This is a genomic window from Chryseobacterium sp. II3a, assembly GCF_057815135.1.
The window spans coordinates 403,701-461,371 of record NZ_JBYPZJ010000002.1 but is presented as its reverse complement, the minus strand read 5'-3'; the positions used below and the strand labels follow the sequence as shown (position 1 = coordinate 461,371).

General features: G+C 36.4%; 53 protein-coding genes (2 of these 53 cut by a window edge). 18 read left to right on the top strand and 35 right to left on the bottom strand.

What is annotated here, in order from left to right:
- Window positions 1-64, bottom strand: partial view of a HesB/IscA family protein gene (locus AC3HD6_RS06880; RefSeq protein WP_047098035.1) — the 5' portion only. Its footprint begins 266 nt before the window's first position; the window shows 64 of its 330 coding nt (coding positions 1-64); its start codon is at window positions 62-64; its stop codon lies beyond the left edge, outside the window.
- A 146-nt stretch (window positions 65-210) separates the two neighbouring features.
- Here AC3HD6_RS06880 and AC3HD6_RS06875 point away from each other — a divergent pair, with 146 nt between their 5' ends.
- Window positions 211-1,047: a GLPGLI family protein gene (locus AC3HD6_RS06875; protein WP_488895674.1), complete on the top strand. Its 837-nt coding sequence runs from the start codon at window positions 211-213 to the stop codon at window positions 1,045-1,047.
- A 113-nt stretch (window positions 1,048-1,160) separates the two neighbouring features.
- On the opposite strand, the gene ypfJ is transcribed toward AC3HD6_RS06875, so the two are convergent.
- The 12 genes from ypfJ to AC3HD6_RS06815 form a co-directional block, all read right to left on the bottom strand.
- On the bottom strand, window positions 1,161-2,024 hold the full coding sequence (gene ypfJ, locus AC3HD6_RS06870; protein ID WP_488895673.1) for a KPN_02809 family neutral zinc metallopeptidase: 864 nt from the start codon (window positions 2,022-2,024) through the stop codon (window positions 1,161-1,163).
- An 81-nt stretch (window positions 2,025-2,105) separates the two neighbouring features.
- Entirely contained in the window at window positions 2,106-4,184 is a 2,079-nt protein-coding gene (locus tag AC3HD6_RS06865; protein WP_488895672.1) for an LTA synthase family protein, read from the bottom strand.
- Between the two features lie 213 nt (window positions 4,185-4,397).
- Entirely contained in the window at window positions 4,398-4,916 is a 519-nt protein-coding gene (gene ribH, locus AC3HD6_RS06860; protein WP_105683089.1) for a 6,7-dimethyl-8-ribityllumazine synthase, read from the bottom strand.
- 3 nt (window positions 4,917-4,919) lie between these two features.
- On the bottom strand, window positions 4,920-5,627 hold the full coding sequence (locus tag AC3HD6_RS06855; protein WP_488895671.1) for a YfgM family protein: 708 nt from the start codon (window positions 5,625-5,627) through the stop codon (window positions 4,920-4,922).
- 159 nt (window positions 5,628-5,786) lie between these two features.
- Entirely contained in the window at window positions 5,787-6,323 is a 537-nt protein-coding gene (locus tag AC3HD6_RS06850; protein WP_488895670.1) for an adenine phosphoribosyltransferase, read from the bottom strand.
- Window positions 6,324-7,529: a hypothetical protein gene (locus AC3HD6_RS06845; protein ID WP_488895669.1), complete on the bottom strand. Its 1,206-nt coding sequence runs from the start codon at window positions 7,527-7,529 to the stop codon at window positions 6,324-6,326.
- Between the two features lie 172 nt (window positions 7,530-7,701).
- Window positions 7,702-9,033: a quinol:cytochrome C oxidoreductase gene (locus AC3HD6_RS06840; RefSeq protein WP_488895668.1), complete on the bottom strand. Its 1,332-nt coding sequence runs from the start codon at window positions 9,031-9,033 to the stop codon at window positions 7,702-7,704.
- Window positions 9,034-9,041: 8 nt separating this feature from the next.
- Entirely contained in the window at window positions 9,042-9,725 is a 684-nt protein-coding gene (locus AC3HD6_RS06835) for a c-type cytochrome (RefSeq protein ID WP_488895667.1), read from the bottom strand.
- A gap of 1 nt (window position 9,726) precedes the next feature.
- On the bottom strand, window positions 9,727-10,248 hold the full coding sequence (locus AC3HD6_RS06830; RefSeq protein WP_027371993.1) for a DUF3341 domain-containing protein: 522 nt from the start codon (window positions 10,246-10,248) through the stop codon (window positions 9,727-9,729).
- Window positions 10,235-11,632, bottom strand: a complete 1,398-nt coding sequence (gene nrfD, locus AC3HD6_RS06825; protein WP_045491788.1) for an NrfD/PsrC family molybdoenzyme membrane anchor subunit — start codon at window positions 11,630-11,632, stop codon at window positions 10,235-10,237. Before nrfD ends, AC3HD6_RS06830 begins: the two co-directional genes overlap by 14 nt.
- 25 nt (window positions 11,633-11,657) lie before the next feature.
- On the bottom strand, window positions 11,658-14,720 hold the full coding sequence (locus AC3HD6_RS06820) for a TAT-variant-translocated molybdopterin oxidoreductase (protein ID WP_488895666.1): 3,063 nt from the start codon (window positions 14,718-14,720) through the stop codon (window positions 11,658-11,660).
- Window positions 14,721-14,743: 23 nt separating this feature from the next.
- The gene (locus AC3HD6_RS06815; RefSeq protein ID WP_488895665.1) at window positions 14,744-16,102 is read right to left on the bottom strand and encodes a c-type cytochrome; all 1,359 of its coding nucleotides are present in this window, start codon (window positions 16,100-16,102) and stop codon (window positions 14,744-14,746) included.
- A gap of 182 nt (window positions 16,103-16,284) precedes the next feature.
- Between AC3HD6_RS06815 and AC3HD6_RS06810 the strand changes: the two genes are divergently transcribed.
- A complete protein-coding gene (locus tag AC3HD6_RS06810; protein ID WP_488895664.1) occupies window positions 16,285-16,842 on the top strand; it encodes an SPOR domain-containing protein in 558 nt (185 codons plus the stop codon).
- Window positions 16,843-16,890: 48 nt separating this feature from the next.
- Here AC3HD6_RS06810 and AC3HD6_RS06805 read toward each other — a convergent pair whose 3' ends face one another.
- The 6 genes from AC3HD6_RS06805 to AC3HD6_RS06780 all read right to left on the bottom strand — a co-directional run bounded on the left by AC3HD6_RS06805 (window position 16,891) and on the right by AC3HD6_RS06780 (window position 25,042).
- Window positions 16,891-18,168 (bottom strand): DUF6080 domain-containing protein, encoded by a 1,278-nt coding sequence (locus AC3HD6_RS06805; protein ID WP_488895663.1) that lies wholly within the window; start codon window positions 18,166-18,168, stop codon window positions 16,891-16,893.
- Between the two features lie 77 nt (window positions 18,169-18,245).
- Window positions 18,246-19,103: a T9SS type A sorting domain-containing protein gene (locus tag AC3HD6_RS06800; RefSeq protein WP_488895662.1), complete on the bottom strand. Its 858-nt coding sequence runs from the start codon at window positions 19,101-19,103 to the stop codon at window positions 18,246-18,248.
- A gap of 85 nt (window positions 19,104-19,188) precedes the next feature.
- On the bottom strand, window positions 19,189-20,730 hold the full coding sequence (locus AC3HD6_RS06795; RefSeq protein ID WP_488895661.1) for a protein adenylyltransferase SelO: 1,542 nt from the start codon (window positions 20,728-20,730) through the stop codon (window positions 19,189-19,191).
- 75 nt (window positions 20,731-20,805) lie between these two features.
- Window positions 20,806-23,181, bottom strand: a complete 2,376-nt coding sequence (locus AC3HD6_RS06790) for a transglycosylase domain-containing protein (protein ID WP_488895660.1) — start codon at window positions 23,179-23,181, stop codon at window positions 20,806-20,808.
- Window positions 23,182-23,187: 6 nt separating this feature from the next.
- Complete coding sequence (locus tag AC3HD6_RS06785; RefSeq protein ID WP_488895659.1) at window positions 23,188-23,652, bottom strand: gliding motility lipoprotein GldH; 465 nt, start codon at window positions 23,650-23,652, stop codon at window positions 23,188-23,190.
- Window positions 23,645-25,042: a PSP1 domain-containing protein gene (locus AC3HD6_RS06780; protein ID WP_488895658.1), complete on the bottom strand. Its 1,398-nt coding sequence runs from the start codon at window positions 25,040-25,042 to the stop codon at window positions 23,645-23,647. Before AC3HD6_RS06780 ends, AC3HD6_RS06785 begins: the two co-directional genes overlap by 8 nt.
- 476 nt (window positions 25,043-25,518) lie before the next feature.
- Between AC3HD6_RS06780 and AC3HD6_RS06775 the strand changes: the two genes are divergently transcribed.
- From AC3HD6_RS06775 to AC3HD6_RS06755, 5 genes are all read left to right on the top strand, one after another.
- Window positions 25,519-26,754: an OmpP1/FadL family transporter gene (locus AC3HD6_RS06775; protein ID WP_488895657.1), complete on the top strand. Its 1,236-nt coding sequence runs from the start codon at window positions 25,519-25,521 to the stop codon at window positions 26,752-26,754.
- 11 nt (window positions 26,755-26,765) lie between these two features.
- Window positions 26,766-28,322 carry a G-D-S-L family lipolytic protein gene (locus AC3HD6_RS06770; protein WP_488895656.1) on the top strand — a complete coding sequence of 519 codons (1,557 nt, stop codon included), beginning with the start codon at window positions 26,766-26,768 and terminating at the stop codon, window positions 28,320-28,322.
- Between the two features lie 85 nt (window positions 28,323-28,407).
- Window positions 28,408-29,346, top strand: a complete 939-nt coding sequence (locus tag AC3HD6_RS06765) for a ribose-phosphate pyrophosphokinase (RefSeq protein ID WP_066694282.1) — start codon at window positions 28,408-28,410, stop codon at window positions 29,344-29,346.
- Window positions 29,347-29,402: 56 nt separating this feature from the next.
- Entirely contained in the window at window positions 29,403-30,044 is a 642-nt protein-coding gene (locus AC3HD6_RS06760; protein ID WP_488895655.1) for a 50S ribosomal protein L25/general stress protein Ctc, read from the top strand.
- 234 nt (window positions 30,045-30,278) lie between these two features.
- Entirely contained in the window at window positions 30,279-31,499 is a 1,221-nt protein-coding gene (locus tag AC3HD6_RS06755) for an aminotransferase class V-fold PLP-dependent enzyme (RefSeq protein ID WP_488895654.1), read from the top strand.
- 40 nt (window positions 31,500-31,539) lie between these two features.
- Here the strand turns inward: AC3HD6_RS06755 and AC3HD6_RS06750 are convergent, their stop codons facing one another.
- The 5 genes from AC3HD6_RS06750 to hemA form a co-directional block, all read right to left on the bottom strand.
- Window positions 31,540-32,205 (bottom strand): hypothetical protein, encoded by a 666-nt coding sequence (locus AC3HD6_RS06750; RefSeq protein ID WP_488895653.1) that lies wholly within the window; start codon window positions 32,203-32,205, stop codon window positions 31,540-31,542.
- Between the two features lie 78 nt (window positions 32,206-32,283).
- Window positions 32,284-33,321 carry a uroporphyrinogen decarboxylase gene (gene hemE, locus AC3HD6_RS06745; RefSeq protein ID WP_488895652.1) on the bottom strand — a complete coding sequence of 346 codons (1,038 nt, stop codon included), beginning with the start codon at window positions 33,319-33,321 and terminating at the stop codon, window positions 32,284-32,286.
- Window positions 33,322-33,365: 44 nt separating this feature from the next.
- Complete coding sequence (locus tag AC3HD6_RS06740) at window positions 33,366-34,049, bottom strand: uroporphyrinogen-III synthase (protein WP_488895651.1); 684 nt, start codon at window positions 34,047-34,049, stop codon at window positions 33,366-33,368.
- Window positions 34,050-34,115: 66 nt separating this feature from the next.
- Complete coding sequence (gene hemC, locus AC3HD6_RS06735; protein WP_488895650.1) at window positions 34,116-35,024, bottom strand: hydroxymethylbilane synthase; 909 nt, start codon at window positions 35,022-35,024, stop codon at window positions 34,116-34,118.
- Window positions 35,011-36,285 carry a glutamyl-tRNA reductase gene (gene hemA, locus AC3HD6_RS06730; RefSeq protein WP_488895649.1) on the bottom strand — a complete coding sequence of 425 codons (1,275 nt, stop codon included), beginning with the start codon at window positions 36,283-36,285 and terminating at the stop codon, window positions 35,011-35,013. The genes hemC and hemA overlap by 14 nt, the downstream gene beginning before the upstream one ends.
- A 327-nt stretch (window positions 36,286-36,612) precedes the next feature.
- Here hemA and AC3HD6_RS06725 point away from each other — a divergent pair, with 327 nt between their 5' ends.
- From AC3HD6_RS06725 to AC3HD6_RS06700, 6 genes are all read left to right on the top strand, one after another.
- Window positions 36,613-37,638 carry a rod shape-determining protein gene (locus tag AC3HD6_RS06725; RefSeq protein ID WP_045491741.1) on the top strand — a complete coding sequence of 342 codons (1,026 nt, stop codon included), beginning with the start codon at window positions 36,613-36,615 and terminating at the stop codon, window positions 37,636-37,638.
- 28 nt (window positions 37,639-37,666) lie between these two features.
- A complete protein-coding gene (gene mreC, locus AC3HD6_RS06720; RefSeq protein WP_068940758.1) occupies window positions 37,667-38,521 on the top strand; it encodes a rod shape-determining protein MreC in 855 nt (284 codons plus the stop codon).
- Complete coding sequence (locus AC3HD6_RS06715) at window positions 38,514-39,020, top strand: rod shape-determining protein MreD (protein WP_066694303.1); 507 nt, start codon at window positions 38,514-38,516, stop codon at window positions 39,018-39,020. The genes mreC and AC3HD6_RS06715 overlap by 8 nt, the downstream gene beginning before the upstream one ends.
- On the top strand, window positions 39,017-41,062 hold the full coding sequence (locus tag AC3HD6_RS06710; protein WP_488895648.1) for a peptidoglycan D,D-transpeptidase FtsI family protein: 2,046 nt from the start codon (window positions 39,017-39,019) through the stop codon (window positions 41,060-41,062). The genes AC3HD6_RS06715 and AC3HD6_RS06710 overlap by 4 nt, the downstream gene beginning before the upstream one ends.
- Window positions 41,059-42,288 (top strand): rod shape-determining protein RodA, encoded by a 1,230-nt coding sequence (rodA, locus tag AC3HD6_RS06705; protein ID WP_488895647.1) that lies wholly within the window; start codon window positions 41,059-41,061, stop codon window positions 42,286-42,288. The genes AC3HD6_RS06710 and rodA overlap by 4 nt, the downstream gene beginning before the upstream one ends.
- 83 nt (window positions 42,289-42,371) lie before the next feature.
- On the top strand, window positions 42,372-42,953 hold the full coding sequence (locus tag AC3HD6_RS06700) for a pentapeptide repeat-containing protein (RefSeq protein ID WP_488895646.1): 582 nt from the start codon (window positions 42,372-42,374) through the stop codon (window positions 42,951-42,953).
- A 221-nt stretch (window positions 42,954-43,174) separates the two neighbouring features.
- On the opposite strand, the gene AC3HD6_RS06695 is transcribed toward AC3HD6_RS06700, so the two are convergent.
- Together AC3HD6_RS06695 and AC3HD6_RS06690 are read right to left on the bottom strand one after the other, a co-directional pair.
- Complete coding sequence (locus tag AC3HD6_RS06695) at window positions 43,175-43,885, bottom strand: C40 family peptidase (RefSeq protein WP_488895645.1); 711 nt, start codon at window positions 43,883-43,885, stop codon at window positions 43,175-43,177.
- Window positions 43,886-44,394: 509 nt separating this feature from the next.
- Complete coding sequence (locus AC3HD6_RS06690; protein ID WP_488895644.1) at window positions 44,395-46,590, bottom strand: glutamine synthetase III family protein; 2,196 nt, start codon at window positions 46,588-46,590, stop codon at window positions 44,395-44,397.
- 308 nt (window positions 46,591-46,898) lie between these two features.
- Here AC3HD6_RS06690 and AC3HD6_RS06685 point away from each other — a divergent pair, with 308 nt between their 5' ends.
- From AC3HD6_RS06685 to AC3HD6_RS06665, 5 genes are all read left to right on the top strand, one after another.
- Window positions 46,899-48,590, top strand: a complete 1,692-nt coding sequence (locus tag AC3HD6_RS06685; protein WP_488895643.1) for a DUF6909 family protein — start codon at window positions 46,899-46,901, stop codon at window positions 48,588-48,590.
- Between the two features lie 191 nt (window positions 48,591-48,781).
- The gene (locus AC3HD6_RS06680) at window positions 48,782-49,252 is read left to right on the top strand and encodes a DUF1572 domain-containing protein (RefSeq protein ID WP_488895642.1); all 471 of its coding nucleotides are present in this window, start codon (window positions 48,782-48,784) and stop codon (window positions 49,250-49,252) included.
- A gap of 167 nt (window positions 49,253-49,419) precedes the next feature.
- Complete coding sequence (locus tag AC3HD6_RS06675) at window positions 49,420-51,258, top strand: M1 family metallopeptidase (protein ID WP_488895641.1); 1,839 nt, start codon at window positions 49,420-49,422, stop codon at window positions 51,256-51,258.
- Window positions 51,259-51,361: 103 nt separating this feature from the next.
- Complete coding sequence (locus AC3HD6_RS06670; RefSeq protein WP_488895640.1) at window positions 51,362-52,120, top strand: type III pantothenate kinase; 759 nt, start codon at window positions 51,362-51,364, stop codon at window positions 52,118-52,120.
- Window positions 52,121-52,183: 63 nt separating this feature from the next.
- Window positions 52,184-52,720, top strand: a complete 537-nt coding sequence (locus AC3HD6_RS06665; protein ID WP_488895639.1) for a GNAT family N-acetyltransferase — start codon at window positions 52,184-52,186, stop codon at window positions 52,718-52,720.
- Between the two features lie 79 nt (window positions 52,721-52,799).
- Here AC3HD6_RS06665 and AC3HD6_RS06660 read toward each other — a convergent pair whose 3' ends face one another.
- The 9 genes from AC3HD6_RS06660 to AC3HD6_RS06620 form a co-directional block, all read right to left on the bottom strand.
- On the bottom strand, window positions 52,800-52,985 hold the full coding sequence (locus tag AC3HD6_RS06660; protein ID WP_488895638.1) for a hypothetical protein: 186 nt from the start codon (window positions 52,983-52,985) through the stop codon (window positions 52,800-52,802).
- Window positions 52,986-53,026: 41 nt separating this feature from the next.
- Window positions 53,027-53,224, bottom strand: coding sequence for a hypothetical protein (locus AC3HD6_RS06655; RefSeq protein ID WP_488895637.1), 198 nt, complete (start codon window positions 53,222-53,224; stop codon window positions 53,027-53,029).
- A gap of 88 nt (window positions 53,225-53,312) precedes the next feature.
- Window positions 53,313-53,744 (bottom strand): nucleoside deaminase, encoded by a 432-nt coding sequence (locus AC3HD6_RS06650; RefSeq protein ID WP_488895636.1) that lies wholly within the window; start codon window positions 53,742-53,744, stop codon window positions 53,313-53,315.
- Window positions 53,745-54,341 carry a hypothetical protein gene (locus AC3HD6_RS06645; RefSeq protein WP_488895635.1) on the bottom strand — a complete coding sequence of 199 codons (597 nt, stop codon included), beginning with the start codon at window positions 54,339-54,341 and terminating at the stop codon, window positions 53,745-53,747. It lies immediately after the preceding gene.
- Window positions 54,342-54,425: 84 nt separating this feature from the next.
- On the bottom strand, window positions 54,426-55,346 hold the full coding sequence (locus AC3HD6_RS06640) for a helix-turn-helix transcriptional regulator (RefSeq protein WP_488895634.1): 921 nt from the start codon (window positions 55,344-55,346) through the stop codon (window positions 54,426-54,428).
- A 411-nt stretch (window positions 55,347-55,757) separates the two neighbouring features.
- A complete protein-coding gene (locus AC3HD6_RS06635; protein WP_167386959.1) occupies window positions 55,758-55,928 on the bottom strand; it encodes a hypothetical protein in 171 nt (56 codons plus the stop codon).
- A 203-nt stretch (window positions 55,929-56,131) separates the two neighbouring features.
- Complete coding sequence (locus AC3HD6_RS06630; protein ID WP_488895633.1) at window positions 56,132-56,686, bottom strand: hypothetical protein; 555 nt, start codon at window positions 56,684-56,686, stop codon at window positions 56,132-56,134.
- A gap of 3 nt (window positions 56,687-56,689) precedes the next feature.
- Window positions 56,690-57,373: a hypothetical protein gene (locus tag AC3HD6_RS06625; RefSeq protein WP_488895632.1), complete on the bottom strand. Its 684-nt coding sequence runs from the start codon at window positions 57,371-57,373 to the stop codon at window positions 56,690-56,692.
- A 70-nt stretch (window positions 57,374-57,443) separates the two neighbouring features.
- Window positions 57,444-57,671: the 3' end of a DUF2589 domain-containing protein gene (locus AC3HD6_RS06620; RefSeq protein ID WP_488895631.1), read on the bottom strand. The gene runs 363 nt beyond the window's last position; only the last 228 of its 591 coding nucleotides appear in the window; its start codon lies off the right edge, out of view; it ends in the stop codon at window positions 57,444-57,446.

Below are 57,671 nucleotides of genomic sequence, written 5' to 3'. Positions count from 1 at the left end.
TAAAACCATCTTCAGTCATTAACTGGATGGCTTTCTCCTTTGCATAGTCTGATACTTTTATCATTGTATTTATTTAGAATGATTTAATGACGCAAAAATACGAACAAAAATCAGGATATAAAAATCAGCATTTTTATTTTATCGATTTTTATCATTGATGAGTTTAACTTTGGTAATCTTTTGAAATCCAAAACATAAATTGACTCGAATATGAAAAAAATAGGCATAATTGCTCTGGTGCTATTTATACAGCATGTTTCCGGACAAACGAACAGGTTTGTATATCAGGTAACGATGAAGCCGGATGCAGAAAATAAGACTTATACAAAGACTGAAAATGCATATCTCGATATTTCTTCTGAAAAATCTTTTTTTTATTCTGAAAATAGAATAAAAAGAGATTCTATTATGAAAAAAGCTTTTCAGGGAGGTGCTGAAAGGGTAAATCTCGGCAGAGATCAGATGGAAGGACTGAGAAGTAATATCAATTATTCCATTGAAAAAGATAAAACCAATCAAAAAACTTTTTTTAAAGAGAGAATAGGAAGGGATGTTTATTCTTATGAAGAAGACAGACCTATGACATGGAAAATGGCTTCCGAAACCAGAAAAATAGGCGAATATAAAGTACAGAAAGCGGAGACTGATTTTGCTGGAAGAAAGTGGACAGCATGGTTTACTACAGATCTGCCTTATCAGGATGGCCCATATAAATTTGGTGGGCTTCCAGGATTGGTTGTCAAAATTGAAGATGAGAAAGGGGAGTATTCATTTGACCTTATGAAAAATTATAAGATTACAGAGTTGCCGGCGATGAATCAATTTGGTAATACCTTAAAAGTGAAGAGGACAGATTTTTTAAAGCAACAGGAGAGATATAAAACTGATCCTATGTCATTCATGACCCAAGGCGGAATGGCTCCTCCAATGCGAATCGGAGGAAGAAGCTCTGGCGGAAATCAAAACCCTGATGAGATGAGAAAACGAATAGAAGAAAGAGTGAAAGAAGAAGCTAAAAAGAACAGCAATCCGATTGAGCTACAATAAAAATGTATTCTGGCTAAACCTGTTAGGTTTAAATCAGTAGGAAAAGTAGAAATAAAAACGCCAGTGAAAATTTTCACTGGCGATTATTTTATTTTTATAATGTAAGTCTATTTTTATTTCAAAAGTTGGTTGAAAGTATCCCCTTGTCTGATATCTCCGGTATTATATCCTTTCATAAACCATTCTTTACGCTGGGCAGATGACCCATGGGTAAAGCTTTCCTGATTCACATATCCCTGTCCTCTTTTTTGGATATTATCATCACCTACAGCTTCTGCAGCCTCTATTGCAGACTGAATATCTCCAGGTTCAAGAATTTTTCTGGATTCATCAGTACGTTTAGCCCAAACTCCGGCATAAAAATCTGCCTGTAATTCTGTGGCTACAGATACTCTGTTCATTTCCGCTTCAGAATATCTTCCGCTTCTTCTTAAATTATCTACTTTTTGGGTGGTTCCTAAAAGGGTTTGTACGTGATGCCCCATTTCATGAGCCAGAACATAGGCTACGGTAAATTCAGTGACCTTGGCTCCAAATCTTTGCTGAAGCTCACCGAAAAACTCCATGTCCATATAGATTTTCTGATCGGCAGGGCAGTAAAATGGTCCCATGGCAGATTGAGCGGTACCACATCCGGAACTGGTAGTGTTTTCGAAAAGTACAATTCTAGGTTCAGAAAAAGTCATCCCATTTTCTTTAAAGATCTGATCCCAGGTCAAGGTATTCCATCCGGACATCATATCAACCATTTCCCCAATTTGTTTTTCCTGGGCAGTAAGTTCCCTTTTTTCTCCTGTATTTCCTGAAGACTGTATACTGCCGGAATTCAAAATCCCGGAAGGATCGCCTCCCAAAAAGAAAACAATAGCTGCTATAATTAAAGTTCCGAGTCCGCCGCCAACAATCATACCGCCACCTCCGCCTCCGGAGCCGCGGCGATCATCAACGTTGCCGCCTCTATCGTCTGTCCATCTCATAATAATATGTTTTTTTGTGTCGTAAATTTATAAAATTAAAGCTTACGCCCGTTTATTAAGTTACTTTATAAAAGAATTCTCTTATCGGTTAAGCTGCTTGGTCTTTAGCCAATAAGATGTTGATTGGTAGGCCGAAATGGCATCATCTACCAGCTTCTGATCTGTATTTTTTAACAACTTTTCATCATAATACAGCTTAAATTCCGGAGCAAGATCACTTTTTTCCAGTTCCAGAGAGTACTGTTTTGCTTTTTTTACCGGGGAAATAATGGTTAGGCGATTGTCTTTTACAAAACCAAGGTCCTGATAAGTAGCGATATAAGCTTTAGGTTGGAATTCCGGTTTGAAAACATCCTGGCCTAAGAATTTAGATTGATAATTGAAATTCAGTAATCCGAAAAGGGTAGGCATCACATCAATCTGTGACATCAAAGTATCAAATTTCTGTGGCTGGATAAATCCTTCTGAAAAGATCAGTGCAGGAATTCTGTATTTGTCCATTGGAAGCTCTGTTTTTCCGGCACTGGACGCACAATGGTCTGCAATAATAACAAAGACTGTATTTTTATACCAATCCTGCTTTTTCGCCATATCAAAAAACAGTTTTAGTGAATAGTCTGTATATTTTACACCACCTTCACGCGATTTTGATGTTCCGGGAATATCAATTCTTCCATCAGGATAGGTGAAAGGTCTGTGGTTGGAAACCGTCATCCAGTGATTAAAGAATGGCTTTCCTGATTTTGCTTCAGCATTCATTACCTGAATAGCTTTTCTGGCCATATCTTCGTCTGCAACACCCCAAACATTGGCAAAAGTAATTTCTTCCGGTTTAAAGTTGTTTCTGTCTACAATATCATAGCCGTTACCCCCGAAGAAGTCCTGCATGTTATCAAAATAGCTGTATCCACCATATAGGAATTTAACATCATATCCTTTTGATTTGAATACACTTCCTGTAGTGAATTTATTCTTATTATCATTTCTTTTGATGATACTTTCTCCGGCTGTAGGTGGAATACAAAGTGTTAGAGCTTCCAATCCGCGTACAGTTCTGTTTCCTGTAGCATAAAGGTTGGTGAACATTAAAGACTTATCTGCAAGACTATCCAGGAATGGCGTAATTTTCTGAGTATTTCCATAATGTTCAAGGAAATCTGCAGAAAGACTCTCAATAGATATCAGAACTACATTTTTCTTTACTTCCGGTTGTTCTGCTACAATATTTCTTGCTAAAGTATGCTGTGGATATTGGCTTAAGAAATTTTTCTCTGCCTGTTGCTGATTAATCTGCGAGTAAAACTGAAAATAATCAAGCTCATTATGAGTAAAAGCCCAGTAGAATTTAGGAAGTCCGTTGGCTTCAATTTCATCAGCAAAAACATTGTCAGATTTGATCTGCATTAACGATGGCAAAGTCAGTAAGCTGATCGCACAAAGCACTGCAAAAGATCCTAATAAGATCAGTTTCTGCTTAAAATTAGGAAGCTCCAGTAATTCGTTTTTTGTTTTTTTATAGATAAACCAGGTAATAGTTAATGTAATTAGCATTATTCCTGAAAACAATGGAATAACAGGGTAACTTTCCATAATATTTCCAATGACCTCATTGGTATATATTAGATAATCTACAGCAATAAAATTGTAACGTACACCGAATTCATTATAGAAGAAATATTCACTTACTCCATTGAAAATGATAAGCAGTACATACAGCAATAATGTGATAAAGTATAAAACATTGCGGATCTTGATTCTTTGGGTAGGAAGGAAAAGCATCAAACCGAATAGAAATGTCTTTATTCCTACAAAAGAAAGGGCTACTTCCGTTACAGAGCCTCCATATTGTTTGAAAATATTGTTTGGAATGAGCCAAATATACAGGAAAAATGCAACCAAGGCTCCAAAAATAATATATCCGTAAGGCTTTTTATATTTTGAATTGGAGAGGAATAAAAAGTAGAGTGCAAGGATCGCACTGGCAAGGATAAAAACAAAAATATCGTTGATAAGACCTACAAACAGTACTTTAATGATCTCAAAGAATCCGAAACTGGCTGTGGTGATAGGATGAAAAAAGAATATTGTCCTTACAATCAAGGAAATAATCAGGTAAAAAACTCCTAAATACAGGAAAGGTTTTATTTTTTTTAGAAACATGGATTTTGGTCTATACGATTTTCACAAAGATAGTTCGTTGTATCTAACTTTTAGGCCAAAAAAAGCAAAACCTGATATTTATTAATAGGATTTTAAGAATTTTGAGTCTTAATTTAAACGGATGTTTAATGAATTGGTCTTTATTCTTGAATCTTCCAATAAAAAAGGACTATTAAAAAATAGTCCCCGTATATTGTTAAAGTAGATCAACGATTAAGAGTGTCCAAAACCGATGTTTCCTTTTTTATCAGATAAATTTTTTTTGAAATCAATCATTCTTAAGGCAGTAACTGCTGCTTCTACTCCTTTATTCCCAAGATCTCCGCCGCTTCTTGCAATAGATTGTTCTTTGGTGTCATCTGTTAGTACACAGAAGATAGTAGGAGTATCTGTCATGATGTTACAATCCTTGATTCCCTGTGCTACAGCAGAGCAAACATAATCGAAGTGAGGAGTTTCTCCACGGATTACACATCCGATAGAGATGATAGCATCATATTTTCTTTCTTTGCAAAGCTGCATGCTTGCATAGCTTAGCTCGAAAGCTCCCGGAACAGGAAATAGTTTAATGTTTTCTGGTTTTACGCCTTCTTTTTCAAGGATTTCCAAAGCCGCATCACGAAGATTGTACGTTACAAAATCATTCCACTCAGAAAAAACAATGCCGATAGAAAAATCTTCGGCATTGGTTATATGAAGTGGCTTGTAATCGGAAAGATTAACTGTTGCCATTTTTTAGTAATATTTAGTCATTTCAATGTAAGAATCAGACATTCCGTTGTCATAATCCTGGTATTTCTCGTCAATAGAAGAGAAGTATTTTTTAGCCTCTGCATTTTTCTTTAATCCTAAAGCTACAATACCTGCTTTTCTTGTGAAGAAATAAGTAGTATAAGGATCATCAGAAGCAGTAGCTGCTTTGTCTAATAATGATAGAGCCTCATCATTTTTGTTTAATCCTGATTTTGCATCAGCCATAGCTCCGTATTTCATTGCCATTAGCGTTTTGTTATCAGAAGAGAATTTATCTAAAAGATCATAAGCTTCTTGGAATTTTCCTTCTTTGAATTTCAATAAACCAGCGTTGTAAGCAGATAACTGCCCGATGCTTGTTCCTGAGTATTCGTTTGAAGTTCCGATGAAACCTGGGTTTGCAGCGGATTTTCCTCCTAAAGCTTCAGTATTTTTATTTTCTGTAAGGTTCTTCTGAGCAGCTAGGAAGCTTTTCACAGCTTCAGCGTTTTTAGGAGCAACTACAAATTGCTTATATCCGAAGAATCCTAAAACTCCTAACACTAAAACTCCAAATACAATCCCTAGTGGTTTTGAATATTTTTCAAGAAATCTCTCAGTGTTTAAGGCCTCTCTGTCAAGATCTTTGAAGAACTCAACCGTTTCTTTACCTTCTTGCTCGTTCTGAGCATTCTTTCCCAATTTTGCCATAAGTTTTTAAAAATTGAATTGCAAATTTAATTGTTTCTTAGAGATTTACAAAATACTTTTAGAGCATTATTCTATAAATGTTATGAATTATCAATCGTTACTAATAAAAATGCCTCGAAAACATAGTTTACGAAGCATTTATTTTTTTAGGGGTATAGATTAATATTCTAAGACGTGATACACTTCTGCACCAAACTTTTTCAGTTTTTCATCACCATTCAAATCTTTCAGACCAATCAGGAAACTGAATTGAGAGACTGTTGCCCCCTGTTTTTCTACTAATTTAGCAGCCGCTTCGGTTGTTCCTCCAGTTGCTAGAAGATCATCATGGATTAAAACTCTTTGTCCGGGTTTTATTTGCCCTTCGCGAGTTTCAATAATGGCGCTTCCATATTCCAGATCATATTTTTCCGAAATAACTGGCGGGGGAAGTTTTCCTGCTTTTCTGATTAAGATAAAAGGAACCTCCAATGCTACAGCAATCGCAATTCCAAAAAGATAACCACGGCTTTCTATTCCGCATACTGCATCTATTTTTCCTTGACTTTGGGCAGCAAGGTCTGCAATTACATCTTCATAAAGTTTAGGATCTAAAAAGATAGGTGAAATATCTTTAAACTGAATTCCTGGAATAGGAAAGTCCGGAATATTTTCAATTGTTTCTTCTAGTCTTTTGATTAGTTCAGGTGAAGCCATTTATGGGTTGATTTTATAGCTGGAAATTTTCCAGTCTCCATTTACATTTTTAAGTCCGAAAGTTACCTTTAATGAGGTTGTCTTTCCGTTTTTATCCGTTACATCATAAGTAGCATTTACACTCGCTCCATTTGGATTAGATGCACTGGTGGTAATATTTTTTACGCTTACATTCTTTACAGCCCCAAAACCTGAATTAGGATTGGAGAAAGACTCATAGCTTCCCCAGCTTGGGTTATTGGAAGCATCATAAGCTGCTTTAAGGTTTTGAGAACCTACACTGCTCAGGAATTTACTAACTGTATTTTTTGGATCCGCGGTGGGCTGCTTAGGTGCTGCCGGAGCTGTCGGAGTTGCTGTACCAGGTTCTGTAGTTGGAGTTGGAGTAGTGGCTGCCGGATTATTAGGATCTACTACAGCACTTGGTTGTTGTGGTACTGCTGTTGTATCTGTTTTTGGAACAGCAGGAACTTTTAGGGCTGCTGCATTCACATCCAATCCAATTTTAGACATTTTGAATGTCTTTGCCGTTGTTTTTACAGAAACTGTGATATCAATTTTGTTATCTACTACTTTTGAAGCCGGAATAGAGGAGAATTTAAGGTTGAATCCCTTAAAGTTATTATCCTGCATCAGGTTTTTAGCCGTAGAAAGTCTTACTCCGTTACTAAAAACTTCTAATGTAGCTTCCAAACCTGCTCCTGTAAATGATACAGGGTTTCCTACAGCGTCTACTAGTCTTGGAACAATTTGAATTGCTGTTGGTGCACCGTTTCCGTCATCTCCTGTAGGTCTGGTTACAATACTTAATGCACCTGCTTTTACGTCATTAGGATCACTTTCCTTGGCTTTATCATCACCAAAGATATTCATTTCACCCAATGATGGTGGGGCAGTACTTACCCATTCGATTCCATTTTTCTGTGCGACTTCGTCAGCCAGGCTCATGATTTCAGGAACTTTTTTCCCGTTAATCAGTTTTCCAAGAGCTTTTAGCTCATTCACATCTCCATCAGCTTCCACGCCAAATGTTTTAAGGATATAAAGAGCTTCATTAAACTTAATCTGTTTAATGGTTGGTAAGCTGGAAGTCATATCATTGATACTTGACTGCAGCGTTTTAGTATTCGTAGCATCTACATGATCTTTCTTACATGCTGTAAAAAGCAACAGACTGAAAACAAGTAGAAAAGAAAACTTTTTCATTTTTATTTGGTTTGTTGCAAATTTACTAAAACCTTTATTAATAGTAGATTTTATTTTTTGTTTTGTTTTTCCGGGCTTCATTTTTGTAATGGCTGGTGAAAATTGTTTGATATAAAAAAAGACTGATCGTTTAAACAATCAGTCTTTTAAGAGTATTTTTTATTACAAGTCCTTAGAAAGGATACTCATAAATTTCAGATTCGTGTAAGTATGGGTTTCCTGTAGGAATCAACTTCAGTTTAGATAAAGCTGAAAGTACAGTAAACATAAATAGTCCAGCTACGAATAAAACTGCTCCTAGGATTAACAAGAATACTTCAGGAGTGTTCCAGAATGGTCCTACCGTTCCTGGCATTACCATGTTGAAGTAATCTAAAAGGTGACCTAAGATAACTACTACTGCCATTGTGGTAACTACTTTGTAGTTTCTCTTAATGCTGCTACTTACTAATACCAATAGTGGTAATAAGAAGTTGATGATTAGCATTGGTAAGAATGTAGTACCGTAGTGTTGGAATCTACCGAAGAAGTAGTTAACCTCTTCCGGAACGTTTGCATACCAGTAAAGCATGAATTGAGCGAACCATGTATATGTCCAAAGCATACTTGTAGCGAAAAGGAAAACTCCTAAATCGTGTAAGTGGTTGTCATTGAACTGTGGTAAGAAACCATTTTTCTTAAGATAAACACTTAATAAAATGATTACAGCAATACCACTTGAAAGGCAGCTAACCATTGAATACCAGATATACATTGTAGAATACCAGTGAGGGTCAATAGACATCAACCAGTCCCAAGCCCAAGCAGCAGAAGCAAATCCGAAGAATGCGATATATCCTACAGCCCATCTGTAAAGCATTTGATACTCAACTTTAGATTTAGTATCGTCTACTTTTTTAGACTGAGCTTTCAATTTCCATGCGAAGAAAGAAGCACCAATTACATAGATTAAAGTTCTTATTGCATAGAAAGGAATATTTAAGAATCTTTTCTTTTCGAATAGGATCACATCAAAATGTGCAGAATTTGGGTCTGTCAATTCAGGATCCATCCAGTGGAATAAGTGACCATTATGAGTAATGTTTAAGATCATCAAGATAACCAGAATTGCACCACCATAAGGAATATAAGAAGCAATAGCCTCCATTACTCTTGTGATGATAATAGGCCATCCTGCGTGAGCTGCGTGCTGAATACAGTAGAAGAACAGTACAGCGCAACTTACTCCAAAGAAGAACACTGCAACAAAGTGCAATGATGCTAAAGGCTGGTTGTGGACTTGCATAGTAGCATGCTCTAAGTGAGCAGCATGATCCTGCGGTCCAACCATTTCACTTGAGTGAGTAGGAGCATCATGACCAGAAGCATGAACAGCCTCCATCATGTGTTCTATTTTCTCAGTAGAAAGTCCTTTATTCATAAAGAAACCAATACCAAACAGAACTAAACCTACAACAAGAAGTATTATAGAAGTTGATTTTAATTTTGGTGAAAAACTATACATTTCTTTTCTTATTTTTTAGTTTCGGTAGTCGTTTCAGTTGCTGGTGCCGTCGCTGTAGCTGCTGCAGGTGCTGCTCCTTTTTTGAAAGCACTCATCACATACATTGCTACTCTCCATCTATCTCCTGCGTTCAATTGTCCCGCATAAGATCCCATGGCATTTCTACCGTTTGTTAATACATAATGAACAGACCCTACCGTAAGCTCTCTGTCAGCATAGTTTGGTACTCCCGAGAAAGCTCCCGTTTGTACAATTGGTCCTTGTCCATCACCTCCTGTTCCGTGACATGCGGCACAAGTATGGTCAAATAATACTTTTCCTCTTTCAAGATCCTTAGCTGCATTAGCTGGGTTTAGAGGAGAAGCTGTTAGTTTTTTAGAAGCATCATACCCTGCGTTGTACTCGTCAACATTTTTTGGTAATAAGCTTTCTTCAAAAACTCCATCTTTATTTTGAGCAACTGATCCTTCTACTGGAGAAAGACCTGTTGCACCATTATTTTTTACGAAAGCAGGAATCTCATTTTCATGATCTGAATACGCATCCTGAGCCTTCATCAATGGATCATAAGCTACCGGAAAATACATGTCCGGGAAGTAAACCAATGGAGTGTTCTCCTTTGGCCCGCAAGAGTTAAGTAAAACTGTAGTTAAACCTAAAACTGCTGTAATTCTTAATACATTCTTTTTCATTTTAAGCGTCTTTAACAGTTATTTCTTCAACTCCAGTTTCAATTAGCAACTGTTTTACAGATTCTACATCTTCAGTTACAAATTCCATCATGAATTTATCATCAGTAGTTCTTGGATCTGGGTTCTGAGCTGGAGCTCCTGGATACATTTTGTTTCTAACTAGGAAAGTTAAAGACATCATGTGAGCCGCACAGAATACCATTAATTCGAACATTGGAACTACGAATGCCGGCATATTGTGTCCCCAGTCAAATGCTGGTTTACCACCGATATTCTGAGGCCAGTCATGGTTCATCACATACCAAGTTAAAGTAGCACCAATAGTAACACCATAACAAGCATAGATGAAAGCTGCATCAGAAATTCTAGTTTTCTTTAATCCTAAAGCTTTATCTAGTCCGTGAACCGGAAACGGAGTATATACTTCGTTTATAGCGATTCCTTTATCGTTGAATGCTTTAACGCCGTTCATTAAATCGTCGTCATCAGCATAAAGTCCGTATACAATTTTAGTGGTGCTCATCTCCTTCTTTTGCTTTATAAGTTTCACCTGAGATTTTCAAAATCGATTTTAATTCAGCCTGTGCAATTACAGGGAATGTTCTTGCATATAATAAGAATAATACAGAGAAGAATCCGATTGTTCCTAAGTATACACCCACATCAATGATCGTTGGCTTAAACATTGTCCATGATCCTGGTAAGTAGTCTCTAGAAAGGTTGATAACGATGATATCAAAACGCTCAAACCACATACCGATGTTGATGATCAAAGCAACGATGAATGTCCAGATAATGTTCGTTCTCGCTTTTTTGAACCAGAAAGAAGCAGGAACCACAAGGTTACAGATGATCAATGACCAGAATGCCCACCAGTAAGGTCCTACAGCAGCACCTGGAGAAAGATATGTGAAATCTTCAAATCTAGATCCTGAGTACCATCCGATGAAATATTCAGTTGCATAAGCTACTGTTACCATACCACCTGTAAGAACGATTACGATGTTCATAATTTCGATATGGTACATTGTAATATATTCTTCTAAGTGACAAACTTTTCTAGCAACCAACAATAGTGTCTGTACCATTGCAAATCCTGAGAAGATCGCACCAGCAACGAAGTAAGGAGGGTAGATCGTAGAGTGCCATCCTTTAATTACTGAAGTCGCGAAGTCAAAAGATACGGTGGTGTGTACTGAGAATACAAGTGGAGTTGCTAAACCCGCAAGAACCAAAGAAAGTTCTTCGAATCTTTGCCAGTGTTTTGCTTTACCACCCCAACCGAATGCAAGGAAAGTATAAATCTTCTTAGTCCAAGGAGTTTTAGCTCTATCTCTGATCATTGCAAAGTCAGGGATTAGTCCCATGAACCAGAATACAGTTGATACTGAGAAATACGTAGAGATCGCAAATACGTCCCAAAGTAGAGGAGAGTTGAAGTTCCCCCAAAGAGAACCGAATTGGTTTGGTAATGGGAATACCCAGTATCCAACCCAAACTCTACCCATGTGAATTACAGGGAAGATTGCCGCCTGTACAACCGCAAAGATCGTCATCGCCTCTGCAGATCTGTTTACAGACATTCTCCATCTCTGTCTAAATAATAATAATACTGCTGAGATTAGGGTTCCGGCGTGACCGATACCTACCCACCATACGAAGTTGGTAATATCCCAACCCCAGTTAATAGTTCTGTTAAGCCCCCATGACCCAATACCTGTTCCGATAGTATAAGCGATACATCCGAATCCATAGATGAATAGAACTAAGGCTGCATATAATGAGATCCACCATAATTTACCTGCTCTTTCTTCGATAGGTCGTGCAATATCTTCTGTGATATCGTGATAAGTTTTGTGACCAATAATTAGAGGTTCCCTTATCGGAGCTTCGTAATGTCCTGACATTTTTTACCTATTTATTATTTAAACTTTATTTTTCTACTCTGTTTCTTACTTTAGTGTGATAGAACACGTTTGGTTTTGTTCCGATCTCCTCAAGTAAATAATATCTTCTGTTAGAGGCATATACCTTTCTAATTGAAGAATCTTTATCATTCATGTCTCCAAATGTCATTGCACCAGTAGAACAAGCTTTAGAACAAGCTGTCTGGAATTCTCCATCCTTCACTCTTCTTCCTTCTTTCTTAGCCTCAAGAATTGTATTCTGAGTCATTTGGATACACATTGAACATTTCTCCATTACCCCTCTAGTTCTTACAACTACATCTGGGTTAAGTACCATTCTTCCTAAATCGTTGTTCATGTTGTAATCGAACTTATCATTTAGGTTATAAGTAAACCAGTTAAAACGTCTTACTTTGTACGGACAGTTGTTTGCACAATATCTTGTACCGATACATCTGTTGTAAGCCATATGGTTTTGACCTTGCTTACCGTGTGAAGTAGCCGCTACCGGACATACAGTTTCACATGGAGCATGGTTACAGTGCTGACACATTACTGGTTGGAAGATTACATCTGGATTATCAGCCGGGTGGTTTAATGCACCTCCTTCTTTGTTGAATGCAGTACCATATAATTCTGGTACAGCCATTCCTTCTTTTAATCCTTCATATACTTCTACAGTTTGTCTTGAAGAATAGTAACGGTCAATTCTTAACCAGTACATATCTCTAGACATTCTTACCTCTTCTTTACCTACTACAGGAACGTTGTTCTCAGCCTGACAAGCAATGATACATGCTCCACAACCTGTACAAGAGTTCAAGTCAATAGATAAGTTGAAGTGAGGACCGTCAGTGTCATCAAATGCATCCCAAAGGTCGATTTTTCTTGCTGGAAGAGCTCCACTGATGGTGTGGTATTCCAAAGGCTTGTTCCATCCTTTGTGCTCGTCATCAAATGGTACGTTGATGAATTCAGCTAAAGGAACTTCTTTAGCGATTTCGTAACGACCCATTAATGTATTTTGAAGCTGGATACCTGCGAATTCGTGATCTTCTCCTGTTTTCTCGATTTTAACACCAGAAAGAACAAGGTTAGAACCATCGAATAAAGGATAAGCATTTACCCCTGTATCAGCAGTTGCTCCTGAGTTTTTCTTACCATATCCAAGCGCAAGACCTACTGATCCTTCTGCTTGACCTGGCTGTACGAATACAGGAACGTCTTTTATTGTAACTCCATTTACAGTAAGGTTTACGATAGAACCATCTAGCTGCATTCTTGCGTTAAGATCGTTATCTATAGCAAATTTTTCTGCATCTTTTGGAGAAATTGTCAAGTAGTTATCCCAAGACATTCTGGTGATTGGGTCAGGTAACTCTTGTAACCAAGGGTTGTTTGCCTGAGTACCATCTCCCATTGAAGTCTTAGTGTATAATACTAATTCTAAATCAGAAGCTTTGAAGTTTCCTAATTCAGCAACAGCCTGAGCAGCGTTTCCACCTGCGTAAGATAATGTTGTTGAGTTAGTAGAAGGGTTAATACCGTTATATAATGCTTTGTTGAAAGAAGTACCACCTAAAAGAGAAGCAGAGCTTGCCTTTAAATAATCGTAGTAGTTGTTTGCCGCATTGTTCTTACCATTCTTCCAAACCAATAGAGATTCTTCAATCTGTCTTGATTTGTAGATCTTCTGGATTGTAGGCTGCATTAATGAATATACTCCGGTCTGTGGTTCGATATCTCCCCAAGACTCTAACCAGTTAGCTACTGGAATAACAGCCTTAGCTGCTTTGTACATTTCATTTTTCTTATCAGCAACAGCAATTACGTAAGGAACTTTAGATAAAGACTTTTTGAAGTCTTCTCCTTTTGGATGAGCATAGATAGGATCTACGTTGTTAGTAACTAATACTCCAACTTGTCCACCGTTTATCCATCCTAGGAATTCCTGGTATCTTGCACCGTTGAATTCTTTCAGGAAGTTCGCTTTACCTGTGAAAGCTACTGATCCTAATTTTTGGTTGATTAAGTGTGCTAAAACCTGTGCTCCTTTAGAACCGTCAGCGAAAACAACAGCTTTGCTGCCTTTTGCTTTCAATTCGTTAGCAATTTCAGTAGCAGTCTTATCAGAAGTACCACCACCTACGATTGCGTTGTAAACTTCAACTAAAGTTTTGTTTACAGCACTTGGCTTTAATCTATATCTTGAGTCAGCGTTAGCACCAGTTAAAGACATGTTAGATTCCACTTGGATGTGTCTCAACATGTTTGCTCCTGGTTTTCTAGCCGCAGCATAAGAAGTCTCTAAGCTTGAAGCGTTATAATCTCCTAAGAAATCAGCCTGGAAAGAAACTACCAATTCAGAACCGTTAAGGTCATAAACAGGTAATGCTCTTTGTCCGAAAACTTCCTGAGCAGCATCTAGTCCTGCAGCATACGGATATGCATCGAAAGTTACTAATTCAGCTGTAGGGTATTTAGTTTTGAATTCAGCGAATAACTTTTTGAACGTTGGTGAAGCAAAAGAGTGTGATAAAACCACAATCTTTTTGCCTGACGCTTTAGCTTCTTCCAAACCTTTGATCACAAAACTGTCTACTTTATCGAAAGTTTCATCTTTACCATCTAGTTTAGGCTGCTTTACTTTATCATTATCATAAAGAGAAAGTACACTTGCCTGAGCTCTTGCATTAGTTTTACCTAAATCACCACCAGCTGGGTTGGGTTCAATTTTGATTGGTCTACCTTCTCTAGTTTTTACTAAAACACTAGCAAAGTCGAACCCATCAAAATATGTTGAAGCGTAATAGTTAGGGATTCCCGGAATAATATCATGCGGCTTTACCACGTAAGGAATCGTTTTGATTACTGGAGCTTCGCAGGCAGCCAAAGTTACTGCTGCTGTAGAGAATCCTAGTAATTTAAGGAAGTCTCTTCTTGAAGTACTTGATCCGTTTTGTTCAGCATCTCCAAGGAAATCTTCTACCGGAATTTCTTCCTGAAACTCTTTCTGAGCCAGCTTATTATTTAAAGCTGGATCTTTAAGTTCATGAATACTTCTGAATTGTATTTTGTTTGAAGCCATTTATACTTCTAATTTTTTAGTTATTAATAATGACATTTACCACACTCAAGACCTCCAATTGCATCTACAGTGATTTTACCTCCATCTTGTGGATATTGTTTTTTCAACTTGTCGTGTAGATTCTTGAAGTACTCTTTATTATAACCGTTGTTCATATCAACCTCAGTCGTTCTGTGGCACTCGATACACCATCCCATAGTAAAGTCGTTAGCCATTTGAACAACATTCATTGTGTCAATCTTACCATGACAAGCCTTACATACAACATCGATTTTGTTGTTAGGGTTCTTCTTATTGAAAGAATTGATGATCGCTTGTTCACCAGCAATTACGTGCTGAGAGTGGTTGAAGTAAACGAAATCTGGCATGTTGTGGATTCTTGTCCATTCAACCGGCTGCGTTTTTCCTGTGTATTGTTGTTTAACAGGATCCCAACCTGTTGCAGCGTAGATCTTCTGGATTTCTCCGTCATAGAATGCCTTATCTTTTCCAGGCTCCATGTAGTGATCTGCGTTGTATTCAGAAATTGTTCTGTGACAGTTCATACAAACGTTCATAGAAGGAATCTCAGATACTTTTCCGTATTTAGCACTAGAGTGACATAATTGACAGTCAATTTTTTGCTCTCCAGCGTGGATTTTGTGAGAGAAGTAGATAGGCTGCTCAGGTTTGTAACCTTTGTAAACCCCGATCCACATTAACCAGTTCCAAACTCCGTAAGCTGCAAGAATAGCAAGAATAGCTAATAATGCCTTACCAACGTAGTGGAACTTCTCGTACATTTCACTGAACGAACGAACTCTTGTTTCGTTAAGCCCTGTTAATTCTTCAGATTGGCCTAGTTTTACTAATTGTCTTAGTTTAACTAAAATCCAAACTAATAGACCTGCAATGGCTAAAAGTGAAATAACAACAATGTTTGTTGTGCTGTTGTCTGCAGGTGCAGCAGTTGTTCCTGTTGCTGCAGTTGCTTTGTCATCCTTTGGAGGCTCAGGAGCCGGTGGATTAGTTGTGAACGCTAAAATATCATCAATATCCTTCTCCGTAAGATTAGGAAACTGCAACATTTCAGTTTTATTATACTTTTCAAAAATCTCATTGGCGTATTTATCCCCTGAAGCTCTTAAAGCTTTGTTATCTTTGATCCACTTGTGAAGCCAATCTCTGTCTACACCGCCTTCTGTCTTTACACGTTCTACAACCCCCTTTAATGGTGGTCCTATTACTTGTTTGTCCAGCGCGTGACATGCAGTACAATTCGCTTTGAAAAGTTTCTCTCCGTTTTTAGGATCGCCGTCTTGCCCGTAAAATGAAGCACTGGTTGATAGCAATAAGCCTATTGCGATCAACGTTTTTTTATAATGCTTTCTCCAACTAATCATTTAAATTATCTTATGTTAGTAAATTATTGAAACATATCAATTCCGCAAAAATAATATTTTTAACAGAAATTTAACGGCATATAGAAAGGGGAAAATATCATTTACGTTTAATTTGTATTGATTCTAAATAACTCGTTTGGTATAGTTTTTTAATTTGTATAAATTTGCGGAAACAAGTTTAAATGAGAAATTTGATCAAAATATTTTCGATATTATCGTTGTTTGGTTTTTATAGTATTGAAGCCCAGCAGGTTGTTAAAAAAGATACGCTTTCAGGAACAGAGCTTGTCATCACTATGGATTCCAAAATAAATGCTGCTTTGGAAGGAGTTGAAGATAAATGTTCAAAGGTTGTTACTAATAATCCATCTAAAGATTATGGTAATAATGACTCTGGTATTTCATCAGGTATCACTACAAAACCTCCAAAAATCTATGTGCCGAATAGGGAATTAACTAATGCAGAAATCTGTAGAAAAAATCCTAGAATTTTAGGCTACAAAATTCAGATTACAACAGTAAAAAGTAATGAAGAAGCTAATGAAGTGAAGTCTTATTTCAGAAAAAGATTTCCTAACCTGAAAGTGGAAACAGATGCTTCTTTAAGACCTAATTATAAAATTTTAGCTGGAAGTTATTTCACTAAGCAAAGTGCTGCGGGTGACCTTTCTAGAATAAGAGAGTATTTCAAATCTGCAGTAGCTGTACAATACAGAATCTTCTGTTCAGAAGCAAAGTAATATTGAATATTTCAAAATATATAAGCCGGGAATTATCCCGGCTTTTTTTTATTGATAATAGGTTTCTAGGAACCAAAAGAATTCTGACATCCTGTAAAGATTGTTTATAAATAAATAAACCAACAGGAAACAGAATATTAATGTTAAGAAGGCTATGGCTCTTGGAGAGGATTTGTAGGCATAGAAAAGCCACCCAATAAGCAACGGGTACACAAAAACAAAATGTCCGCCATAGATGTATGAGGTATGAAGCCCAAATCTCATGATGCAATGGATGATGATATCAAAGAAAAATGAAATCATGATAACTTGAACCCATTTGTTTTTAAAATTCTTTATATAACTCCAACTTATCAGTATTAATAACAGTACGATAAAAATATAGGGGATTGCAGATGAATAGAGGTCCATGTAAAGGCCTTTAAAATCGAATCCTTTCATATTGTGTTTGTCTGAGATAATGAAGCCCGGGAACAGAATATTGCCGCCAAAAAAGAAAGATAAAATCATATCCCAAGTTGGCATAGACTCTACATTAGAAAACTTTTCATATTGTTGGTTGGTCTTTGAAAATATATTCTGATATTTAAAATCAATTCTATAAAGATAAAGCAGTGCGTAAATAATGATGGCTATTATTGCTCTTGTAATAGCGCTGCCTATTTTTTTCCAGTTTTTAAAGAGTCCTTTTTCGAAAAGTACCGGAATAAAAACTTTTGCAATGTTGGTGATAGTAAGTCCTCCAATGGTAATGCTTGCTAGAGATAACGCGGCTGCGGGTATTTTCTCTTCTTTTCTGAGTTTTATTGCTGCGTAATAGTTATACAATGAAAGTAAAAATAATGTGTAAGTAAAATTCTCAGGGGTGAAGGATAGGATAATGTTGGTAGAAAATATTCCGAAAAATAAAGTGATCAAAAGACTGTAGAGTAATGGAAGTCTGATGATATTCTTAAGATATTTAAAAATCTGAACAACATTCAAGGTAATAATGATATTGCTGAGCCAGGCAAGGGATAGTCTAAAAGTCATATCCATTTTTCCTCCTGATATAAATAAACAAAATTCTCTGACCCAGTTAAAAAAATAGTAGGATAGAGGATGTCTTTCAAAGCTTCCTCCGGTCATCAGTATTGATTTGTTGTCAAAACTGAAGTAAGCATCCCAAGGAATTCTACTGTCAAAGATAATTCTGTAATGAATGGCAATATAAGAGCCAAGAATTCCGTAGCAGGTAATGAAGAACATGAAAACTCCCAGTTCTGTATAAGAGGAAGGAAAAACCAGCCTCAAAAAATTAATAAATTTTGTCTTGATTAATGACACGTGTCGTATTTTTTGCAAAAGTAAAATAAAAAACCACCAGAATTGGTGGTTTTAGGAAGATTGTATACACGTTGTGATTATTGTTTGATAATACTTCTTGTAGAAGAAGATCCATCTGTAAATATTACTTTCAATAAGTAAGCTCCTTTTGGAAGCGAAGAAACGTCAGCTTTTTCATTGTTGTTTTGTAATAATGACTTTCCTGTCATATCAAATATTGTTGAAGATTTGATATTCTTATCTGTTTTAATATTTATTTCTCCTTTTGTTGGGTTTGGATAGATCTCTAATGATGTTTTTTTAGATGACACTTCATGAGTTCCTAATGTTCCGTTTGTAAGAACCTGTACGTCGTCTATGGAAACAGCGTCAGCATCTGTTGCTGTATACCGGAATCTTATCTGAACATTAGTTTGTCCTATATAGGCAGTCAAATCTTTCTGAACTGATACAGTGTTGTATAAGTCTGTGTCCTCATCACCATCACCATCATCAATAAAGCCTGTTTCAGTATCTTCTGCCCATAATGTTGTCCATGTTGCACCTCCATTTGTGGATATTTGTGCAATCAGGTCTCCTAAGTTTTGATTGATCATATAGGACCAGCCTACTACTACTTTGAATTTTAATACAGGAGCTGTGGCACCTGCCAAGCTGAAAGCAGGGCTTGTAAGATTAGCTGTATTAGATGCAGAAGCATAGTCAATTGCTGCCGATGTAGTATTGCCAATAGAATAGGTAGCTATAGCATTGGCTCCACTCGAAGGGAATGTTGAAGCTGAATTAGATGGGCCCCAAGGGTTTGATGTCAGTGTAGCTGATCTTGTCCAGCCAGTTGGAGGAAATGTTCCGCCATTAAAATTCTCAGATAATACAGTTTGAGCGCTGCTGTAAAAACTTGCTAATAAAGCTAATGATAGTAGAATTCTTTTCATGTTAAAATATTTTTTCTAAAATTAGTGAAAATATTTAATGCAATGTAAATAATTCAATATTTATCCTTTTTTAATGTTGTTTTCATTAAGAACTACACGAAAGTGTAGAACATCCTGCAGTGTCATCATAGCCTGATGGTCTTTTAGTTGAAAATTCAGAAAATACTTCTTCATAAGGGTTTTCCAATGCTTTTATGAGTTTGTTGAACATTTCTGTTCTACCATTATTAATTTCCTCAATGCATTCATAGAGAAGATAATTTCTTAAAATGAACTTTGGATTGGACCTCGCCATCATTTGTAAAGATTCTTCTCTTGAAATGGTATTTAAACCTAACCTGACCTCATAACTTTCAATAAATTTTTTGAGTTTTCTCAATTTATCTTCATTTAGAAAGGAGTAGGAGATCTTGCTGAAGTACTCTTTTAAATCCATATCAGCGGTAAGTTTTTCCAATTGATTGAAAAATAAAGTATAATCCAGTTCCAGTTCTTGCATTAATCCCTGCCAATTGGTGAAAAACTCTTCATCATCTTTTCTCAATTCATCAAAACCAAACTTTCTGCAAAGCATTTTGTCATGAGCTTCCCAAAAATAATTACCATATCTGTTTAATGTATTTTCTAAAAACTTTTCATCCTTAATTAAAGGATGGAGGGCATTGGCTAGCTGCCAAAGATTCCATTGGGAAATTTGCCCCTGTTTTCCAAAGGCATATCTTCTTCCCGGAAGATCAGTAGTGTTGGGAGTGAAATTTAAATCGTATTCATCCATCATGGAATAAGGTCCATAATCAATTGTTAGTCCTAAAATAGACATGTTGTCTGTATTCATGACCCCATGTACAAATCCTACTCTGAACCATTCCACCATAAGATTGGCTGTGCGGGTACAAACGCTTTCAAAGAAGTCTTTATATTTTTGAGTGCCTGATGATATGATTTCCGGATAATAATTTTCAATAGTGAAATCCAAAAGTTCCTGCAAGGTTTTATATTCCTGTTGGGCAGACATCAGTTCAAAGTGGCCGAAACGAAGAAAACTTTCAGCGGTTCTGATCACTACAGCTCCTTTTTCCAACTGTGGATTTCCGTTATACATAATGTCACGAACAACATCTTCGCCAGTAAATGCAAGACTTAACGCTCTGGTTGTAGGAACGCCTAGGTGAAACATGGCTTCACTCATTAGATACTCTCTTACGGAAGATCTGAGTACAGCCCTTCCATCTGCATGTCTGGAATAAGGAGTTGCGCCGGCTCCTTTCCACTGGATTTCTGTTCTTTTTCCTGAACTGTTGGTAATCTCACCAGCAAGTATAGCTCTTCCGTCTCCAAGTTGACCTGCCCAATTTCCAAACTGATGACCTGCATAAGCGGTAGCATAGGTTTGAACATTATCTGGAAGGTGATTTCCTACTAAGAAACCAAGGTCTTTCTCTTCGAACTTACCTAGTCCGATTTCTTCTGATAAAGCTTCATTGAAGGCTATTAACTGAGGATTGTCAAAACCGGCAGGCTGAGTCGTTGAAAATAAAACCTTAGGTGTATTTCTCTGCATAGGATTATTAGAGCAGTCTCCTGGAAATTTCTTGATGAAAGGTTGGCTGATATGTTCAATATTCATACTTCAAAGGTATTAATTATAAAAGAAAAGACCTTCCAAATTATTGAAAGGTCTTATGTATTTCTAAAAGAGAATTTATTTATTAAAATCTACCTCATCATTTGAATGAAGGTTTTCATTAATGTTTTCTTCTTTCTTCTCTGTTGGTTTTTTAGGAGTTGGATCTGCAGCTCTTGGGTTCTTGATCTCATCAATGGTCTGGAGGCTTCCATCATCTCCATATCCGCCACTCAGTCCTTTAAGATTTGAGCAGCCGTCTTTCCAGTCTGAAGGTTTGGTGAACTTATCATCCGGAGTTACTCCTAATGTTTTGTCTGCCCATACTTTCTTCATGAAGATTGCCCATATTGGTAATGCCATTCTCGCACCTTGACCTTCACCAGTTCCAAAGAAGTGGGTTGCCCTGTCTTCCCATCCTACCCAGGCTCCTGTTGCCAGTTTTGGAGTGATTCCCATGAACCAACCATCGGAGTTATTCTGTGTAGTACCTGTTTTTGCAGCTATTTCAACTGCTTTTGAAATTCCTCGTCTTCCTAGTTCTCCTGAAGCAGTACCATACTGTGCAACACCTTTCATCAGTTCAATCATGGTGTAGGCATACATTGGGTTCATTACTTCCTTAGGTTCTACGTTAACTTCCTTAATTACTCTACCGTTGGCATCTTCAATTCTCCAGATCATTTCCGGTTTATTGTGGTTTCCATAGTTGGCAAAAGTACTGTAGGCACCTAGCATCTCATAGATTGTAATATCTGATGAACCTAGTGCAATGGTATTGTTTCTAGGGATGTCTTCTGTTACACCAAGATCTCTTGCAGTCTGGATAACGGCATCTACACCTGTCATTTCGATAAGTCTTGCGGCAATCGGGTTCTGAGAGTGTGCTAAACCATCTTTCAAGGTAAGCATTCCACCTCTTCCCGGTACATGCCATCCATTGTGATCATACGTTCCGTTGGAAACTGTTGAGCAAGGAGTCATTCCCAGTTTCATAATTGCTGTTGCATATACGAAAGGTTTGAAGGTAGATCCTACCTGTCTCTTCCCTTGCTTAATATGGTCATATTGGAAGTGCTGCCAATCAATACCTCCTACCCAGGCTTTGATCTCTCCGGTTCCAGGAACCATTGACATTAGACCTGCCTGTGCAATTTGCTTGTGGTATCTGATAGAGTCCCAAGGTGACATTTCAACCTCTTCTTCTCCGGCCCATGTGAACCTCGAAGTTTTGATTGGTTTTTTGAATTCCATCATGATGGAATCATCAGGCATGCCGTCTGCTTTTAACAACTTATATCGGCCGGTTCTTTTCATGGCCTGAAGCATTACATCATTAATCTGCTTATCAGTAAGGTAATAGAAAGGTCTGTTCTTTCTTCCTCTCTGTTCTGCGTCAAACCTTTTCTGAAGATCTGTTAAGTGCTCTTTGATAGCTTCCTCGGCATACTTTTGCATTTTAGAATCAAGAGTCACATAAATTTTTAATCCGTCTTTATAAAGGTTAAGTTTTTTACCGGTTTCTTTTTCGTGAGTCTCAAGATATTTGTCAATCTCTTTTCTCAGGTAGAATTTATAATAAGCAGAATAACCGTCAGTGATACTCTTAATTGGGTGGAAATCTACCTCTACAGGAGTGTTGATTGCTTTTTCATACGTAGCAGCATCAATATATCCTGTTTTTTGCATCTGATCCAATACAACATTTCTTCTTTCCTTTGCTCTTTCAGGATATCTGTAAGGGTTGTTTTTTCTTGGGTTTTCAAGCATGGCCACAAAAGTAGCAGCTTCCGGAAGAGTAAGCTCAGAGGTCTTTTTGTTGAAATAAACTCTGGATGCCATTTCGACACCATTTGCATTGAATAAGAAATCAAATTTATTGAAATAAAGAGTGATGATCTCTTCTTTTGTATATCTTTTCTCAAGACTTACGGCCACCACCCATTCTTTCAGTTTCTGGAATGCTCTTTCAACTTTATTCTGAGAGGCATTTCCTGTAAAAAGAAGTTTTGCTAACTGCTGGGTAATGGTAGAACCACCACCACGTCCTCCACCATAAGCAACAGCTCTGGCAATAGAGTATAAATCAATTCCTGAATGTTCTTTAAAACGCTCATCCTCTTTTGCCTGAAGGGCATAGATAAGGTAAGGAGGAAGATCCTTATATACGATAGGCTGAGTTTTTTCTTTTTCGAATTTACCCAGTGTTACTCCGTCTGAAGATATGATTTCAGAAGCAACGAAGATATCAGGATTTTCAAGTTCCTTTACATCCGGCATCTCTCCAAGGAATCCTTGGGAAACCGCAAAGAAAAGTCCTGAAATTCCTAAAACTACCGCAATGAGCCCAATCCAAATAAAGGAGACCCATTTTTTCCAAGAGGTGTTCTTTTTTTTAGGAGGCAGAGGAAATGTTTTCCCCTTATTTCCTGCATTTTTGTTATTTACTTCCATTGATGGTTACGGTTTAGCCGTTTCTATTTTTATCCCAATATCCTCAATTCCAGGAAGGTTATTGTTTCTCATTGCCTGGGTTAGGCCGATTTCATATTTTCCTTTCGCTGGAAACCTGTAATTTAATTTATACTGAAACAATGTTTCCTTTGTGTCACCAAAGCCTGTACCAAGCCATTCTCCGTTCGGTTTTGCCAGAACATAATTCAGGGTATCAGTTTCCTTTTTCTTGTTCTGGAGGTTGGTGAAATTCACAATAAACCTTATATTACTGTAAGGATAATTGTTGTTATTTCTTACGACAAATATAATATTTTTAGGATTCTGCGGATCTGCAATTTCAAGATTAAATTTTTGCTCACTTTTCTTATTCCACTTATTGTCAACGGAATTCATCATAACATCTTCTCCTGAAGAAGAGTTACAGCTAAAGAAAAGGATAAAGGTGAATAATCCTAAAATTTTACGCATTTTTATCTTTTTTTGGAGGATATTTCTTTTTAAATTTTTTCTTATTTGGGTTGCTTTGTTGAGCCTTGTCTGTATCAGAATTAGCCTCAGCTTTTACTTTTTCCACAGGAGCTTTTTGTTGTTGCTGTTGTGGTTTTGGTTGTCTGGGCTGGTTTCCTGAATTAGCATTCGGGTTTTCAGATTTCTCAGGTCTGTTAGGTCTTTCAGGTCTGTTTTTCTTTTGTCCCTGAGCTTGTCCCTGTCCTTGATTTTGATTATTGTTCGGCTTGTTCTGATTGTTTCTGTTTCTGTTGTTTCTGTTTTTCTTCTCAAAGCGGTCTACATTATTTTCCTGAATCAGGTCAATGCTTTGGGATGATGTTTCAGGCTGTTTCAGATCTTCTAAAGGAAGTATCTTCTCTCCTCTTTTGTTCTTTGAAATCAGTTTTTTAACAAGATCAATATCAAAATCATACCATGCGATAGAATTGTCTACATAAGCAAACCACATTTTCTTCTTGAAAACGTCTATTTTAATACAGAATGCCTTTCCTTTTTCTGTTTCCAGTGTAGTGGAAGAAGAAGGGAAGTTGCTTAGTGCATCCAAATAGCTGTCAAGCTCATAGTTAAGACAGCATTTAAGCTTACCGCACTGTCCTGCAAGTTTCTGAGGGTTAATACTTAGCTGCTGATATCTTGCTACGTTTGTGTTTACAGATCTGAAGTCTGTTAACCATGTAGAACAGCAAAGTTCACGTCCACAAGATCCGATTCCGCCTACTTTTGCAGCTTCCTGTCTAAACCCGATTTGTTTCATGTCAATCTTGGTTCTGAAAGCGCCGGCATAATCTTTAATCAACTGTCTGAAGTCAATACGGTTATCAGCAGTGTAATAAAATGTGATTTTTGAAGCATCTCCCTGATATTCAACATCAGTTACCTTCATTTCAAGACCTAATCTTTGAGCAATTTTTCTTGCTTCAAGTTTTACGCCATCTTCCTTTTTTCTCGCTTCCTGCCATACCTCAAGATCCTTTTGGTTGGCCTGTCTGTATATTTTAAGTGCTGATTCTTCAGAAAACTTTTTCTTTTTCATCTGAATCTTTACTAATTCTCCCGTAAGGCTTACTACGCCTACATCGTGTCCCGGACTAGATTCTACTGTAATTACGCTACCTATATGTAAAGGGATATTATTTACATTCTTATAAAACGATTTTCTGTCATTTTTAAACCTAACTTCTACAAAATCACACCTGTTTGGTGCTGGATTGTTGATGTTAGAAAGCCAGTCAAAAACACTTAATTTATAACTATTCCCGCAGGTATTTACATTTTCACAGCCATTTGCGGTTTTTTTAGGACCACAAGAATGTGCAGAATCGCCGGATGTTTTGCATCCACAACTCATATTACTATTATTTATAATCTTGCAAATTTATGTATTTTTATCTTTATGCAATTCTAAAATACTCAAATAACCTGAATTCCGGGTAAAAGATTCCTATATTTTAATTGGCAAGAGTGTTTGGAGCTGTAAAAAAGAGAGCTTCGGATGGTTGAGAGAAACGTTTTAAACAATTTTTAAACTTAAAATTTTAGATTAAGGCCGACAGAGAATTTTAACATTTCTTTCGGACTTGTCTTCATATTCAACTTTGAAAAGGCAATATTTCTCTTTTGTTAAACACTTGTTTGATATTAAACAGAAATAAACATGTTTGTTCTGATTATCTCTAATTGGTTGTGAACTATTGTTTTGGGGCTTATTATGTCTAGAATGCTATTTTAAACATAGTTTTCTTTTTGTATATTGTTTAAAATGTTGGCAAATATTAACAGACGTATTCAAAATAATTTTATATTTGGGTTATATAATAATAGTCTATGAAAAAAATATTAGTATCAACTGCTTTATTGGCGGGCGTTTTATCTTACGCAGGAGGCTTCAGAGTTTCTCTGCAAGGGGTAAAGCAATTGGCCATGGCGCATACTAGTGCTCATGCCGAAGATGCAAGTGTGACATTCTTCAACCCGGCAGGTATGTCATTTATTCCTTCCAAGCTGAGTGTAGTAGCGGGAGGATTTGGTGCAAGTAATAAAGTTACATTTCAAAACTTAAATACTTTGCAGAGTACAGAAACGGATAACCCGCTTGGGACCCCGATCTATGCAGCGATTACTTACAAACCAATAGAAAACCTATCTGTAGGTTTCAGTTTCTCTACACCTTTCGGAAGTACAATTAAATGGCCGGATAATTGGGAAGGCAAAGAAATGGTACAGAAATTAGAACTGAAGAGTTATTATTTCCAACCGATGGTTTCTGTGAAGCTGGCTCCTTGGTTGGCTTTTGGAGCGAGTTATATCTACGCAAGAGGAAAAGTGGATTGGGATAAAGCTGTGACACAATTTAACGGGCAGGTAAATATCAATGACGATAAAGCTAGTGGACACGGATATGGGTTCGGTTTCTACTTCAGACCCGATCCAAAATTGGATGTAAGTATCGCTTACCGTTCAGCAATTGATATGAAAGCTAAAAATGGGACTGCTACCTTCAAGTTCCCAACTCAGACTCCTTATTCCTTATTAAAATTAAATGCTGCTGGCCAGGACGCATTTACAGCAACGCTTCCGTTGGTTGAAGAATATACTATTGGTTTAACTTATAAAGTAACACCAAAATGGCAGGTCTCTGCTGACTTCAACTATCATGGATGGGAAAGATATAGTAAGTTAGTATTGGATTTTGCGAATGCACCTATCGGAAATCAAGCAGATCCTACTGTTCTTGTGAGTCCTAAGAACTTCAAAAACTCTAAAACATTCAGATTGGGTACTCAGTATGCGTTCACCAATATGATCTATGGACGTTTAGGAGCTTATTATGATGAATCTCCTTATACTAACGAAAACTTTATTCCGGAAACTCCTTCTTTTGATACTTATGTGATTACAGGTGGGGTAGGATTTAAACTGAAACAGTTTGGAGTTGACATTGCAGGAGGATATGCAATGCCTCAATATAGAAATGTAAACAATGCTAATCTTGGATTCTACGGACAAGCGAAAGCAAGAGCGTTCTATTTTGGTCTAGGTTTATCTTATAATCCTTTTTAATTTAAAAGACTATGAAAAAAATTATAATATCGACAATAGCAGTTTCTGCGCTTCTTTTTACTGTAACAAGCTGTAAAACTGATTTTGATACCGATGTGAAAGATATACAAGTGTCAAAAGGAAGTGCTGATTTCTCAAAATATGTTGCTTTAGGGAATTCACTGACTTCCGGATATAGAGATGGGGCGCTTTATATAGATGGACAAAACGAATCTTATCCATCTATGATTGCTCAGCAAATGAAACTTGTAGGAGGAGGAGAGTTTAAGCAGCCTTTGATGGGAGATAATAACGGGGGATTACTTCTACCTCTAGGAGGAAGTGCTACACTTCAGATTCAGGATACAAAGCTGTATATAAAAGGTTTTGTTGATGGAGCTCCTGATATTGGTCCGGTTAATGATAATAAGGCAGCTAATTTAGTAACCAATTTTGTGAAGGGGCCCTTCAATAATATGGGAGTTCCGGGAGCAAAGGTTGCTCATTTATTAGCCCCAAAATATGGTGATGTTGCGGGAATAGCAACAAAAACGGCAAACCCTTATTTTGTGAGGTTTGCTTCGTCACCTAACGCATCTGTAATTGAGGACTTCGTAAGTCAAAATCCTACATTTTTCTCATTGTGGATTGGAAATAATGATGCCTTATTATATGCTTTGGCTGGGGCTGATAGTTCAGTGGAGACTTTAACACCTCCTGCTCAGTTTAAACAATATTACGATTTGTTGATTTCTAAAATTGAAGCAACAAAAGCGAAAGGGGTTATTGCTAATATTCCAAGTGTAACATCTATCCCTTCTTTGACAACGATACCGACAAATCCTTTGACGGCTGCTGTTTTAGGTAAAGGAAATGTTGCTGCTGGAGAAGCTGCCATCGATGATTTAAATAAAAACGTATATGGCCCATTAAGCCAAATTCTAACAGCATTAGGTGCTGGAGACAGAATTAAACCGCTTTCTAAAACTGCTGCTAATCCATTGCTGATTAAGGATGAAAGTATCGCAGACTTAGGTGCAAAGATTACTTTTGCAGCCGCAAATTCTGGAAATCCAACTTTAGTGATGCTTGCTCCTTATCTTGGAGCTACTTATGGGCAGGCAAGACAAGCGAAATCAGGAGATCTTGTTCCTCTAACAACTAAGGCTGCTATTGGTTCAACAGAGACTCTTCCTCCGGGAATTCCAGCATCACTTGGAGCTAGAGGGGTTGCTTATCCGTTTGCTGATAAATATATTTTGATCCCATCTGAGATTAAAGAAATCAATGATGCTATTGATGCTTATAACGTAACTATTAAGGCTGCGGCTACTGCAAAAGGATATGCTTTTGTGGATGCGAATGCTAAACTTAAACAGTTAGCTGGAGATTCTGGTATTTCATGGGATGGAGTAAAATATACCGCTAAATTTGTATCCGGAGGTGCATTTTCATTGGATGGAGTGCATTTAACGGGTAGAGGATATGCTGTTATTGCTAATGAATTTATTAATGTCATTAATGCAACTTATAAATCATCATTACCACTTGTAAACCCTAATAATTACTCAGGAGTTACAATACCATAATTATTGATTAAATAAAAACTTAGAAACCACAGGAGTAAATCTTGTGGTTTTTTTTTAAATTTGCAAAATCTTTTAAAAAGTAAAAATGGCCGATCAGTTAAGTTATCTATTTTGTACAAGAACCAGCAGGGACTTGGCAGAGAAAATTGCCCAGAGTTATGGGAAAGAATTAGGAAAAATCAACTTTCAGGAGTTCAGCGACGGGGAATTTGAACCTGTTTTGGACGAATCTGTAAGAGGAGGAAGAGTTTTCCTAATCGGATCTACATTCCCTCCTGCAGACAATCTTTTAGAACTTCTTCTAATGATTGACGCAGCGAAAAGAGCTTCTGCAAAGAGCATTACCGTTGTAATTCCTTACTTCGGACTTGCCAGACAGGACAGAAAAGACAAACCAAGAGCGCCGATCGGTGCTAAGTTAGTTGCCAACCTTCTTACAGCAGCAGGAGCAACAAGAATAATGACAATGGATCTTCACGCAGATCAGATTCAAGGTTTCTTCGAAATTCCGGTAGATCACCTTTATGCTTCTACGATCTTCGTTGATTACATTAAATCTTTAAATCTTGACAACCTTACCATTGCTTCTCCGGATATGGGAGGTGCAAAAAGAGCGAAAAACTATGCAGGTCACTTAGGGGCAGAAGTAGTAATTGCTTATAAGGAAAGAAAGAAAGCAAACGTTGTAGAAGAAATGTTCCTTATTGGAGATGTTACAGGTAAGAATGTAATTCTTATTGATGATATGATCGATACTGCAGGAACTCTTTGTAAAGCAGCAGACATCCTGATTGAGAAAGGAGCAAAAACAGTAAGAGCTATGGCAACTCACGGAGTACTGTCTGGAAAGGCTTACGAGAATATTGAAAACTCAAAAATCTTGGAAGTTATTGTAACTGACTCAATTCCTGTTAAAAATAATTTGTCATCTAAAATAAAAGTGCTATCTTGCGCCCCATTATTTGCGGACGTTATGACCATGGTTCATGAGCACAAATCAATCAGTAGCAAGTTTGTTATTTAATTGATTTTTAATAGTTTGCAAATTAAAATAAGAACAAATTTTTAAATTTTTTATAAATGAAATCTATTACAATTCAAGGTACAAAAAGAGAAAGCGTGGGCAAAAAGTCTACAAAAGCTTTACGTGATGCTGAATTAGTTCCTTGTGTTGTTTATGGAGGTGAAGCGCCTTTAAACTTCTCTGCTGAAGAGAAAGCTTTCAAAGGATTAGTATACACTCCTGAAGCACACACGGTATCTATTGAAGTTGACGGAAAAACAATTCCAGCAGTTCTTCAAGATATTCAGTTCCACCCAATTACTGACAAAATCCTTCACATTGACTTCTATCAGTTATCTGAAGATAAGCCAGTTGTTATGGAGGTTCCAGTAAGAATTACAGGACGTTCTAAAGGTGTTGTTGCTGGTGGTGTTTTACGTCAGTCTTTCAGAAAGCTAAAAGTAAAAGCGATCCCTGCTAACCTACCTGACGAAGTCGTTGTAGATGTTACTCCATTAAGAATCGGTAACAAACTTTACATCGGTGGTATCAAAACTGAAGGATATTCTTTCATGCACCCAGACAATGCAGTAGTAGTTGCTGTTAAGATGTCTAGAAATGCAATGAAAGGAGGTGCAGCAGCAATGGATGATGAAGATGAAGAAGAAGTTGCAACTGAAGAAGGAGCAGCTCCAGCAGAAGAAACTGCAGCAGAATAAGAATTGCTTATTTAAACCATATAGAACCCGTCATTTTTTGACGGGTTTTTTATTTGGAATAAAAAAGAGAATATGTAATTTTATTTTCATTTCATCAGCTTTGTGGGCTATTGCTCATTGAATATTTCTATCAGCTGACAAGTATCATCCCATATCATCATACCTCCTTTCGAAAAAAAAGCCGTAAATTTGAAGAGTTCTAAATAAGGACGCCTTAATTTAAAAAATAAATAAATGTTTGACATTCAGGAAATAAGAAGCCAGTTTTCTATATTGAACAGAGAAGTGAATGGTAAGCCTTTGGTTTACCTGGATAATGCTGCTACATCTCAAAAGCCAAATTCGGTTTTAGAAGTCTGTCACGCATATTATACGGAACTTAATGCAAATGTTCACAGAGGAATTCATACATTAAGTCAATTAGCAACAGAAGAAATGGAGCTTTCCAGAAGAAAGATTCAGAAATTCATTAATGCTGAGCATGATTTTGAAGTTATCTTTACCAAAGGTACAACTGAAGGGTTGAATCTTGTCTCTTATATTTTAACACAGAAATTACAAAAAGATGATGAGATTATTATTTCTTATCTGGAGCATCACTCGAATATTGTGCCTTGGCAACTGCTTTGTGAAAGAACAGGAGCAAAACTTCGTGTCATTCCTATTGACGAAAATGGTATTCTTCAATTAGACTATCTTGATCAGTTCCTTAGTGAAAAAACAAAAGTAGTTTCTGTAAATCAGGTTTCTAATGCCTTGGGGATTGTAAACCCTATTGAAGAGATCATTGCTAAAACAAGAAAAAATTCAGGCGCATATATCGTTATCGATGGAGCGCAGTCTGCTCCTCACTTCAATATTGATGTTCAGAAGTTAGATTGTGATTTCTTTGTATTTTCAGGACATAAGATGTATGCTCCAATGGGAACAGGAGTTCTATATGGAAAACGTGAAATATTAGAAGCTTTACCACCATTCCATGGAGGTGGAGAAATGATTGCAACATGTTCTTTTGATGGAACAACTTACGCAGGACTTCCATTTAAATATGAAGCAGGAACACCTAATGTAGGAGGAAATATTGCGCTAGGAGCTGCTGTTGATTTTATGAACAGAGTAGGGCATGAGAATAGCCAGAACCATGAAAATGCTTTATTGGAATATGCACAAAGACATCTTTTAGAAATTGAAGGACTTAAAGTATATGGTGAAAAAGCGAAGAGAACAGGTGTTGTTTCTTTTAATTTGGAAGGAGTAGGGATTTCTTCTGATGTAGGGATGATCCTGGATAAAATGGGTGTTGCTGTAAGAACGGGGCACCACTGTACTCAGCCTATTATGGAATTCTTTAATATTGCTGGAACCGTAAGAGCAAGTTTTGCTGTTTATAATACTTTTGAAGAAATTGACCTTTTGGTAGAAGGAGTGAAGAAAGCACAGCGAATGTTGTCTTAATAAAAATTAACCTCTGATTGTTCAGAGGTTTTTTTATATTTTATTTCCAGAATTCCCACCATTTTTTATCTCGGTAATTATTATTTTGAATGTTTTCAGGAGTATCATTGTCTCCATAAGTTAATGAGTATTCTTTTACATTCATTAATTTTTTGATTCTCTTGGCATGTGGGCTATGATTTAATATTTCATCAGTCAGCATACAGAAAAGGACTTTTTGATTTTGAGAAAAGCGTTGATAATTTCTTTCGATAAAATTCAGAATCTTTAGCTGATGTTCGCCATGTTCTTTCGCTATTTTAATATAGATAACCAAAGCTTGCTCCTTTTTACCGCCGTGCTGAGCAAATAGGGCGTTTTCAATATGTTGAAAATTTTCTTTTTTGCTTTTTCCATACATTTGAGGGATTGTGATATCTGAGAAAAATTCGCTGTATTCTTTTGAATGAGCGGCATAAATTCTTTCGTACAGTAAGATATCAGTGATCTCATCTATATTATCGCATTCCAAAGCAATTTCTTTAAGCTTCTTAAATGATTCAATAAAAAGACCTATATCTCCATTTTTCTTGTATTCAATGACTTGGTCTACGCATATAGAGATTTTGTCATATAGCTCAACATTGATTTCCTGTTTTTTCTCTTCACTGGTTTGATTCACAAAGTTCATGAAATCCTCAAATCCGGTTTTTTTTTCGTTTTCCATAGGTTATTTTTGATATAAAAGCCTCATAAGTTTAAAACTTATGAGGCTTATTGTTTAGAATGTTATATTCATTTTGTATTAAAATTCAGAATTTGGTTTCCAGTCAACAACCGCTCTGATGAATGCTTCAGCATTCTCAACAGGAACATTTGGTAAAATACCATGTCCAAGATTAGCAATATATCTGTCTTTTCCGAAACGGTTAATCATTTCAGTCACCATTTTCTTGATGGTCTCAGGGGTTGAGTGTAATCTTGCAGGATCAAAGTTTCCTTGTAAGGTCATGGTGTGGTTCGTCAAAGTTCTTGCGAATTCTGGCTTAATCGTCCAGTCAACACCAAGAGCAGAAGCTTTAGACATGGTCATGTCTTCCAATGCAAACCAGCATCCTTTTCCAAAAACCACCACATGCGTAAGAGGGCTTAATGCTTCAACAATCTGGTTGATGTACTGCCAAGAGAACTCCTGATAATCAGTTGGAGAAAGCATTCCACCCCAAGAGTCAAAAATTTGTACCGCAGAAACACCCTTTTCCACTTTTCTCTTTAAATAAGCAATCGTAGTATCTGTGATCTTTTGAAGTAATAAATGAGCTGCTTCAGGTTGTTGGAAGCAGAAAGATTTCGCAATATCAAAAGCCTTACTCCCTTTTCCTTCTACACAGTAGCAAAGAATAGTCCATGGAGATCCGGCAAAACCTATCAGTGGAATATCATTATCTAATTTCTGAAGTGTTAATTCAATAGCATCAAAAACGTATCCTAAAGTATCATTCACATCCGGAGTTTCGATATTCTGAACCTGTTCCATAGTTCTGATTGGTGTATCTAACCAAGGACCAACGGATTCTTTCATTTTGAAATCGATTCCCATTGCCTGTGGAACTACCAAAATATCAGAAAACAGGATCGCTGCGTCTAAAGGAAATCTGCGGATAGGCTGCATAGTAATCTCAGCAGCTAGTTCAGGTGTCTGACATCTTGTGAAGAAATCATATTGATCTCTTAAGGCAATGAATTCCGGCAGATATCTTCCAGCCTGCCTCATCATCCAGACAGGAGGTCTTTCAACGGTTTCTCCGCGAAGTGCTTTTAAATATAGGTCGTTTTTTATCATAATCTATTTAACTAGTGTTACCATCTAAATAGGTAACAGATATTCTAAAGTTTACTCGTAATTTCCTGTCTAATCAGCTCAAATATAGAGTTTAGAGTGTTCTCTTCAGACGTGAAAATGTTTTCGCGAGTGTAATTTCTCAATTCCCCAGACGTGGTTTCTCCAATAGAAAACAGCTTCATCTCCTTCAGGGAATTTTGCTTTGCAAAACTACGAACTCCGCTTGGACTAAAAAATACTGCGGCATGATATTTTTCAGGAATTAAAGGATAGATTTCCTCGGTGTTGTAGATCGTAATCTTTTTATACTTAATATTTTGAAGAGGAAGCTCCTTGTCAAGAACATTAATGGCAAGATTGCCACAGAAATGAAGAAACTGTTCATGCTGGCAGTTTCCGATAATGAATCTTGAAAGCGCATCTGCATTCCTTAATACTTTAAATGTTCCAAAGCCGTGTTTTCTTAATGCTTTCTTGGTTTTCTCTCCAACACAGTATATCTTGTTGTAATTTTTAGCCGTGAAATTTTCATTAGGCTTAAATCTGTTTTTAAAAAATGAAGCCACACCATTCACGCTGGTAAAGATCAGGGAATAGTTTTTCAGATCAAATGGACTGATCAGAATAGGCTTGGTCCTAATTACCTCAACACAATCAACCAAAATATCCTCTCCTAATTCTTTGGATATTGTTGCTTGGTCTATATTTTTGGTAAATAAGATTTTCATGTCTGTTGGATTAGAAAATGGATAGGATTAAAAAGAAATTAAAAATCTAAAATTGAAATAAAAATCTTAGATCTGGCTTTTGATTTCCGCCATTAATTCTTTTCCACCGTTTTCCAGTACCACCTTTGCGAACTTTTCTCCAAAATTTTCTTGCGGATTGTATTCGAAGTTCTCATCAATAGCAATGCAGTTTTTACCATCAAGAGAGCAAAGTGCTGCCGTAAAGCGCATTTGATCCTCAATAATTTCAGCAAAGGCTCCGATAGGTGCTGTACATCCTCCTTCTAAAGTGCTTAAGAAGTTTCTTTCAATCTCTACACAAGTCTGTGTAGGTTGATGGTTGATCTGTCTCAGTATTTCATTGATCTCCGGTTTATCGGAATGACCTGCAACCGCAATAACGCCCTGAGATGGAGCAGAAATCATTACAGGCAGCATTTCATAATCAATTTCCATTTTCATTCTTTTGATCCCGGCTAAAGATAGGATAGTGGCATCAAAATCTCCATCTTCAAGTTTTTGAAGACGGGTCTGGATATTTCCACGGATATCCGAAAACTCTGTATTCGGGAAATGTCTTAACCAGAAAGCTCTTCTTCTCAAGCTGCTTGTGGCAAGCTTCAGTTCATGAAGTTCTTTGTTTTTTGCAGATTCTTTTCTGATCAGAATATCTTGTGGATAATCTCTTTCCAAATAGGCTATCATCTCAATATTCTGAGGTAACAGGGTAGGGACATCTTTCAAAGAGTGAACAGCAATATCAATTTCATCATTCAATAATGCAACATCAAGGTCTCTTGTGAAAACCCCGGTGATACCTAATGAATATAAAGGTTGATTAAGATTCTTATCGCCAGAAGAAACGATAGGTACAATCTCCGTTAAATAATTGTTGTTCTGAAGGTGCCTCGCAACCTCCCTAGCCTGCCAAAGTGCAAGTGCGGAATTTCTTGTTCCGATTCTAATGCTTTTCATTGAATTCGTTGTTTGGTTGTTCAACTAATATTTCGTGCATTAATTTACTAATTTCTTCGGCTTTTAAAGGATTATCGATGATATATTTTGCAAAACGGTTGGTGATTTTCTGGATCATTTTATCAGAAAGCTCCATGTCCGTAATGTCTATATATTTATTTTTCTTATAAAAGTTATGCATTTCATTGCGTTCCATGTTTTTTAAAACCGCTTTGAAATGATGAATGTTTGGTGCTAGTTTTCTTTTTTTCTCCCATTCAATAAAATCTTTCATCAGTTCCTTGATGATCTTCTCTGCTTTAGGGATTTCTTTTTCCCTTTGCTGAATCGTTTCTTGAATCTGTTTTGAAAGCTCATCAACATCAATTAACGTTACATTTTCATTTTCTGTAACATTTTTTTCAACATTATGAGGAATGGAGAGGTCTATCACCAAAGTTTCTTTTCCGTTCGGGAAATGAGATTGGTTGATAATGGGATGTTTGGCTCCTGTAGCCACGATAAGAATATCGGTGTCTTTTAATTCCTTGTCAAAATCAGAATAGTCAACATGAGGAATATTATATTTTTGAGAAATCTTTTCAGCCTTCTCCTGGGTTCTGTTAGCGATTTTAATTTTTGGTTGATAAACGTGTTTTACCAGGTTTTCAACTGTGTTTTGTCCAATCTCACCCACTCCAAGAAGAAGAATGTTCTTCTCTGCAATTCTCTTTTGGCTGTTGAGGATATAATGAACAGCTGCATAAGAAACAGAAGCGGCTCCATTGGAAATTCCGGTTTCGTTCTTGATCCTTTTAGAAATCTGAATAGCTGCATTGATTGCTCTTTCCAGATAGGGATTAGAATTTTGTCTCTCTTTTTTAAAACGGCTGTATGCTTTTTTGATCTGACCAATAATCTCAAAATCACCAATAATCTGGCTTTCTAGGCCGGCAGCAACTCTGAAAAGGTGGATCAAAGCTTCTTCTTTAGTCAAAATATTGGCAAACTGAAGAAAATCGGTAATGTTTACTCCGATGGTTTTGCAATATTCTTCTGCTACTAAAAGATAATTGGAAGAAGTGGTGTAGATTTCAGTCCTGTTACATGTGGAAACTACAAATGCATCCCCAAGATCTTCCTCATGGACGCGGGAAACAAAGTTTTTGATGTTTTCATCAAAGAATGCAAACTTTCCTCTCGTTTCTACATCAGCCTTTTCGTAGCTTATAGAAAGCACGGCAAAATTCGATGTTCGATGGATGTTGGAATACTGTAACATAAGCAACTGCAAATTTACGTTTTTTTTAATTAACCACCCTCTGATAATGTATATGATAATTATCGTGAAAAACTATAGAACTGGCTTAAAAAGATAGAGAATGCAGATCCAGTAGATTTTCCTATTCTTTTTCTTAGCTTTCTTTAACTTTTTTAACCTTTTAGAGTTCCATTAATTTTAGTTGAAATCAAACTCTGTAATTATCTAAACAGAAAGTTAATAAAGAATTATAAATTTTAATAAAATTTTAACCAAATTAAGTTGGTGGGAAATTTCTTTAGTAGTGTTTAATTTATATCTTTGTAAACTTAAAATCAGAAGAAAAATATGAGTTTATTTGATATGTTTACGCAAGAAATTGCGATAGACCTGGGAACAGCTAATACCCTTATCATTCACAATAATAAAATTGTTATAGATCAACCTTCAATTGTTGCAATTGAACGATCTACGGGTAAACCTATTGCTGTAGGGGAACAGGCTAAGCATATGCAAGGGAAAACTCACGAGGATATCAAGACGATTCGTCCATTGAAAGATGGAGTTATCGCTGATTTTCACGCTTCTGAACATATGATTAAGGAATTCATTAAAAAAATTCCTGGAATTAAAGGTAAATTCATACAGCCTGCATTAAGAATTGTAATCTGTATCCCTTCTGGTATTACTGAAGTTGAAAAAAGAGCGGTAAGAGATTCTGCTCAGAAAGTCAACGCTAAAGAAGTAAGATTAATCTACGAACCAATGGCAGCTGCTATAGGAGTTGGGATTGACGTACAGAAGCCCGAAGGGAATATGATCATCGATATAGGTGGAGGTACTACTGAAATTGCTGTTGTAGCGTTGGGAGGTATCGTATGTGATAAATCTGTAAAAATTGCAGGTGACGTATTTACCAATGATATTGCTTATTACTTAAGAACTCACCATAATCTTTATATCGGAGAAAGAACTGCTGAAAGAATTAAAATTGAAGTAGGTTCTGCAGTAGAAGATCTTGATGTAGACATCGAAGATATCCCGGTACAAGGTAGAGACCTTATCACAGGGAAGCCAAAAGAAATTATGGTTGGGTATAAAGAAATTGCCCGTGCATTAGACAAATCTATCATCAGAATTGAGGATGCTGTAATGGAAACCCTTTCCCTTACACCGCCGGAATTGGCTGCTGATATTTATAAAACTGGTATTTATCTTGCCGGAGGAGGTGCATTGTTAAGAGGTCTTGCGGACAGAATCCACAAAAAGACAGGTCTTCCTGTATTTGTAGCAGAAGATCCGTTGAGAGCGGTAGTTCGAGGAACTGGTATTGCCCTTAAGAATATGGATAAATTCAATTTCTTAATTAAATAATTTTAACTTTTTACGACTATATATCTGAATGGGATTTTTGCTGAGATTATTTTCGAAGAACACACTCTTTGTCTTCTTTATATTCCTGCAAATTATTGCTCTGGTTCTGATATTCTCTAGAAATGCCATGCAGAGATCCTGGATTGCGGGCCAAACGGCTGCGTTGAATTCATGGATTTCCGGGTATATCGATGAGGGAGTTTCTTATCTGAAACTAAAACAGATCAATGAAGATCTTGTGGTTCAGAACAAAGCCCTTATGGCAGAACTGTATGGGAAAGACGGGGCGAAAAACCCAGTTTTCAAAAGAGTACATGATACCATTGGAGGTGGTCAGATCTATACTTTTGTTGATGGTGAAATTGTTTTCAACAGTATCAACAGAAGAAATAACTATTTTACAATCAACCGTGGCCGTAGAGATGGGGTCTTCCCTCAAATGGGGGTAATGGCGCCAAGAGGTATTGCGGGGATTGTTATCAATTCTACAGACAGTTATGCATTGGTTCAATCTGTGTTGAGTGTCAATAAGATCAGAATTAATGCTGCTCTGAAAAATTCCGGATATTTTGGAACCTTAACATGGAATGGAGATAACTCCAGGGTAATGCACCTTGCAGATATTCCTAAATATGTTGCTTTAAAAGTAGGAGATACTGTTGTTACAGATGGTAAATCAGCAATTTTCCCGAAAGGGGTAACGATTGGAACAATTGCCGGATATTCAGTGGATAATAAAACCGGTTTTTGGGATATTTCTGTGGAGCTGAGTGAAAAAATGGGTGCATTAAATAAAGTGTATGTCGTGAAGAACCTGAAAAAAGCAGAAGTGCAGAAGATTCAGGACACGATGCAAGCTGTAATAAAAAAAGAAAATGATTAGCAGAACTTTATTTACCGATATATTAATCATGATATTTCTTGTTGCATTACAGATTTTTGTATTGAACAGGATTACTATTTTCGGAAAATATACTCCGGTACTATATCCTGTATTTGTCATGTTCTATCCCTTCTTCAGAAATAAATTCCAGTTCCTTGCTTTAAGCTTTCTAATAGGATTGTCTATTGATGGTTTCCTCTATTCATGGGGGATCAATGCCTTTGCGACAACATTGATTGCCTACTTTAGGACTTTGATATTCAGGACGTCCACAGATACGTCTACAGACTTTTTCTCTTTCCAGTCCCTGCAATGGGCGCAGTTTTTGCTGTTTTTATTTTCAAGTATTTTCCTGCATCAGCTTTTAGTACAATATATTGAGTTCTTTAAGTTTAGTAGGTTTTTTGAAATATTATTTAATGTTTTGGTGACCAGTGTAATTTCATTTATATTTATAGTTATCTACGCATTAATATTTAAAATCAAACAAAAAGTTTGAACACACGTTATTTAAAAATTTTTTCCATTCTTGTTATTATCGCCCTTATTTTTGTGGCGAGGCTTGCGTATTTGCAATTGTTTACAGACCGTTATGCACTGAATGCAGCCAATACTTCCATTAAAATTGAATATGTAATACCTCAACGCGGGGTTATTTTTGACCGAAACGGAAAGATCATGGTAGGAAACCAGCCTGCTTATGAAATTTCCTTTACTCAAGGTTTAATGAAACCGGATTTTGATACATTAGGCTTTTGTAGTCTAATGAAGATCAGTAAAACGGATTTTATCAACAAGATCAATGTTATCAAAAAGGAAAAATATTATTCTAAGCTGACTCCTATGACCTTTCTAAAGGACCTCAGTAGAGAAGATATTGCGAGAGTGCAGGAGATTATTTTTAAATATCCAGCCTTTAATATTGTTCAGAGACCTCAGCGTCAATATGAAGTTTCTACTTCAGGAAACCTTCTAGGATATACTAGTGAAGTAAATGAAAGAGAAATTAAAAAAGACTCTATTTATTATTTACCGGGAGACTTTATTGGGAAAACAGGAGTTGAAAAGTCTTATGAAAAGGAACTTCGTGGAGTAAAAGGAATGAAGTATATCCAAAAAGATATCAGGCTCCGAAATATTGGGTCCTATAAAAATGGCTCTTTGGATAAAGATGTTATTACGGGTAAAGACATTACTCTAACGATAGATTACGATCTTCAGAGAACGGCCGAAGAAATGCTTGTTAACAAGCATGGTGCAGTGGTAGCTATAGATCCCAATAATGGAGAAGTATTAGTAGCGGCTACTGGACCCGATATTGATCCGAATCTTTTTACCGGACCTTATAAATCTAAAAATCTATATGCGCTGTCAAAAGATACTCTTTATGAAAATAAGCCAACTTTTGACCGTTCTTTGCAGGCAGGATATCCTCCAGGTTCAACCTTTAAATTGCTAACAGCCCTTGCTGCCATGCAGATGGGAGTGATGACTGATAAAACTATTTTCCCTTGTGGAGGAGGTTTCTTTTATAAAGGAAAAAGGATTAAAGGGCATGGTGGAGCTGATCCGCTTATTCCTTCTATCCAGGTTTCCAGTAACTGTTTCTTTACTTATGCATTTATTGCAATCATTAAAAAATATCCCGGAAATCCTTCAAAAGGTGTTGATGAATGGAAAAAGATCATGAGCAGCTTTGGAGTGGGAGAGTTTTTAAATAATGACTTTGCGGTAGGAGCAAAAGGGAGAATCCCTTCCGGTGATTTTTACGAGAAAAGATTTAAAGCAATTATGAAAGCTAGTGGCTCTCAGCGAACTGATTTTAAAAATTGGGATGAGATGTCAACCGGAGCGATCTATAATGGAATGGGGCAGGGAGATGTCTTGGTAACTCCTATTCAGTTAGCGAATTATGTAGCTGCTATTGCAAACAAAGGATGGTATTATACACCTCATATCGTAAAAGCAATTGATGGCAAGCCCAATCCCGATCCAAGATTTAAAGTTAAACATCAGACTTTAGTAGATCCAAAACACTTTGAACCTGTCTTAAAAGGTATGGAAGCTGTAGTTTTGAGAGGGACGGCAAGAGGATTGAAATCCAATGATTTTACACAATTGGCTAAAACAGGTACGGCACAGGTTCCGCAAGGAAAAGATAACTCTATTTTTGTACTGATAGCCCCAGCGGATAAACCTAAAATTGTTGTGGTTGCCGTTATGGAACATGCCGGATTTGGAGCAACATGGGCTGGCCCTGCTTGTACAGTAATTGCAGAAAAATATATTACCGGTGATTTGAAAAGAGAAAATCTGTATAAAAAAATGATTACCTCGAGTTTCATGCCAGAATATAAAAGGCAATGGATTGCAGATTTAAAACGTAAAGGGCTTTATAAAGATCCTAAACCCGATTCAATTAAACAGAAAAGAATAAAGGATAGCTTGGAACTCGTTAAACAGCAAAAAGCTAAGCTCCAAAAAAAAATAGAAGAGGACAAGAAAAATACTAACGCTGCTAAAAAACCTGTTAAGCAATGAAATGGACAGAAGGAATAGATAAACTGGGTCTAGGACTGTATTTCATGCTTTGCATCTTTGCGATTGCGAATATTTACAGTGTAGACCAGAAGCTAGGAGAAAAGCAGTTGATGTTTTTCTGTATATCTGTATTTGTGGGTCTTATCATATTTTTGGGAAGAAGTAAGTTTTTCGAAAATATGGCAGGTATTATTTATATAGGCGGCGTACTTCTGCTGATAGGTCTTTTTCCATTTGGAAAGGAAATTCTGGGACAGAAAAACTGGTATAAGTTCGGGAGCTTTACCATGCAGCCTGTAGAATTTGCTAAAATCGGTACTGCTTTAATGCTTGCCAACTATGTTTCAGGACCTGATTTTAATCTTAAGAATAGAAAATCTTTATTTACTGCTTTAGGCATTATTGGTATTCCGGCTGTAGTTGTATTGGCTATCCCTGATGTAGGATCTATGCTTGTATTCATTGCTTTTTTTATAGCTTTATACAGAGAAGGATTAAGTGGTTGGTTATTTGGTGTAGGCTTTATTTTTGCAGGGGTTTTTCTTATAGCACTTGCAATCCCACCAATATATGTAGCTGCTGCTATTTTAATCATCGCAGGTGTTTTGATTGCAATGAATTACCATAGAATGTCCTGGGATGTAATTTCTATTTCCGGAATTGCTGGATCTATCTTGTTACTGTGTGGGCTAGCATTTGGTTCTCCTTATATTTTAGAAAAACTGCCTAAGCACCAGAGAGAAAGAATTGAAGTTCTTTATAAGGGTGAAAAGGCATTTAGGGATACTTCGGGGTACAACTTATTATATTCTAAAACAGCAATCGGATCCGGTGGTCTTTTAGGAAAAGGATACCGTGAAGGATCTGTTACCCAGGGAAAATTTGTTCCGGAGCAAGAAACTGATTATATTTTCTGTACGGTAGGTGAAGAATGGGGCTTCTTGGGGAGTGCTATTCTTATCTTATGTTACATGGTTTATATTGGGAGAATCTATTATCTGGCAGAACGACAGAAATCTACTTTTAACCGAGTATTTGGTTATTGTTTTGCTTCCATCCTTTTGATGCACTTTTCCATCAATCTAGGGATGGTTATGGGGCTTTTCCCGACAGTAGGTATCCCACTTCCGTATTTCAGTTATGGAGGAAGTTCTTTACTGGCATTCTCTATGATGACTTTTATCTTCTTTAAACTTAATTATTCTGATAAAAACAGCTTAGTATAGCTCTTTTCCAGCCGATTTAGTTTACTTTTAACTCTGCAAAAATGGGCGGACTCTATTGTTGTACTTATAAATCGACACATTGTATGAAAGAGGCTTATATATTAGATCAAAATTTTAAGAATACGGATTGTGTACAATTTCCATTAGAAAAAGGAGAGTATGAAAACTGTACTTTTGAGAACTGTAGTTTTGAATATGGAAATCTATCCGGATATAGCTTTACCGATTGTGAATTTATTGGATGTAACCTCAGTATGACAAAGCTTACCTCAGCTGCTTTTCGGGATGTTTCTTTCTTTGAATGTAAAATGCTTGGGCTTCAGTTTAGTGATTGTAATGCTTTTGGTTTATCTTTTAAATTTGATGGATGTGTACTCAATAATTCTGTTTTCTACCGGACCTCTATAAAGAAAACCATCTTCAAAAATTCTAAACTGATCGAAGTAGATTTTACAGAATGTGATCTGTCTAATGCGGTCTTTAATAATTGTGATTTATCAGGAGCTGTTTTTGATAATACCAATCTTGAAAAGGCAGATTTGAGAACTTCCGTTAGCTATTCAATAGATCCTGCTTTAAACAGGCTTAAAAAGGCCAAATTTTCGCTTTCAGAAGTCTATGGGCTATTGTATAAGTTCGACATAGAAATAGACAGGAATAGCTAGGCTATGAAGGTTGATGCTTGCAGCTGATATTTCTGAAATCCTTTTTAATCAGAAGATATATTAAACGTTAATTATTAATTCAATAGAAGTAGTCTTTAGCCCGCTTTTTTATATAAAACATGTTCTATTGGCTTTAGCCAAAACTTAATAGAAAGTATATCCCATAAAAAAGCCATCAGAATTTCTGATGGCTTCATTATTTAAATCAATTATTTATAAAATTAAAAATTTGCTGGTGTAGCTTGAGTAGTAGAAGCTAGGTTGTTGTAAGCTTCCCCTTCTGCATTGATTACTCTTTTTGCGAATCTGAACTTAGGTCCCCAATAAGAATCATTCAGTGAAGAAACCATTACTCCTTTAGATGTTGCTGCGTGGATAAACTTGATCTCACCTTCTTCAGTAACACTTTCTACAATACCTACGTGAGAGATTCTTCTTCCATGAGAAAAGAAGATTAGGTCTCCTTTCTGTAATTCTCCTTTTTCAACTCTTTCACCCTCCTGAGCCTGAGAAGCCGCTACTCTTGGTAAAGTAAGACCTGCTGCAGCTCCGAATACAGAAAGAACAAAAGCTGAACAATCAATACCTCTTCTTGTAGTTCCTCCGTATCTGTAAGGAGTTCCAAGGTATGTTTCAGCTTCTTCAAGGATACCATCAATGGTTTTATTATGTTTGATTGCTGTTGCAATCTCAGAATTCTTAACAGCTTTTTTAGCGTTTGCTATAGATGCAGCCTTTTCAGCAAGGAAAGAGTCGATCAATTTCTGCTTATCCTGCTCCATTTTTTTGTTGTCAATAGAAGCTAGTTTGGCATCTGTTTTGTATTCTTTAGTGTAAGTTGCTGGTTTTGAAACCACATAATTGGTAGCACACGATTGCAATGATACTGTAGTAACTAAAGCAACTAAATAAAACAAAACTCTTTTCTTCATATATATTTGATTAACCGTGTTAAAATGGAATATTTATTTTCAAAAGCATTACAAAAGTAGAGATTCCGAGTAAAAGACCCCTGATATGATAATTGTCAGGATCTCATTTTAACACTATTTAACATATTATTTACATATGTTAAAGAAAAATAAACCGCAACTGCCCATTTTTGGCAAACCTGCGGTTTTTTTTATTAAGATTCTTTAACAAAATTCGTCGATATTCTTCTATAAATCACGTTTTGTAATTTAAAACTCTAATTTTCAGGTATGTTAAAAAAACAAAATGAATTCTTTAAAAACCTATTGTTGATGGGCTTTATAGATGTGTTTGTTTTGTTGCAGATCATATTAAGTCTCTTAACGGGTAAAATTAGAATTGAAAAAAATCTTTTATTAAGAATCGAAATAATTTTAACAAAGCCTATATATATTATACTTAAAGGCATGATCAAAAAAAATTCCTCAGAAAAACTGAGGAATTTAAACTAATATGGAACTTTACAGAGTTATTTTGTAAACAACATCTCTCTGTATTTGGTCATCGGCCAAAGCTCGTCATCTACCATCATTTCAAGGTTGTCAGAGGCTTCTCTGATTCCGTCAAATAAAGGTTTTACTTTGTTGCAGTATGCTTCTGCCTGCTTTTGGCTGTCTGATATGCTTTTTGCCGCTTCTCTGGCTTTGATAAGATCTTCAACACCCAGCTTGATTTTTGAAACGTTTTCAGAAATGCTGGTGATTAAGCTCATCTGTTCTTTTGCTAACGGCTTAAATTCTTTATCTCCAAAGATATCCTTAAGGCCTTTAACGTTCTCAATTAATCTGTTCTGATAATTTAAAGCTGAAGGAATAATGTGATTTCTTGCGATATCACTTAATACTCTCGCTTCAATATCAATAACAGTAGAATATTTTTCTAGTTTGATCTCATTTCTTGCTTCAACTTCTCTGTGATTAAAGATTCCCATTTCTTCATAAAGATCAAGGAATTTCTTATCCATTTCCTGTTTAAGAGCCTCCGGAGTGGTTTTAAGGTTGTTTAATCCTCTTTTCTTAGCTTCTTTAGCCCAGTCATCAGAATATCCGTCGCCTTCAAACATAATGTTTTTACACTGCTTGATGTATTCTCTTAATACATTGAAAATAGCTTCATCTTTCTTTAGGCCTGTTTCGATTAAAGCATCAACTTCTTTTTTGAAATCACGCAACTGTTTTGCAGCAATGGTATTCATTACTGTCATAGATTCTGCACAGTTTGCAGATGATCCTACAGCTCTGATCTCAAATTTATTTCCTGTAAATGCAAATGGAGAAGTTCTGTTTCTATCCGTATTATCTAATAGGATTTCAGGAATTTTCCCAACTACATTTAATTTTAATTCTGTTTTTTCTTCCGGAGATAATTTCCCGTTGGTTACCTTTTCCAGTTCCTCTAATACGCTGAATAACTGACTTCCGATGAATACAGAGATAATTGCTGGTGGAGCTTCGTTGGCACCCAATCTGTGGTCATTGCTTGCAGAAGCGATACTTGCTCTTAAAAGGTCAGCATATTCATGAACTGCTTTAATCGTGTTCACGAAGAATGTTAAGAACTGAAGGTTTTTCTTAGGGTTTTTTCCTGGGCTTAAAAGGTTTTCTCCTGTATCGGTAGCTAAAGACCAGTTGTTGTGCTTTCCGCTTCCGTTTACACCAGCGAATGGTTTTTCATGGAATAAGATGTGGAAGTGGTGCTTGTGAGCTACTCTTGCCATAATATCCATCAACAAAGAGTTGTGGTCTACAGCAACGTTTACTTCTTCAAACATTGGAGCCAGCTCAAATTGATTTGGAGCTACTTCGTTATGTCTTGTTGTTGCAGGGATTCCCAACTTCATACACTCGATTTCCAATTCTTTCATAAAGTTCATTACCCTTGTAGGGATAGAACCGAAGTAGTGGTCATCTAATTGCTGTCCTTTTGCTGGAGAATGTCCTAATAATGTCTTACCTGTTAATACAAGATCCGGGCGAGATTGGTATAATGCAGAATCAACCAGGAAATATTCTTGTTCCCAACCTAAAGTAGGAGTTACCTTTGTTACATTTTTATCAAAATACTGCATTACATTGGTTGCAGCTTCATCCACAGCATTCAAAGCTCTTAATAAAGGTGCTTTGTAATCCAACGTTTCTCCGGTATAGGAAATAAAGATGGAAGGAATACATAATGTGGTTCCCATAATAAATGCAGGAGATGTAGGGTCCCAAGCAGTATAACCTCTGGCCTCGAAAGTGTTCCTGATTCCTCCATTCGGGAAAGAAGAAGCATCCGGTTCCTGTTGGATAAGCATGTTTCCACTGAATCTTTCAATTGCTCTGCCTCCTTCAATAGGCGTAAAGAATGAATCATGCTTTTCAGCAGTAGTACCTGTCAAAGGCTGAAACCAGTGAGTGTAGTGTGTTACTCCCTTGCTCATTGCCCAATCCTTCATGGCTACCGCTACCTGATCTGCGATATGTCTCTGGATTTTTGTTCCTTTTTTAATAGCATCCATAATAGAGCTGAATGCTTCTTTGGTTAAATATTCTCTCATTGTTTCTTCTGAGAAAACATTTTTACAGAATAGTTCCGATAATTTCGCAGGGATTTCAACAGAGTTGTCTTTTCTGAAATCCTTAAATGGAAGGGTTTCTAATGCTTTGAATCTTAAGGTTGACATATTTGGGTGAATTTTGATAGGGCAAATTTACAAAAAAAATGAATCGAAAATGATTTGACCCCTAAAATTTTTAGGGGTGGATTTGAAATTTATATAAATTAAACAATTGTTTGGTGTGTTATGAGTGGGGGTGTTGGTTGCTGTCAGGATTAAAATGTAATATTTATGCGTGTTTTTCAAAGATGGGATAAACATAAATACATTTTACATGATACATTCTACAATTCTATGCGAATTTAAGCTACTTATTAAAAGAGAGTTAAAATAAAATGGGCAAAGATTTTGTATATTTGTGTGAAATTTATTTTATGACAAATTCTAGAGCAAGAGAAACAACAGAGGCTATTGAAAGATTATACATCTCTATGAGACATTTATTTTATAGAGGATTTTTCAAGCCAGGGGGTGTTTCAGGAGAAAGTATCAGAAGTTTGTTGAAGACCATCAATCCGGAAATTTATGGAACCATGAATATTCCAAGCAAATTGGAGTTGGACGGTTTGATGTATGTTTTAGACAGGCTTCCGGAAGGGATTGAGGAATGTGCTTTTATTCATCTTACATCTGATGAAGGGTTTGATAAAGGAAGTTTCGAACCTATTGTTCCAAAGAAAAGAAGAAGAAACTGTTATAGAATAGACGAACACCAGATGAATATCGAGGTTCTTTTGGGCCGTTCCGAAATTTATGACATTCTTACCCACCTTACCTTCCTATTTATAGAAGCAGATAAAATCCGTAATCTGGCATTCATTCAGGATGAAAACTGGAAACCAACCCGTGCCTTCAAAATTATTGAAGAGGTGGTGAAAGGTGAAAAGAAATTCAGCAGAAGAGAAAAAGAAGTGGCTTTGATCCATCTTTCTTCTTTAATTGGAAGATCTTTTGATGAAACATTAAGAGCTTACAATACTTTTGGAGATGATAATAATCCTGACCGTTTATTTAAAATCATCTATAACCTAGGAAAAGTAAGTCTTGAGGATGCAAAAGGAGCAAGAGAAAGAGAAATTCATTTCAGTGCTATATTAAAAGAAAGAGTAGGACATCACTATTTTGGTGAGAAATGGGCCAATAAAGTGAAAGAGGTTTTATTTGAAAACAATCTTCATACCCGTCCATTGCATATCATATCAGCGAACATGCACTCTGTGAAAAATATGCTGTATGCAAATGATGCCCTTAAAAAGAAGCATAATAATGAGGTAGATTACAAATTGTACGAAGAGATCTCCAATAAAAAAGATCTTCGTGACAAGGTATTAAAATATGCTTTAGATGAAGGAATGATCCATATTGCCGATAAAAGTGGAAGTAATATTGATGTTCAGATTATTGATCTGAGTAAGATGAACCTGAAGAATACCCCGTTTGCTGACTGTAAGTTTGGGGGAGATGATGTGGTAATGGTATTTGACTACGCATTCGGTGAACAGGCTTTTGAGGTGATGGATGAATTACTGAAACCTTATGAACATAAAGGGGAAGTATACATGATGCATGTAAAATCTGTTTCCATTATGGGGAAAGCAGGTATTCTTACCGGAGAAAAAGGAGATATTATGATTCCAACTTCTCACATTTTTGAAGGAACTGCGGATAATTATCCTTTTGAAAATGCATTGAAACTTGATGATTTTAAAGATGATGAGCTTAAGGCTTTTGAAGGCCCAATGATTACTGTTCTTGGAACTTCTCTTCAAAATAAGGATATTTTATCTTATTTTATGAATACTTCATGGAAAGCCATTGGTCTTGAAATGGAAGGAGCACATTATCAGAAAGCGATTCAGGTAGCATCTAAAATCAGACACCATATCTCACCGGATCTGTTTGTTTGCTATGCGTATTATGCTTCGGATAATCCGTTGGAAACAGGAAGTACATTATCTTCAGGAGGTTTAGGACTTACAGGAGTAAAGCCAACCTATCTGATTACTTTAAGAATTCTTGAAAAAATCCTAAAAAGTGGAAAGAAAGAAGTTTCTACTAAGAAATAATTGTAATTTCCTATTATAATATAAGCCTCAGGTATTGTTTTGTACATCTGAGGCTTTTTTGTTTTAAAATATAGTGATTATGAGCCTTGTCAAGGTTTTAAACCTTGACAAAGCACTGCGACATCTGCAAAATCTTTGAGAGTTTAAAAATCAATATTTTAATTACTTATCTTTAGAAAAACATATTGATTATGAGCTCCACATTACAATTAGCCAAAAGATTCAGAGAAGTTTTGCTTGATGGTCTCTGGATTGCCAATACCAATTTTAAAGATCAGCTTTCGGATGTCACCTGGGAGCAAGCGGTAACTAAAGTAGGTTCTTTAAATACCATTGCCATGCTTACTTTTCATATTGATTATTATATTGCTGGACTTGTAAAGGTTTTTGAAGGAGGAAGTTTGGACATAAAGGACCAATACAGTTTTGATCTTACACCTATAGAATCTCAGGAACAATGGGAAAAGCTGTTAAGTAAACTCTGGATGGATTCTGAAAAATTTGCTGAACTATTAGAAAAGATGCCGGATTCAAAACTTGATGCAGTATTTGTGGATGAAAAGTACGGGACATATCAGAGAAATATGGATGGGATGATTGAGCATGCTTATTATCATCTGGGGCAGATTACTTTAATTAAGAAACTATTGAAAGCTCAATAGTGAATATTACCCTTAATCATCAATGAAAATCTGTGGTTGCAAAATAATCATATTATTTATTTAACAAAACAAACAGAATATCATCTAAAACAGAAGAAAACCCGTTATAACTCCACGTTTGAGGGTTTTGTTTAATTTGCCTACCTTTAGAAAAAATAAAATTTTAAATGAGAAAATCGGCTGCAATCATTTTTGCGTTTATCATTTCACAATTTCATGCTCAGCAAGGAGCTTATTATCAGCAGGCTGCGAAGTACAAGATGGATATTGATGTTAATGCTGAAAAATTTACCTATCAGGGAAAACAAACCTTAGAATACACCAATAACTCACCGGATGAGCTTAATGTCGTTTATTTCCACCTGTATTGGAATGCTTTTAAGCCAAATTCCATGATGGATCAGAGGGTATCTTCCCAAGGGAAAAATGGTGACGGAAGGTTGCAGAAAAATGGTATCTCAACATTATCATCTATTCCAAAAGATCAGGAAGGAGCTCAGAATATTCACTGGATCAAACAAAATGGGAAGGATCTGAAATTTGAAGTTCAGGAAACCATTATGAAAGTATATCTGGCTGAGCCTATCAAACCAAATTCCTCCACTACTTTTACCATGGACTGGGATGCGGTAATTCCTCAGCAGATCCGAAGAAGTGGAAGAAACAACAGAGAAGGAGTGGATATGACCATGACGCAGTGGTACCCTAAAATTGCTGAATATGACTATGATGGCTGGGCAACTTTTGATTACCTGGGGAGAGAATTCCATGCACCATTCTCAGATTTTGATGTTACTATTAAAATTAATAAAGATTATGTAGTGGGAGCAGGAGGGATTCTTGAAAACCCTGCAGACGTAAAAGGATATGACGCTGCCGCAAAGATTAAAGCAGAAAAAGATAAAAAAGCAACCTGGAAATGGACGGCAAAAAACATCCTTGACTTTGCATGGAGTGCAGACAGAGATTATTCTGTAGAAAGCTTCAATGTTCCGGAAGGCCCGAAAGTATATTTAGTTTATCAGAAAAATGATAAAACTAAAGTTTGGGGTGAGGCACAACCTTATATTACCAAATATTTCCAGATCATGAACTCTCATTTCGGGAAATATGTATATCCAACATATGCCTTTATTCAAGGAGGTGACGGTGGTATGGAGTACGGGATGTGTACGATGATCCTTGGTGAGGCTAAAAATATTAAAGACTTAATGGGACTAATGGCTCATGAAGGTTCTCACTCATGGTATCAGCAGATGCTGGCTACTAACGAATCTGTGCGTCCATGGATGGATGAAGGTTTCACAAGCTATGCGGAAGGGTACACTATGTACCAGCTGTTTCCTGAGCAGTTACCCAATCCTTTTATGGAAAGATTGGATGCTTACAGAAACTTTATCAAGAAAGGAATTGAAGAGCCTGCAGTTTGGTTAGGAGACCACCATGACAATGGAACTGCTTATACTTATGCTTCTTATGTAAAAGGTGAATTGTATCTGGTACAGTTAGGATATATCATGGGAGAGCAGAATCTTGCAGAAACATTAAAACAATATTATGATCAATGGAGCATGAAGCATCCTTCAGACAGAGATTTCCTTCACATTGCTCAGAAAGTTTCCGGAATGGATTTAAAATGGTTTCACAATTATTGGATCAACAGTATCAAAACCATCGATTACGGGATTAAAGATGTAAAGTATGATGCTAAATCTACGACTATTACCCTTGTGAATAACGGTCAGGTTCCAATGCCGATTGATTTTAGTGTAATGACTACAGATAAGAAGATTGTGACGTATCAGATTCCATTGAATATGACCCATACATGGAAAGAAAAAGATGCTTATGGTGAGTTTAAAACCATGCCTTACTGGCCATGGACTCAGAAAGAGTATACAATTACTGTTCCTTATACAAAATCCCAGTTGTCTGTATTAGGAATTGATTTCAGCCAGAGAATGGCAGATGTGAATATGGCAGATAACTTTGTAGAAGTAAAATAAAAAGATCAACATAGAGATAAAAGGAGTATTTGTAAGTACTCCTTTTATTTTTTTATAAATTTGGGACTCAAATTTTTTCAAATCCTAGCCTGTTAAAATATAAATGAATTCAATTGTAATCAACGTAGGGAACAGTAATATCAGATTCGGCCTTTTTAATGGTGATAATTGTGATATTTCATGGGTAATCAATACCAAACCTTATAGGACGGCAGACGAACTTTATGTACAGATGCTGATGCTTTATCAGACGTATAAAGTTGAACCAAAAGAAATAGAGAGAGTAATTATAGGATCAGTAGTACCTCAGCTTACCAAAGTGATGAGTGCTGCCATTAAAAAAATCCATGGGATGAATCCTGTCATTGTAGACAGCAGTACGCCCTCTGTTGTTCAGGCGAAATCTAAATCCAGGGGAACCGATATTTTTGCAAATCTTGTTGCAGCTCATATGCTTTACCCGGGAAAGAAAAAGATTGTGCTGGATTTCGGAACAGCACTTACCGCGAGCTGTATTTCTGAAACCGGGGAGTCTCTGGGAGTGATTATAGCTCCGGGGATTATTACTTCCCTGAATTCTTTGATCAGCCAGACGGCACAGCTACCGGAAATTGAATTGAAAAAACCTAAAACAGTTTTGGGGCTGGATACGGTAAGCTGTATGCAAAGTGGAATGGTATATGGATTTTTAGGAATGGTAGAAGGTTTTATTGACAGGATCAATGATGAGGTAAATGATGACTGTTTCGTGATTGCTACAGGCGGTGTTTCTCATGTTTATAAGCCATTAACCAATAAAATTCACTTAATGGACCGGCTTCATACCCTGAAAGGACTTTATTTCCTTGGAAAAGATTTGTAGATATTATCCAAAAACAGCTGATGTGAGCTTCAGCTTTATGATCAAAATATAACCATGAACAAAATGAAAGAATTACAAGAATTTCCAAGAATAGAAACAGAAAGGTTAATTCTCTCCCAATTGGAGGAGAAGGATATTCCTTTTATTGTTGAGTTTCTTAAACATAGAATTTATTCTGATCTTACTTCCAATATTCCTTATCCTTATACGGAAAATGATGCTCAGCTTTGGATAAAAATGTCCCAAGAGGCTTTTGATGATAAGACCGGCTTTACCTTTGGAATTAGAAATAAAGAAGAAGAGATTATTGGAGCCATTGGCCTTCATGATAGGGATGATGATAAGGCAGAATTGGGTTATTGGATAGGAATTCCTTACTGGAACAAAGGATACGTTACTGAAGCAGCCAAAGCAATTGTAGATTTTGGATTTAAAGAATTAGGATTCAATAAAATTTATGCTACCCATTTTCTTCACAATCCTGCTTCCGGAAAAATAATGGAAAAAATAGGAATGGAACAGGAAGCACTTTTGAAGCAACATGCCAAAAAAGATGGAGAATATCATGATCTCGCCATGTATTCTGTCTTTAAAGATTAATTGGAATACATTCTTATAAAAACAAAATCAGAGAACATAATGTTCTCTGATTTTTTATTATTGTTAAATAGATTATTTCTTAAAGACCACCTCCGCAAGCATCACATTCGATCAAAGGATAGATCCATGTGCCACTATCTTCATTAAAAAAAGGCATATTTCTGCATCCGATTTTTCTTACACCATTGCTGTCAATATAAAAACATTGATCAGGGCGGATTCCGCCATTAATTTTAGCTGTTTCTTTTCTTGATAATTTTTTCATGTTGTTTAATTTTATTATAAATGGAATTAGTTTAATGGTCTTTAAAGCTCTATTACTGGACTACATGATTGGCACGTATGTCCGGGAAGTGGATAAATCCATCCACCACAACAGTCTGGAATAGGCTCTACCTGGCACCCCAGTGTTCTCTTACCTGTGTTAGGATCAATGTAAAAACATTGTCCTGGTGCAATACCACCATTGATTTTCGCTGTTTCTTTTCTTGTTAACTTTTTCATGTTGTTTTTAGTTTTAATGAATACTAAATGTAGGTAATTATTTGATAACTTGTATCTTATTTTCAACATGTGGTGATGAAAAGAATGATTATCTTTTGCTTTTAAAAAAATCTTTAACAATTGCGGAGCATTCATTTTCCATAATGCCTGTAATCACTTCTGTTTTGGGGTGCAGAGAAAGATGTTTATTGATAAAACCTCTCTGTTCATCCCTTGCACCAATCACTACTTTGGTAATCTGCGACCATGATAAGGCTCCTGAACACATTACACAAGGTTCCATCGTCACATAGAGTGTACAGTCTTTTAAATATTTACCACCCAGGAAATTAGCTGCAGCTGTTATAGCCTGCATTTCTGCATGGGCAGTAACATCGTTTAAGGTTTCTGTGAGGTTATGTGCTCTGGCAATAACACGGTTGTTGGAAACAATCACACATCCAATCGGAACTTCATCCTGTTCTAAGGCAGCCTCTGCTTCCTGCAGGGCCATTTTCATATAATATTCGTCAGTAAACATCTATTCTACCATCGTTAAAGTTAAAGGAATCCTGAAACGGAATCTCGCCGGATCACCCTTGACTATTGCAGGCGAAAATTTTTCAGAAATTGAGTAGAGAGCAATTTCAGCCTGTCTATTGAAGGTGAAATTATCTCCTTGTGCATGAACATTGCTGATGCTTCCATCTTTTTCCACAATAAAGACAACATCTGTTTTTACTGTTTTGGATTCAGAATTAACGCCATCTGCATACAGAAGATCTGCCACTTCTTGCCGTAGGGTATTGATCCCGCCAGGATAGTCTGCAATCTTTTCTACATTTGCTGATTTATCATTAAAATCATGAGATGGGTTTCCTGCTGTTTTTAAAGTTTGAAGATCCTCAAGGTTTCTTACTTTCAGCAGCGCACCAATTAAGGCATTGTTTTCTATACTGTCCATTTTTTTCATAAAAAAGAGAAAATCTCCTTTGATAGCGTCTTTTTTTAGAAAATCAGGTTCTGCATTAAACTTTTTCTTGAATTCATTATTCAGCATACCCCTGTGCTGGTTGTAATAGTTTTTTACCAACCGGAATTCCTCTTTTTGCTGGGATAAGCAAAATGAAGAAATCATACAAAAGATGCAAATGAATAACGTTCTCAATAGGGTATATTTATGTAAATATAACTAAAAAATATGAGATTAATTCATGATCTCTTAACTTTCAAGATAGCGGTTTAGAGATTCCTGAAGATGGTTGCGGATGTCATCAACTAAAGCTTTAGGTTCTAAGACTGTTACCTCTTTTCCATAAGATAAAATCTCCTGCATGAAGTCATAAGTAGGGTGAAGGAAAAACTCAAAATAGATTTCTTCCGGAGTTTCTTTGGTTTCTTTCTGCGATTGATGAAGAGGAAAACTCCTTATGTATTCACCCTGATGGCGGCTGCATTTTAATACAATATTTTGTGGCTTTTGTTCTGCGAGATTCATCACCCCAAATGCATTTTTAAAATGCTCTCTGAAATTATATTTGTATTTTTCTCTAAATTGATTTTTGGCTACATCAAGATAGTTGATTCTATCTAATCCAAATGATTTTAAAAGCTTGTCTTTGGTATCAATGGCAATAAGATACCATCTGTCTTTAGACTCTTTTAATGCTAAAGGATGAACCTTTCGGGAGGTCATCAGTTTGTTTTTATAATTGTAATGTTCAAAGGTTACCACTCTTTTATTACGAATAGCAAAGAATAGATCATAAAAATGTTCTACACCGGTTGGTTTACGGCTTTCAAAGAAAATGAAATCTGAAAAATCAGGATGAAGGTTCAGGGCGTTGCTTACCTGAAAAGATTCCAACAGTTTTTGATTGTATTCATCTACTTCCATGATCGGGCGGCTCTCAATATAATATCGGTTGTCACCTTTTTTCTTATTGTGGATAGAAAGATTAAAAAGATCAGATATCTCACGGATATCTCTCTGCAAGGTACGGATGGAATAGCTTTTGATCCCGGCATCCTGGAATTCAAAAGAATTTAAAAGATAATCTTCCAGCTGGGAATAGGTAGCCGGTGAACTTTCCAATCTTTTAATAATTAAGGCATATCTTGTCAGATAAAAATCTTTCTTCATGGTAAAATTTTGTACCACAAATATATGGGCTTAATGCGACAAAACGTGTCGTGTTTTATTTTTTTGTGAAGAAGTCTGTAAAAAAATAATAAGCCACAGAAATGCTGTGGCTTATGGAATGTTGAACAAAATATTCTAATCTCCTTCTTTTTGAAATAGGACTTTTTCATATATAGGAAGTGATTGAATAAGATTGTGAAGCTTTATGAGATTGCTTCGGAATCTTAGATCTTGTTTTTAGTGGTCACAGATCGAATTTCCACTATTATATTATGTTTTCAGACGTCGTTCTGGCTGTCCAGCATTTTGTGAATGGTGGTTCAAAGGTGTTGAGAATGTTAATGAGACTGCTGTGGTATTAGAGATTTCAAAAGAAATGGCAGACAGCATCAGAACTTGTCCTATTTTTATTTAAAAGGCGTCTTCTTCAAGGATGTCTTCTTCAAAATCCTGCCTGAAGAAATTTTCAATGTCATTGAGATAGTTTTCATAATCCATCTCAGCATTTTCGATGTCACTCCATTCCACGGTGTAGAGATCTTCATCGAAGAGTATATCTGTGTTGTGATTGGATGTTTCCATGTTTTGTATTGTGATTTGGTGTTGGTTAATTTTTGAACATATTCCGGACTGTTCAGCATAGATCAATGTTGAATTCAAAGGCTTTTTAAAGTTTTTTATTAATTGTTTTTGTGTTCTTGTTTATATTTCAAAAGTAATCGAGTGAGGCGTCAAAACTTGACGTATTAAAAAAATAACTCAAAAGAATTTTGAGTTATTTTAGTTTAAGAAAAATCGTTAATATCTATTTCATCAGCAATGAGCATAATGATGTCCATTTCAGAAAGCATTGATTTGAGTTTGATGCCTCCTAATTTTAAATCATGATCAGAAAGGATATGTGACCAGACTTTCTGTACAAAATCTTCAAATGTTATTTCTGAAGTATAAAGCGGATTTGCTGTTTGTGCTGCTAAAGCCAGTATTTGCTTGGTGATATCTCTGCATTCATTCATTTTTGTTTCATGAGGTAATAACACATTAAGCACACAGTTTTGTGCATCGTGAAGAAGATTTGCGGTAACCTTAAGCTGATTTTTTTTTGCATTAAAGGTTCTTTCATCACTGATTTTACCTGCCAGGATCTTACTTCTGAAACCTGCTATTTCCGAAACTTCACTAATGGTGTTCGTAGAAAGAATATCCTCTACAGACTTCAGCCATAAAAGCATTTTCTCAACAAAAAAAGGATCTTTTTTCTCCAGCGAAGAAACAATACCTGGAAATTCCAGCAGCTGATCCTTTAACTGGGAAACTAAAATAAACTGTGACTTTTTCATCTATTATTCAGGGATAAGTGTTTCTATAATATTTCCATTGATATCTTCATATCTTGACCACTCCATTCCTGCTTCACTCACACTCATTTTAGCAAAAATCAGGCATTTGGCATCCAGCTGCATCAATTTGCTTGCCTCTACAATAATCTCCCGGTTGTCTATCTTTTCAATCACTCTTCTGGCCTCCAAAACGATTCTGTTGAAAAGACTTTGTTGTAAAAACTGGGGATCTGTATTCTTCCATGTAAAATTGGGTAAGGAACGACAGTATTCTACTGTATATTTTGAAATAGGTTCAAAATACTGTATTTGAGAATCGGTGAGAGTAGGTTTGTTTTCAGCCTTGATCTTCGTTATATAGTCATTATAACCAAGTTCTTGATTGGCCAGAAAATTTCTTAAGTTCTGATCATTTTTTGTGTCAGAAGGATTATAATCTGTTGAGGCTACTTTGATGATTTCTTCATAAGAAAAATCTCTGAAAAGCATGATAGGGGAGCTTCCTGCTGTAGCAAAAGGAATAGTAAGGTCTACGGTCCCCACTTTCATTCTTGGAATGGAAAAATGCTTCAATAAATCATCTTTAGCATATTCTTTTGCGATTTGTACAGTCTGTAAGTCCGTCATTTTTCTCGCTGCGGTAATTTCAGAGACAATACCTCCTAAATATTCATTCAATTTTGGCATGATAATTTTTTTTTAATGGATAAAGATTTTTTTGAAAGGATGACTGCCTGAGCAGCCATCCTGAAAATAATTAAGGAGTAGTAGTTGCCGGTGCTGCGGAAGCAACAATAGCATCTTCTAACATATCCATGATTTTTGAAAGTCCTGCAGGGAGTTCGTCATTTACAGCTTTTACATGTACCCCCAATGTATATGTTTTCTCTGTAGTTGAGGTACTTGAGTTGGTTTTCTTATAAGAAGCTGATGCATTGAATTTAACTTTCCAGAACTTAGCGCTGAGAGAAGCACTTCCCTGGAA

Coding starts and splice junctions, on each gene's coding strand:
- AC3HD6_RS06875 (WP_488895674.1), top strand. CDS start 211: ATGAAAAAAATAGGCATAATTGCTCTGGTGCTATTTATACAGCATGTT.
- ypfJ (WP_488895673.1), bottom strand. CDS start 2,024: ATGAGATGGACAGACGATAGAGGCGGCAACGTTGATGATCGCCGCGGC.
- AC3HD6_RS06865 (WP_488895672.1), bottom strand. CDS start 4,184: ATGTTTCTAAAAAAAATAAAACCTTTCCTGTATTTAGGAGTTTTTTAC.
- ribH (WP_105683089.1), bottom strand. CDS start 4,916: ATGGCAACAGTTAATCTTTCCGATTACAAGCCACTTCATATAACCAAT.
- AC3HD6_RS06855 (WP_488895671.1), bottom strand. CDS start 5,627: ATGGCAAAATTGGGAAAGAATGCTCAGAACGAGCAAGAAGGTAAAGAA.
- AC3HD6_RS06850 (WP_488895670.1), bottom strand. CDS start 6,323: ATGGCTTCACCTGAACTAATCAAAAGACTAGAAGAAACAATTGAAAAT.
- AC3HD6_RS06845 (WP_488895669.1), bottom strand. CDS start 7,529: ATGAAAAAGTTTTCTTTTCTACTTGTTTTCAGTCTGTTGCTTTTTACA.
- AC3HD6_RS06840 (WP_488895668.1), bottom strand. CDS start 9,033: ATGTATAGTTTTTCACCAAAATTAAAATCAACTTCTATAATACTTCTT.
- AC3HD6_RS06835 (WP_488895667.1), bottom strand. CDS start 9,725: ATGAAAAAGAATGTATTAAGAATTACAGCAGTTTTAGGTTTAACTACA.
- AC3HD6_RS06830 (WP_027371993.1), bottom strand. CDS start 10,248: ATGAGCACCACTAAAATTGTATACGGACTTTATGCTGATGACGACGAT.
- nrfD (WP_045491788.1), bottom strand. CDS start 11,632: ATGTCAGGACATTACGAAGCTCCGATAAGGGAACCTCTAATTATTGGT.
- AC3HD6_RS06820 (WP_488895666.1), bottom strand. CDS start 14,720: ATGGCTTCAAACAAAATACAATTCAGAAGTATTCATGAACTTAAAGAT.
- AC3HD6_RS06815 (WP_488895665.1), bottom strand. CDS start 16,102: ATGATTAGTTGGAGAAAGCATTATAAAAAAACGTTGATCGCAATAGGC.
- AC3HD6_RS06810 (WP_488895664.1), top strand. CDS start 16,285: ATGAGAAATTTGATCAAAATATTTTCGATATTATCGTTGTTTGGTTTT.
- AC3HD6_RS06800 (WP_488895662.1), bottom strand. CDS start 19,103: ATGAAAAGAATTCTACTATCATTAGCTTTATTAGCAAGTTTTTACAGC.
- AC3HD6_RS06795 (WP_488895661.1), bottom strand. CDS start 20,730: ATGAATATTGAACATATCAGCCAACCTTTCATCAAGAAATTTCCAGGA.
- AC3HD6_RS06790 (WP_488895660.1), bottom strand. CDS start 23,181: ATGGAAGTAAATAACAAAAATGCAGGAAATAAGGGGAAAACATTTCCT.
- AC3HD6_RS06785 (WP_488895659.1), bottom strand. CDS start 23,652: ATGCGTAAAATTTTAGGATTATTCACCTTTATCCTTTTCTTTAGCTGT.
- AC3HD6_RS06780 (WP_488895658.1), bottom strand. CDS start 25,042: ATGAGTTGTGGATGCAAAACATCCGGCGATTCTGCACATTCTTGTGGT.
- AC3HD6_RS06775 (WP_488895657.1), top strand. CDS start 25,519: ATGAAAAAAATATTAGTATCAACTGCTTTATTGGCGGGCGTTTTATCT.
- AC3HD6_RS06770 (WP_488895656.1), top strand. CDS start 26,766: ATGAAAAAAATTATAATATCGACAATAGCAGTTTCTGCGCTTCTTTTT.
- AC3HD6_RS06765 (WP_066694282.1), top strand. CDS start 28,408: ATGGCCGATCAGTTAAGTTATCTATTTTGTACAAGAACCAGCAGGGAC.
- AC3HD6_RS06760 (WP_488895655.1), top strand. CDS start 29,403: ATGAAATCTATTACAATTCAAGGTACAAAAAGAGAAAGCGTGGGCAAA.
- AC3HD6_RS06755 (WP_488895654.1), top strand. CDS start 30,279: ATGTTTGACATTCAGGAAATAAGAAGCCAGTTTTCTATATTGAACAGA.
- AC3HD6_RS06750 (WP_488895653.1), bottom strand. CDS start 32,205: ATGGAAAACGAAAAAAAAACCGGATTTGAGGATTTCATGAACTTTGTG.
- hemE (WP_488895652.1), bottom strand. CDS start 33,321: ATGATAAAAAACGACCTATATTTAAAAGCACTTCGCGGAGAAACCGTT.
- AC3HD6_RS06740 (WP_488895651.1), bottom strand. CDS start 34,049: ATGAAAATCTTATTTACCAAAAATATAGACCAAGCAACAATATCCAAA.
- hemC (WP_488895650.1), bottom strand. CDS start 35,024: ATGAAAAGCATTAGAATCGGAACAAGAAATTCCGCACTTGCACTTTGG.
- hemA (WP_488895649.1), bottom strand. CDS start 36,285: ATGTTACAGTATTCCAACATCCATCGAACATCGAATTTTGCCGTGCTT.
- AC3HD6_RS06725 (WP_045491741.1), top strand. CDS start 36,613: ATGAGTTTATTTGATATGTTTACGCAAGAAATTGCGATAGACCTGGGA.
- mreC (WP_068940758.1), top strand. CDS start 37,667: ATGGGATTTTTGCTGAGATTATTTTCGAAGAACACACTCTTTGTCTTC.
- AC3HD6_RS06715 (WP_066694303.1), top strand. CDS start 38,514: ATGATTAGCAGAACTTTATTTACCGATATATTAATCATGATATTTCTT.
- rodA (WP_488895647.1), top strand. CDS start 41,059: ATGAAATGGACAGAAGGAATAGATAAACTGGGTCTAGGACTGTATTTC.
- AC3HD6_RS06700 (WP_488895646.1), top strand. CDS start 42,372: ATGAAAGAGGCTTATATATTAGATCAAAATTTTAAGAATACGGATTGT.
- AC3HD6_RS06695 (WP_488895645.1), bottom strand. CDS start 43,885: ATGAAGAAAAGAGTTTTGTTTTATTTAGTTGCTTTAGTTACTACAGTA.
- AC3HD6_RS06690 (WP_488895644.1), bottom strand. CDS start 46,590: ATGTCAACCTTAAGATTCAAAGCATTAGAAACCCTTCCATTTAAGGAT.
- AC3HD6_RS06685 (WP_488895643.1), top strand. CDS start 46,899: ATGACAAATTCTAGAGCAAGAGAAACAACAGAGGCTATTGAAAGATTA.
- AC3HD6_RS06680 (WP_488895642.1), top strand. CDS start 48,782: ATGAGCTCCACATTACAATTAGCCAAAAGATTCAGAGAAGTTTTGCTT.
- AC3HD6_RS06675 (WP_488895641.1), top strand. CDS start 49,420: ATGAGAAAATCGGCTGCAATCATTTTTGCGTTTATCATTTCACAATTT.
- AC3HD6_RS06670 (WP_488895640.1), top strand. CDS start 51,362: ATGAATTCAATTGTAATCAACGTAGGGAACAGTAATATCAGATTCGGC.
- AC3HD6_RS06665 (WP_488895639.1), top strand. CDS start 52,184: ATGAAAGAATTACAAGAATTTCCAAGAATAGAAACAGAAAGGTTAATT.
- AC3HD6_RS06660 (WP_488895638.1), bottom strand. CDS start 52,985: ATGAAAAAATTATCAAGAAAAGAAACAGCTAAAATTAATGGCGGAATC.
- AC3HD6_RS06655 (WP_488895637.1), bottom strand. CDS start 53,224: ATGAAAAAGTTAACAAGAAAAGAAACAGCGAAAATCAATGGTGGTATT.
- AC3HD6_RS06650 (WP_488895636.1), bottom strand. CDS start 53,744: ATGTTTACTGACGAATATTATATGAAAATGGCCCTGCAGGAAGCAGAG.
- AC3HD6_RS06645 (WP_488895635.1), bottom strand. CDS start 54,341: ATGATTTCTTCATTTTGCTTATCCCAGCAAAAAGAGGAATTCCGGTTG.
- AC3HD6_RS06640 (WP_488895634.1), bottom strand. CDS start 55,346: ATGAAGAAAGATTTTTATCTGACAAGATATGCCTTAATTATTAAAAGA.
- AC3HD6_RS06635 (WP_167386959.1), bottom strand. CDS start 55,928: ATGGAAACATCCAATCACAACACAGATATACTCTTCGATGAAGATCTC.
- AC3HD6_RS06630 (WP_488895633.1), bottom strand. CDS start 56,686: ATGAAAAAGTCACAGTTTATTTTAGTTTCCCAGTTAAAGGATCAGCTG.
- AC3HD6_RS06625 (WP_488895632.1), bottom strand. CDS start 57,373: ATGCCAAAATTGAATGAATATTTAGGAGGTATTGTCTCTGAAATTACC.